Annotated in this window: 39 protein-coding genes; 9 read left to right on the forward strand and 30 right to left on the reverse strand. The window is 35.1% G+C overall.

Annotated features, from left to right (window positions below; translation table 11 throughout):
• A partial coding sequence (locus tag B494_RS21280; RefSeq protein WP_194291167.1) for a Cna B-type domain-containing protein occupies positions 1–856 on the forward strand: 856 nt, incomplete at its 5' end.
• A 45-nt stretch (positions 857–901) separates the two neighbouring features.
• On the opposite strand, the gene B494_RS0106035 is transcribed toward B494_RS21280, so the two are convergent.
• Complete coding sequence (locus B494_RS0106035; protein ID WP_017471480.1) at positions 902–2032, reverse strand: response regulator; 1131 nt, start codon at positions 2030–2032, stop codon at positions 902–904.
• A gap of 143 nt (positions 2033–2175) precedes the next feature.
• Between B494_RS0106035 and B494_RS0106040 the strand changes: the two genes are divergently transcribed.
• The 4 genes from B494_RS0106040 (at position 2176) to B494_RS0106055 (ending at position 8717) form a co-directional block, all read left to right on the forward strand.
• Positions 2176–2733, forward strand: a complete 558-nt coding sequence (locus tag B494_RS0106040) for a GGDEF domain-containing protein (RefSeq protein WP_017471481.1) — start codon at positions 2176–2178, stop codon at positions 2731–2733.
• 23 nt (positions 2734–2756) lie between these two features.
• A complete protein-coding gene (locus B494_RS0106045) occupies positions 2757–5810 on the forward strand; it encodes a hybrid sensor histidine kinase/response regulator (RefSeq protein WP_017471482.1) in 3054 nt (1017 codons plus the stop codon).
• A gap of 931 nt (positions 5811–6741) precedes the next feature.
• Complete coding sequence (locus tag B494_RS0106050; RefSeq protein WP_017471483.1) at positions 6742–7488, forward strand: spr1630 family ClpXP-sensitive toxin; 747 nt, start codon at positions 6742–6744, stop codon at positions 7486–7488.
• A gap of 26 nt (positions 7489–7514) precedes the next feature.
• Positions 7515–8717 (forward strand): spr1629 family repressor/antitoxin, encoded by a 1203-nt coding sequence (locus B494_RS0106055; RefSeq protein ID WP_017471484.1) that lies wholly within the window; start codon positions 7515–7517, stop codon positions 8715–8717.
• A gap of 598 nt (positions 8718–9315) precedes the next feature.
• On the opposite strand, the gene B494_RS0106060 is transcribed toward B494_RS0106055, so the two are convergent.
• The 18 genes from B494_RS0106060 to B494_RS0106145 all read right to left on the reverse strand — a co-directional run bounded on the left by B494_RS0106060 (position 9316) and on the right by B494_RS0106145 (position 33299).
• Positions 9316–9498 carry a hypothetical protein gene (locus B494_RS0106060; RefSeq protein ID WP_017471485.1) on the reverse strand — a complete coding sequence of 61 codons (183 nt, stop codon included), beginning with the start codon at positions 9496–9498 and terminating at the stop codon, positions 9316–9318.
• Between the two features lie 166 nt (positions 9499–9664).
• Positions 9665–12172 (reverse strand): beta-mannosidase, encoded by a 2508-nt coding sequence (locus B494_RS0106065; protein WP_033193559.1) that lies wholly within the window; start codon positions 12170–12172, stop codon positions 9665–9667.
• Positions 12172–13221, reverse strand: coding sequence for a Gfo/Idh/MocA family protein (locus B494_RS0106070; protein WP_017471487.1), 1050 nt, complete (start codon positions 13219–13221; stop codon positions 12172–12174). Before B494_RS0106070 ends, B494_RS0106065 begins: the two co-directional genes overlap by 1 nt.
• Positions 13222–13233: 12 nt before the next feature.
• Complete coding sequence (locus B494_RS0106075; RefSeq protein ID WP_017471488.1) at positions 13234–15432, reverse strand: AraC family transcriptional regulator; 2199 nt, start codon at positions 15430–15432, stop codon at positions 13234–13236.
• A gap of 44 nt (positions 15433–15476) precedes the next feature.
• Positions 15477–16094: a YesL family protein gene (locus B494_RS0106080; RefSeq protein ID WP_017471489.1), complete on the reverse strand. Its 618-nt coding sequence runs from the start codon at positions 16092–16094 to the stop codon at positions 15477–15479.
• Between the two features lie 100 nt (positions 16095–16194).
• Positions 16195–17508, reverse strand: coding sequence for an alpha-L-fucosidase (locus B494_RS0106085; protein ID WP_017471490.1), 1314 nt, complete (start codon positions 17506–17508; stop codon positions 16195–16197).
• Between the two features lie 16 nt (positions 17509–17524).
• Positions 17525–18586, reverse strand: coding sequence for a Gfo/Idh/MocA family protein (locus tag B494_RS0106090; RefSeq protein ID WP_017471491.1), 1062 nt, complete (start codon positions 18584–18586; stop codon positions 17525–17527).
• A gap of 11 nt (positions 18587–18597) precedes the next feature.
• Positions 18598–19458, reverse strand: coding sequence for a sugar phosphate isomerase/epimerase family protein (locus B494_RS0106095; protein WP_017471492.1), 861 nt, complete (start codon positions 19456–19458; stop codon positions 18598–18600).
• Position 19459: 1 nt separating this feature from the next.
• Entirely contained in the window at positions 19460–20449 is a 990-nt protein-coding gene (locus B494_RS0106100; RefSeq protein ID WP_017471493.1) for a Gfo/Idh/MocA family protein, read from the reverse strand.
• Positions 20446–21306: a hypothetical protein gene (locus B494_RS0106105; RefSeq protein ID WP_017471494.1), complete on the reverse strand. Its 861-nt coding sequence runs from the start codon at positions 21304–21306 to the stop codon at positions 20446–20448. Before B494_RS0106105 ends, B494_RS0106100 begins: the two co-directional genes overlap by 4 nt.
• Before the next feature lie 10 nt (positions 21307–21316).
• Positions 21317–22192 (reverse strand): sugar phosphate isomerase/epimerase family protein, encoded by an 876-nt coding sequence (locus B494_RS0106110; RefSeq protein WP_017471495.1) that lies wholly within the window; start codon positions 22190–22192, stop codon positions 21317–21319.
• A 50-nt stretch (positions 22193–22242) separates the two neighbouring features.
• Positions 22243–22428 carry a hypothetical protein gene (locus tag B494_RS0106115; RefSeq protein WP_017471496.1) on the reverse strand — a complete coding sequence of 62 codons (186 nt, stop codon included), beginning with the start codon at positions 22426–22428 and terminating at the stop codon, positions 22243–22245.
• Entirely contained in the window at positions 22425–23738 is a 1314-nt protein-coding gene (locus tag B494_RS0106120) for a glycoside hydrolase family 125 protein (RefSeq protein ID WP_017471497.1), read from the reverse strand. Before B494_RS0106120 ends, B494_RS0106115 begins: the two co-directional genes overlap by 4 nt.
• Positions 23739–23763: 25 nt before the next feature.
• Entirely contained in the window at positions 23764–26451 is a 2688-nt protein-coding gene (locus B494_RS0106125) for an alpha-mannosidase (RefSeq protein ID WP_017471498.1), read from the reverse strand.
• 63 nt (positions 26452–26514) lie between these two features.
• The gene (locus B494_RS0106130; RefSeq protein ID WP_017471499.1) at positions 26515–29634 is read right to left on the reverse strand and encodes an alpha-mannosidase; all 3120 of its coding nucleotides are present in this window, start codon (positions 29632–29634) and stop codon (positions 26515–26517) included.
• Positions 29635–29709: 75 nt separating this feature from the next.
• On the reverse strand, positions 29710–31320 hold the full coding sequence (locus B494_RS0106135) for an extracellular solute-binding protein (protein WP_017471500.1): 1611 nt from the start codon (positions 31318–31320) through the stop codon (positions 29710–29712).
• A gap of 104 nt (positions 31321–31424) precedes the next feature.
• Positions 31425–32333, reverse strand: coding sequence for a carbohydrate ABC transporter permease (locus B494_RS0106140; protein ID WP_017471501.1), 909 nt, complete (start codon positions 32331–32333; stop codon positions 31425–31427).
• Positions 32334–32345: 12 nt separating this feature from the next.
• On the reverse strand, positions 32346–33299 hold the full coding sequence (locus B494_RS0106145; RefSeq protein ID WP_017471502.1) for an ABC transporter permease: 954 nt from the start codon (positions 33297–33299) through the stop codon (positions 32346–32348).
• A gap of 529 nt (positions 33300–33828) precedes the next feature.
• On the opposite strand from B494_RS0106145, the gene B494_RS0106150 reads away from it, so the two are divergent.
• The 3 genes from B494_RS0106150 to B494_RS0106160 all read left to right on the forward strand — a co-directional run bounded on the left by B494_RS0106150 (position 33829) and on the right by B494_RS0106160 (position 40461).
• On the forward strand, positions 33829–34743 hold the full coding sequence (locus tag B494_RS0106150; protein ID WP_017471503.1) for an ROK family protein: 915 nt from the start codon (positions 33829–33831) through the stop codon (positions 34741–34743).
• Positions 34744–35032: 289 nt separating this feature from the next.
• Positions 35033–38167: an alpha-mannosidase gene (locus B494_RS0106155; RefSeq protein WP_017471504.1), complete on the forward strand. Its 3135-nt coding sequence runs from the start codon at positions 35033–35035 to the stop codon at positions 38165–38167.
• Entirely contained in the window at positions 38164–40461 is a 2298-nt protein-coding gene (locus tag B494_RS0106160; RefSeq protein ID WP_017471505.1) for a glycoside hydrolase family 3 N-terminal domain-containing protein, read from the forward strand. Before B494_RS0106155 ends, B494_RS0106160 begins: the two co-directional genes overlap by 4 nt.
• A gap of 303 nt (positions 40462–40764) precedes the next feature.
• Here B494_RS0106160 and B494_RS0106165 read toward each other — a convergent pair whose 3' ends face one another.
• Both B494_RS0106165 and B494_RS20480 read right to left on the reverse strand, forming a co-directional pair.
• On the reverse strand, positions 40765–41103 hold the full coding sequence (locus tag B494_RS0106165) for a hypothetical protein (protein WP_017471506.1): 339 nt from the start codon (positions 41101–41103) through the stop codon (positions 40765–40767).
• A gap of 23 nt (positions 41104–41126) precedes the next feature.
• Complete coding sequence (locus tag B494_RS20480; protein WP_241211393.1) at positions 41127–41321, reverse strand: polymorphic toxin type 50 domain-containing protein; 195 nt, start codon at positions 41319–41321, stop codon at positions 41127–41129.
• 155 nt (positions 41322–41476) lie between these two features.
• Here B494_RS20480 and B494_RS0106170 point away from each other — a divergent pair, with 155 nt between their 5' ends.
• Positions 41477–42346, forward strand: coding sequence for a hypothetical protein (locus B494_RS0106170; protein ID WP_017471507.1), 870 nt, complete (start codon positions 41477–41479; stop codon positions 42344–42346).
• A 270-nt stretch (positions 42347–42616) separates the two neighbouring features.
• Here the strand turns inward: B494_RS0106170 and B494_RS0106175 are convergent, their stop codons facing one another.
• The 9 genes from B494_RS0106175 to B494_RS0106215 form a co-directional block, all read right to left on the reverse strand.
• Positions 42617–44224 (reverse strand): 3'-5' exonuclease, encoded by a 1608-nt coding sequence (locus B494_RS0106175; RefSeq protein ID WP_017471508.1) that lies wholly within the window; start codon positions 44222–44224, stop codon positions 42617–42619.
• Positions 44211–45977 (reverse strand): ATP-dependent nuclease, encoded by a 1767-nt coding sequence (locus tag B494_RS0106180; RefSeq protein ID WP_017471509.1) that lies wholly within the window; start codon positions 45975–45977, stop codon positions 44211–44213. Before B494_RS0106180 ends, B494_RS0106175 begins: the two co-directional genes overlap by 14 nt.
• 107 nt (positions 45978–46084) lie before the next feature.
• Positions 46085–48064 (reverse strand): DUF3732 domain-containing protein, encoded by a 1980-nt coding sequence (locus tag B494_RS0106185; protein ID WP_017471510.1) that lies wholly within the window; start codon positions 48062–48064, stop codon positions 46085–46087.
• Position 48065: 1 nt separating this feature from the next.
• Positions 48066–48566: a three component ABC system middle component gene (locus tag B494_RS0106190; RefSeq protein ID WP_017471511.1), complete on the reverse strand. Its 501-nt coding sequence runs from the start codon at positions 48564–48566 to the stop codon at positions 48066–48068.
• A gap of 1 nt (position 48567) precedes the next feature.
• Positions 48568–49779 carry an ABC-three component system protein gene (locus B494_RS0106195; protein ID WP_017471512.1) on the reverse strand — a complete coding sequence of 404 codons (1212 nt, stop codon included), beginning with the start codon at positions 49777–49779 and terminating at the stop codon, positions 48568–48570.
• A gap of 283 nt (positions 49780–50062) precedes the next feature.
• Positions 50063–52045: a DUF262 domain-containing protein gene (locus tag B494_RS0106200; protein ID WP_017471513.1), complete on the reverse strand. Its 1983-nt coding sequence runs from the start codon at positions 52043–52045 to the stop codon at positions 50063–50065.
• A 335-nt stretch (positions 52046–52380) separates the two neighbouring features.
• Positions 52381–56355, reverse strand: a complete 3975-nt coding sequence (locus tag B494_RS0106205; protein WP_017471514.1) for an Eco57I restriction-modification methylase domain-containing protein — start codon at positions 56353–56355, stop codon at positions 52381–52383.
• On the reverse strand, positions 56348–57133 hold the full coding sequence (locus tag B494_RS0106210) for a hypothetical protein (protein WP_017471515.1): 786 nt from the start codon (positions 57131–57133) through the stop codon (positions 56348–56350). The genes B494_RS0106205 and B494_RS0106210 overlap by 8 nt, the downstream gene beginning before the upstream one ends.
• Before the next feature lie 49 nt (positions 57134–57182).
• A complete protein-coding gene (locus B494_RS0106215) occupies positions 57183–57449 on the reverse strand; it encodes a TIGR04540 family protein (RefSeq protein ID WP_017471516.1) in 267 nt (88 codons plus the stop codon).
• Positions 57450–57671 lie beyond the last annotated feature (222 nt).

The raw sequence follows: 57671 nt of genomic DNA on the forward strand, positions 1-57671 counted from the left end.
CGATAGTCAACAAGTCACAACAGATGATGATTGGATCTTTAGCTTCACAGGGTTGAATCAGTACGATGATGAAGGTATAGCCTATGACTATTCTATTGAAGAAGAACCCGTCGAAGGTTACGAAACAACCATTGAAGGGTTTGACATTACAAACCTTCGTGTTGGTGAAACCGAAGTGAGTGGTGAGAAAACGTGGCTCGATGATAATAATCCAGATCGGCCGGATGACATTACCGTCAACCTTCTACAAAATGGCGTCCAAATCGATAGTCAACAAGTCACTCCAGATGATGATTGGACCTTTAGCTTCACAGGGTTGGATCAATTCGATGACGACGGTATAGCCTATGAGTATACAATCGATGAAGACCCTATTGGTGGCTATGAATCGATCATTGACGGCTATGACATTACCAATCGGCGTATCGGTGAAACCGAAGTAACTGGTGAAAAGGTATGGGTTGATGACAATAGCCCAGATCGTCCAGAATCAATTACTGTCAACCTCCTACAAAACGGCGAGTTGATAGACAGTAAAGAAGTTAGCGCAAATGATGATTGGATCTTTAGTTTTGATCATTTAGCTAAATATGATGAACAGGGTGCACCATTTAACTATACAATTGAAGAAGAGCCAGTAGACGGTTATCAACCATCAATTGATGGTTATCAGATTACAAACACGAAAAAAGAAAGTGCTGCACCGGAAGAATCAGACGATGCTTCATCATCAGACCAAACCCTTCCAGATACAGCGACTAGCCTTTATCATTATTTATTAATGGGGGCTGCATTCATTTTGATGGGATCAGTTGGTTTGATGCATAATCATTACAAAAAAAGAAAAAATCAATAATTAAATAAATAAGCTATCATCGATTTAAGATGATAGCTTATAATTCTATCTTTTATGATTCTTTTTCCATTGTAAAAACCATGATTGGATATTAGGGTCTATCTCAATATTTAACTCATCGAGATGGGCTTTCAATTCCTTGTATTGGTATTCGAGTAGCATGCGATAATTAAATCTCGCATAGAGTTTCATCAGTTGAAACGCTATTTGTTCATCATCTGGTCTGCGCTTAATTATTGATGTATACCAACGAGAAGCTTGTTCTGCATCTTCATTTTGATAATAAAAGTCAGCAAGAGCTTTAGCGTGCTGTAACCACATTTCCTCCAACTCAAATCGTGCACTGTCTGCCCAAAGGTAGTCATATCCCTCTAGGTAACCACCTTTATACACGTTTAAATGTTCAGTATAACGAGAGACGGTTTCTGCATTTAACGTTTCAGCATTCTTAAAATAATCATACCATGTTTGTTTGTCTACACTCGTTTTCATTAATTTAAGGAGATAACCATCCTCTGTACTAGTTATGGATATAAATGCATCAAGATGCTTCAATGATTTTCTTATATTATAGATATTGACATATAAGTTAGCAAACCCTTTTTCCGGGACCGTATCAGGCCAAATTGTATCAACGATCTTATCCTTCGATAAAACATTTCCAGAATGGTGGAGTAAGAATAGAAATACTTCTTTTGACTTGTTCGTTCGCCATTGAATCGTATCTGTAATATCTTGCTCATCTAGCCAAAACTCTAGCTGACCAAGCATATGTACACTGAGGCGCTTTTTAGGGCTAACGAATTCCTTTGGAGGATAGCGTTGCTGTTTAATCCGTTGAATTGTTTTTTCTAAGCGATCGCGTTTTACTGGTTTCAAGAGATAATCCAAAGCACTAAGCTCAAATGCTTCAACAGCGTACCCTTTATGCACAGAAACAAAGACAATATGTAAATGCGGGTGCTTTTCATTCAACTGTTCAGCCAAGGCTAGACCGTTAATCTCAGGCATCTCGATATCTAAAAAGACCACATCTATTTCTTGAAGTGCTGTCATGTAATCATCTAAGTAGGGCCTCGTTGATGTAAAACGTATCTTAATATCTTCAAGCTTATTGAGTTGGTGACTAAGAAAGTCTATCGCCATGGATTCATCGTCAAATATACAAACGTTCATGAGCGTTGCCCCCCTTTTTAAAATTGAGACGTAATACCTATACTTTACAAAAACTTGTTTAGAAATCGTATAGGACCAAAGTATATAGTTATATTATAATACCTTCGACATAAATGACTATGATAAACTAGGAGTGACCTATTATGAACGTAATACACAGTCTATTAATAATAATTGTTATATTAATCGCCATCATATCACAAATATATCTGAACAGAAATAAATATAAAAAAATGGCCTTAACAGATGCTCTAACAGGGGTTCCGAATCGCTATGCATTGAAAGAGTATTTAAGAACAAGCGCAGATAAGACAGAGACTGTCTACTTTATTGACCTTGATCATTTCAAATCAATCAATGATCAATATGGCCATCATTATGGTGATTATGTTTTGAAAATTATTGCTGCTCGGTTAGCACTGATTCAAAGTATACAGATCTATCGCGTTGGTGGTGATGAATTTATTATCATATCTAATCTTCCAGACAAACAGGTGCGTCAAACGTTGACATTCAAACTACTAGAAAGTATTAAACAACCCATTTATTTAAACAACAATTCACTAAAAGTAACAGCTACAATTGGCATTTCCGAAGGCCATGCTTTAAAAGAAGATATCATAAAAGAGGCAGATCAAGCTTTATTATTAGCAAAAAAACACGCAAAAGGAACAACCTTTTGTTATTCAAACAATAGGTGATCGATAAGAATGGAGGTGAACGCATGATACAATCGAACACTTTGACAAAAAGACGTTACATCGCACTAATCGCTTTTTTATTTATTCTACTTATTACAAGTATCCGTTTTATTTGGCTTAACGTGCATGAACCAGTTGATCAACCGATTGTAGACAATGGTCAATTGAATCTATCTGATTGGACCTTTACTGATGATCCATTATCATTAAATGGCGAATGGGCTTTTCATCGCCATAGTTTTACTGAAACAGAAAATACCGCTTCACACCAAGAAGAACAACGTATAGAAGTACCTGGTGATTGGGCCCCTGTTTTACAAGGCGAGCATTCTGAGTCAGCATCTTATGGCTATGGTAGTTACGAACTAACGATTCGTTTACCAGAAGAGCGACCGAACGTCTATGGTGTCCGTATTAAAAGCTTACATAGTAGCGCAAGAATTATTGCAAATGGAGAAGTTGTCAAAACTGTTAACCAACCGACTACTTCACCAAAGATGGCACCAACATTTCGCGGGCCCTTTCACGCCCTATTTTCAATTCCAGAAGAAGCAGAAGAACTTAACTTAGTCATCGAAACGTCCAACTATCATACACCTTACATGGGCGGGATTAATAAATCCGTATCCTTTGGGACCGATCAAGCCATTACACAAGAAGTAAATATGCAGGAAACATTGCAATTAACTGTCATTATCGTATTGCTTCTACACGCACTTTACGCGTTTTTGTTATTTATAACACGAAAAAAACTTAACCAAAAGGAATTATTACTCTTTGGGGTAATGCTCATTTTTATGGCACTAGGTAGCGTTCTAGACGATGAGACCTTCATTCAATTACCCATCCCTAGAGAGTATAGCTTTAGAATCATGACCTTTTTTTATGTCTGTTTACTCACCTTAATGATCCAATTCATCCACAAATTATATCCGACAAACAAACGGTTCGTTCAAATGGTGACGTTCATTGTCAGTGTAATGGCTATCTTAACATTAGGCATTGTTCCTTTTGAACATCTATCGATTTTATTAGGACTGTATTATGCCTTGTATTTCATCGCCATTAGTTACATGATGTATACAACTATTCAACATATTAAGCACGGTAGCATAGACGGCTATTTCATTTTATTCTTTATCATCAGTTATACATCGAATATTATTTGGGGCTTTTTAATATTAAGTGATGTGATCGACTTTCCTTTTTATCCATTTGATTTCTTTTTTGCCATTCTATCGATTGCACTTCTTTTGTTTAAACGTCACCACCAATTATTCGTGGTCTCTGAACAACAGCGCGAGAAATTAATTGAAGAAGACCAAAAGAAAGATCAATTCTTAGCCAACACATCACACGAGATCAGAAACCCGCTACATGCAATGATTAATATCTCGCAATTGTTATTAAACAACCATGAAGGGTTAGATCAAAAAGCAAAAGATAATTTAGCATTAATTATTAGAACGGGACACCAATTAACCTTTACACTTAATGATATTTTAGATATTACGAAAATTAAAGAGCATGGAATCAGCTTGGATAAAACGGGTGTCGACTTAAACGTACTGACAAATGAAGTGATCGAAATTGTTACATTTATGTCTAGTAAATCGACTGTTCATATTGCCAATCACATATCTGAAAAGCTGCCATTAGTATACGCCGATCGTCATCGCATGATCAGAGTGCTGTTTAATTTATTGCATAATGCACTCAAAAATACTGACGAAGGTACCATTGTTGTTGATGCGCATCAAACGGGCAATACCGTAAAAGTATCCGTAACGGATCCGGGCATTGGGATGTCAGAGCGTGACATGGATAAAATTTTCTTACCATACGAAAAATTAATCCCTCATCACCGTGATAGTGGTGGCATAGGATTAGGCTTGAGTATTACTAGACAGCTGATCGAAAAACACGGTGGTACACTTAAGGTAAGATCTAAAAAAGGTGAGGGATCTGAATTTAGTTTCACTTTACCTTTAGCCACCACTGAACATGGAGCAAAGATCACTCAAGACACAAACGTTTCACCTGTGATCAAAGATGAACCATTGTCCCACACCGCTCAACAAAGCAAAAGTCATGTGAAGATTTTGGTCGTGGACGATGACTTGATTAATCTAAACGTCTTAAAACGAATATTAGAACCGACTTATCAAGTGACAACAACATCAAAGCCTGAAAATGTGGTGGAACTACTTGATAAACAAGTATTTGATTTGATCATATCAGATGTTATGATGCCTAAAATATCAGGCTACCAATTAACTGAAAGCATAAGGCAACGTTTTTCAATCTCAGAGCTGCCAATCTTATTACTCACTGCAAGAAGCCAACCTGAAGATATCTATACAGGATTTTTAGCAGGTGCAAACGATTATATTGTTAAACCTGTTGATTCACTAGAATTACAAGCACGTGTCCAAGCCTTAACACAGTTAAAACAAGCCATTCATAAACAATTACAACTAGAAGCAGCTTGGCTACAAGCCCAAATCAAGCCACATTTCATCTTTAATACATTAAATAGTATTGCATCACTCAGCACAAAAGATATTGATCAGATGATTGATCTATTACATGCATTTGGTCAGTATTTGACCAATAGTTTTAGTATGAGTAATACGAAGACAATAGTGCCACTATCTGAAGAGTTAGAACTAGTGGAAGCCTATCTATATATTAATCAAGTACGTTTTGATCAACGCGTTCATTATGAAGTTGATGTAGAAGACCCTGACGACATCAAAATACCACCCCTAATCGTTCAAACATTAGTAGAAAATGCATTGAAACATGGTGTTTTAAAACAAGCGAATGGTGGACACATTTTGATTCGCGGGAGACGTTTAACTTCTTATTATGAGCTGCAAGTTATCGATAATGGCGTTGGTATGAACAACTCGAAACTGCAAGACATTTTACACAACAACATTGATGACCATCACATCGGTTTAGCTAATACGAATAAACGCTTAAAAAAATTATTCAATCAACAACTTATGATTACATCCACAGAAGGTGAAGGTACAACGATTACTATTCAATTGCCTTTACATGATGATTGAACGACTCACCACTTAATTTCTAATGACGTTTGAAGTGGGAGATTCCTAAGAACATCAACCTAGTGTTTAATTATTGATTAGGCGATCCTTGGTGCACCGACAATTGGAAGTTTTATCACTTCACCTGCGATGCGTTTACTTGGGTTAAGATCACGGTCATGGTTTGTATGGCGTAATGGAGAGAGCGAACTCGGTATCCTATCGCAATAATCATTCGAGATTATAATGTATTGTTTTATAATTCTTACCATCATTCGCAGTTGTTAAGTATGACTTGACAACTGCTTTTTCCTCTAACTCTTTTTCTCCCAATATATTTTTATTTGTAAGTTAATGTTCTGTATAGCCGATTGGTAAAGCTCTGCTACTTGATGCATTAAAGACAATCTGTGATCTACAGGTGACGGCCACCGGCCACTATTACTTAGCGTGTTTCGAGCATCATAAACTTGTCAGCTTTATGCGTGATATTTTTAAAAATAACGATAAGATTATTATTGGATTACAAAATGCTACTTCACAGTCAACCTCTCTCTCCTTCAGATTGAACTATTCGGTTTTTCCGAATAGTTGCCGACTCCCGAAGTTCTCCTTCTGCATATATATTCTGAATATGCTCATTAATTGTATTTACTTCATTTTGATACAATTCCGCAATTGCTCTTTTGTGTCATCCAAACTGTCTCATTTTCCAATCTAACATCTATTTTTGTATTTCCATCCTCTGTTTGATAGATTAGTATACTCGTTTCATTTTGAATTGCATCATTCCCTTTTAATAGAATTTCACTTAACCACCGAAAACCTCATTTAACTATAAAAAAAATAACATTAAATCATGTTAACTTTAAAAAAAACAAAAAAAATCATTCCCTTTTCTCTCTGTTTGAATTAAAATGAAATTATGATAACTTTTTAAGGAGTGATAGATTTGGAGCAATATAAGTTTGATGTAGATGATAGTAAACTGATTGTTGATGCTATTGTAGAGGGTTACCGTGATTACATTGAACATCGTAAAGATCGGCATCGTAATATGAAAATTAGTTCTGCATTTGCATGGACTAAGGGGAATTTTATTGAAAGTAGACTTGCTGATATTAGTGGAGAACTTAATTTATCTTACAAGAAGGCTAAGGCAGGTTTAACATGGGATTATTTACAATTCACTCATGGTGACACTAAAAAACTTTTTCTTATTAAGAATGCAGCCTATTTTAATGAAAAAGGCTTTTCACAGGCAGTATTACCTAATAAAAATAGAAGTAGAGGAAGTCGCCGTACTTATCTTCATGAACTCTCTAAAATTAATCAAGACATTGAATTTGAAAAAATTCCTCAAAACCATGAAAATTTAATTGAACAAAATGAGCAACTCTCATTGTTTGTAACAGAACAGCAAGTAAAAGCTGATCTTGAACATTTCCAAACAGAATATAACGAATTCCATATTCTTACTTATAAAATTGATGATGCTTTTCAAATTTCCAAGATAATGCATTATTTACCTAATCCAGAGGATAATATAGCGTATAGGATACAGGATCTTTCAGAATATATATCTGGTTCAGAGTTAACTGATGAAGAGCGAGAAATCATTGCTCCTGAACAAGACAGTGATATAATTGATCCTGCGGCATTTGATATAGGAATCTTTGAGGGTGAAGAAAGCAAGTAAGCTTTTATAAAATAAGGGGGAGCACTATGTTTATTGGTGAGAATTTAACCAATCTTCGTTTAATGCATGGATATTCACGAAAACAGCTCTCTGACATGTTAAATGTAACAGAACAGGCAGTTTGGCAATACGAGAATAATTACACATCACCAAAAATGATGATTGTTAATGATTTAAAAGCTATTTTTAATGTGAAAAGTAAATATTTTTATAAAAAAGATGTACTTAATCGTTACTTTGAACCAAAAAATATTTCAGTTATGAATATTGCGTACCGTTCTAAAGTAATGAATGTCATATCAAAAACACAAGCGGAAGCAAAGCATATCGAATTTTTGGATAGCTTTATTAACTATGTAACAGATAAATTAACTTATCCCACACAAAAGATTATTCAATTGAGAAATAAAGTAATTGAATACTTAAACACTGCTGATACCGGGGATAGGAACACTCTAATAAAAAATGCAGCCATGTTAGCACGACAAGAACTAGGACTTCGTGATGACACAAATGACAACCTTATGTTTTTAATTGAAAAAAGTGGCGTGTTTATTTTTGAAAAGGCTATTGACAATGAAATTGACGCTTATAGTCTATGGACTAATCAAGATCGGCCTTTTATTATATTAGGTGATCTGAAGCGTTCATCAGTTCGTAGAAATTTTGATATTGCGCATGAGCTTGGACATTTATTACTTCATTATCGAGTTGAATTTACTAGTTTAGACCGTAAAGAACATAAGGAAATCGAAAAGGAAGCCAACCAGTTCGCAGGTGCCTTTCTTCTACCCGAAGAATCGTTTTTAGATGATATGCAAACTGTCATTCATGTAACAAATCCTGATGCATATATAGATTTAAAAAAGAAATGGAAAACATCTCTACAGGTCTTAGGATATCGTGCAGCAAATTTAGGTGTATTAGATACCAAAATGCATCGCAATTTTTATGCAGCACTTCATCGAAAAGGATACTTAAAAAAAGAGCCTCTAGACGAAACATTACCTTTACAAAAGCCACAAAAAATGAAATCAATAATTGACTTGGTTGCTCAAAAAGGCTTGATTGATATGCGGCAAATGATTGAAAATGATTGGATGGTGGAACTAAACTTCTTCTACAGAATAACAGGTATTGATTTGAAGTTTTTTAATCAATATATAGCTAATAAGCAGGATTTCGACATAGTTAATGTTACTGACTTATCAACTGATATTAGTGATTAAACACCGAGATAAAATCATTCCATTGGAACGGTTTTATCTCGCTTTCTATTTATATCTTTTTATCAAAAATAATTTAGCCAGAGCGATCACTTGGTTTTGAGTCAATACGGTAACTTGATCGACAAAAATTATCACCTGAACAGCTTGAGCTACATAGCTGCAATTGGTACATGTTTACAATCTTTAATTCTTTCCTCTGGCAGTGGATGAAAATTCATCTTAATATGATAAAAATAACCTTATGATTATATAAATATCTAGGGTAAGTTCGACTAAAATATCTAACTTTCTAACCTCCCTATTACCTGTCAAAAATATTTTGGTACTTTGATTTATTTAATTTTATTATTTCCAATAGTCCAGAACGAATCTCAGAAGTGTAAAGTCCTCCTTTAATATAGATATTCCTTGCATCGATAATATCACGGGCTAAAGCGTTACATGTTCAAGATTAAGATATTGTTCTAATTTTACCCATTCATTCCGTACGTTTCTATTTGAGGGTGTCTTACCCCTTTTTCCCAAGCTCCTAAAGGATAGACGATTCACTCCTATCGCCAATAGCATTTGTACCAACTAATATTAATGAGTCAACTTACTATACCGATTGAATCTTTTCCCTCTCAAAGATTTGATTTATAACTTTGGTAATGTTGTAGTTCAAATTTTTCTGGATAGCCGCCCCTATACCTGCTAGTACTATATTGGCTGCACCAACAAGTGTCATAACTGGACCCGCCGTAACAACAAGAAATCCACCTAACAACTCTGGGTTAAGCATAGTATCTCTTCTTAATTCAGATACATTTATATCCTTGCATTGCCTTGATAAGGTTTAAATCTGTTGCACCTTCAATGTCCAGAAATCTCATATACAAATATATGATAGAGTCACATATAAAGCAGTGGTCTATCACTTGAGGATAAGCCACTGCTTTATTTAATATCTATATTTTTATCATATCTACCATTGAAACAGCTTGAACATCAATTAAATGTTCATTATTTTTGTCCCGTTTCGTGAAGGTAACGACCTTCTCTTCACCAGGTAATAAATCAAAATAGTTAGCTGAGAAGTAACCTAAACAATCTGTTGTCAAGTAAATATCTTTCGCAAACTGATCTGTCGTAATAATAAATGTCTCTTTATCCCTAGCAACACTTACTTTTGCTAGAGGTAAAGATAATGCTTGGGTTGGTATAAAGTAATGACGCTTTTGATCAATGGATTGATTTTCTTTAATTAACTCTGTTACTAGTACCACTTGACTTTTATCATATTCACCAATCAAGCGATCGATTATATAATTTTTTACAACTTGGCTTGCATTTGCTTTAATAATGAAAGCTGACACCTCTTCATAAAGAAGCTCGCCATCTAGTGAATAAACACTCACTCTTATGTCCACATCTACATCATTTAGAACATCCGAAATGGCATAAACATTAACTTGCCCATCTTTTTCTTCAATTGATAGCATAATATCTCTGAAGGATTCTTTAGCTTGATAATGTAATGCTTTCCATCGACCGAAATAATCCATACTTGACCATGAAGCGACAGGCCAACAATCATTCATCTGCCAGTATAAAGTACCCATACAATATGGTTTATGACGACGATGAGACTCAATGGCGTTCTTAATTCCTTGCGCTTGAAGTACTTGGCTCATATATAAAAATGAAGTGAAGTCTTTAGACTCTGGTAAATACTTTTCCATGTACGTTTTAATCAATTGATTACCTGCACCATTTTTTTGATGATGCAACATCACATCAGAACCAATCGCATAATCATCTGGCGTGGTAAATGTTTCAACGGTCTCAATCGCAGGGAATGATTGAAAACCGTACTCACTCATAAACCGGCCAACATTTTCATTATAAGCTTCAAATGGTTGTTTACCATGCCAGACATCCCAATAATGTACATCACCTGCTCCTTTCACTCCTAATGCGTGTTGATTGGCATCTCTAGTTAAATCAGCAAGTGGCGATGATGGCCAATACGGCTCATTGGGTACATATTGTTTTGTTACTCTATCAAGGATGTCATGAAAGAGAGCTTGATAATCCGCCCATAATTTTTCACGAGTTAAGGCATCATATTTTTGTTTCCAGCCCCATCCGCCTGTTTCAACAAATTCTGCCCAAGCAGCATCAATTTCGTTATTCCCACACCAAAGTACAACTGATGCATACTGGCGTAAACGCTTGACTTGATCTACAGCTTCTTGTTCTACATTATTTAGAAATGGCTCGTCTCCTGGATACATGGTACAAGCAAACATAAAGTCTTGCCACACTAAAATGCCGTGTTCATCACAGAGATCATAAAAAATATCATCTTCATAAATACCGCCGCCCCAAACACGAAGCATATTCATATTTGCTGATACAGCACTCTTAATTTCATGTTCATAACGCGACTTAGTCACTCGTGTAACAAAACTATCGTTTGGTATATGGTTTGCACCTTTACAAAAGACAGGTTCACCATTTAATTTTAGATAGAAAGATTTACCATACTGATCATCATCTCTAACCAGTTCAACCGTTCGAATCCCGTGTTTTAATGCATCAGAAAGCAGTGTCTCATTATCTTTTCTAAACGCAACCTTTACATCATAACGATGAGGGGTACCTAACCCGCGAGACCACCAAAGTTTAGGGTTCACAACGGTAAATGGCAATGTCACCTTGTTATGTCCTTCTTTCAACTCAACTTGCTTTATTTCTGTCTGTTCACCGTACTGGAGAACACATTCACCCGTCATCTCTTTAATGGCAACAAGTTCTATCTCTAAGACAAGATCCGCTTTTTCATTTGATAGTTGTTCTTGTTTAATATAAATATCATCAAAATGGATATCTGAGTAACCAACGAGTTCAACTGGTTTCCAAATTCCGCTCGTGACCAAGCGTGGCCCCCAATCCCACCCATAATGATAAGGGGCTTTTCTCGCAAATATACTTAGTTTCTTGTCACCTAACCCACCTGTTTCTGAATCATCATTATCGGCAGGATAATTAATTCCTCCGCTTATGACACGCATAACATCGTGGTTAATTGGAGACTCAAAGTGAATGATCAATTGATTTTCTCCGATATTAATCCAATCTTTTACATTTACCTTGTATGTGCGAAACATATTATCAGACGACAAAATTAACTGATTATTTAAGTAGACCGTTGCATACGTATCCAGACCATTAAATATTAGGTCAATACAAGTTTGGCTAGCCAGCTCCGAATCTACATTAAATGTCGATTTATAAACCCAATCTACTTTATCAACCCACTGAACATTTTTTTCTTCTTCTCCAAAAAACGGATCGTTTATTAAATTGTGCTCAAGTAAATCCGTGTGAACCGTACCTGGTACTTGTGCTTTTCGCCAAATAGAGTCGCGTTGCTGTTTAAACTGCCAATCATTTATTCCTTGTTTTATCATCAATCATTTGACCTCCTAGCCTCGAATGTAATGCGTCGATTTTCTTTGCCTGATTGATAAATGGCATTGATCATTTCTTGTGTTTTTAAGGCTTCTTCTGGTTTAATGTCTAATTCGCCACCATGAAGGAGCACATGATAAAAGTTGTTAATCTGTTTAATGTGATTGACGCCCCAATAGCTCTTTACTCCTACTCCATAAGAAAATGTTTCGTTAGGATTATGATCTGCGATAAATTCTCTACCATCATATAAACTTACCATACCTTTATCGCCAATCATTTTTATCAAACCCTTTTCACAGTGGATTTCAATTTGTACCGGAGCATCATAGGTGTAATAATTAATCGTATGAAAAGCCGCCACCACACCCGACTTAAATTTGAGAATGCCTTCAGCAGCATCTTCAACTTCAATGTACTCATGTCCTCGATTGCTAATTGTTGCATCGACATATTCAAGCTCTGCATCAATAAACCAGCGCATCAAGTCGAGCGTATGGATGGCTTGATCAATTAAAACGCCACCACCTTCTTTATCCCATGTACCCTTCCAATCACTTTTTGAATAGTACTCATCCGATCGATCCCAAGTAACACTTGCTTTAGCCGATTGAATCGACCCCAAGGTGCCCTCGGTTAACATCGTCTTAATTAACTGAGCGCCAGCATTATAGCGGTTTTGAAAAATAACACCAAAGTGTGTGTTATATGCTCTTGCTGTTGATAACATCGCTTCTGCATCCTGATACTTAATCGCCATAGGCTTCTCCGTTAAAACATGTAAGCCCCTTTTCGTTACTTCAATTGATACAGGCGCATGTAGATAATGCGGTAAACAAATGTGAATGGCGTCCAAGGTTTCTTTGTCAAGCATGTCTACATAATCCGTGTAACTTTTACAATCCATTTCTATAGCTCGTTCATTGGCACGCTCTGGTTTGTTGTCACAAACAGCAACTAGTTCTGTATTCGGATTCTCTTTAACCGATTGAGCGTGCATTGGGAATATATTTCCGCAGCCAATGATAGCTACTTTAACCGTATCCATGACTTCACTTCCTTATTTATTTAGATTACGATACTGTCCAGGTGTTACACCTACTTCTTTTTTAAACTTACGTGTGAAGTTAGCCACATCCATATAACCTACTTCATGGACAATCGCTTTGATAGGCTTAGATGTCATTCTTAAATTTTCTTTAACATATGTCATTCTTAGCTCTTGTACATAATGCTTAAAGCTAACACCATAATGCTCTTTGATTAATTTTGAAGCATACGATGCAGATAAATGATGTTTCTCAGCAATTTGTTCCAGCGATAAATCATAATCGGTAAAGTGCTTATTTACATAATTAATGATTTCCTGTACAATACGATTATTTTCATTCTGCATCTTTTCTTGAATGGAAGCACATGTCGTCTCAATTATTAAATCTAACTGTTGCTCGAGTTGATCTAAAGTCACAAAATCAACCATCTTACTGAAGGTCTCTTCACTTAAGCACACGCCCATTTCAGATAACGACCTCACTACGGAATTAATCACATCAAAACAAATTGCTTTTAAAGCATTTAATGAACGATCGCGCACACGTAAATTTTGAAAAATTTCAGCTAAGGTTTCTTTAGCAATTATTGTTTGCCCTTGTTTTAATGCTTGTAATAATTTAAGTTGCTCTTCTTTTAAATAACCCAAGCTCTGTTCTGTTGGTGTTGTAATCGAGTCAAAAAAAATCGTACTACCTTCTGAATGATAGTGAATATAATCATAAGCAACCATCGCTTCAATATAAGAATCATGTATGTTTCTTACGCCTTCAACCATTGATCCTACAACGATTATCGATTCAGTTTTTAATGTTTCGTTTACATAATCTATAAATGTCGATTGATCTGATTTATGCTTTTGATCCATTCCTACGATCATCGCCTTATCATTTATGTTTAAGAGATCAATACCATAGCCTATCATCTCATTAAAAGTGATTTCACCCATCAATTGATTAGTAGAGGGTTGCACTTGTTTACCTTTAAAATGAATGATAAATACAAAGTAAAAGGCTTTGTCGATTTGTAATTGGAGGGAGCGAGCCATATCATTCATCAGGCTTTCATCAGGATAATCCCCTTTTAACATATTCATCCAAAATTGTTGTTTTGCAAATGGACGTTGTTTAAAGACCGTTTCAGACAATGAGACTCTATCTTGATTTAATTGATCAAATGCGACTAAAACTTGATTCAGCTCATTTACTTGATCAGTTTTAACAGATGCTTGTGTCTGTTTAACTTTGCGTAATAATAAATCAATGGGTTTATATTGGTATTTGCTCAAAATATAAGTCATAATAATACCAATAAAGAAGACAGCCAATAACACGAGAAGATACGTCGTTAACGTTCCTTTAAAGTAATCCAAGAATTGCTTTGCTTGAACAATGCTTAAATAAGACCATTCATCATCACTTTGGACTAATGATACTGAATATTTCTTGCCTTCAATATCTATATCTTCTCCAGCAGTAGCCCTTTCAAGAATCATTTCAAAATCTAAATGTTCTTTTGATAAATTGGGATCGTTCTCATGTGAGACTAATATATCCAGTTGATCATTCAAAACATATATATGACCACTTAATTCTGACAAAGCATTTCGAATGATTGAGTCAAACTGCTGATTATTAACCATATACATAATAGCACCATAGGGGTAAAGACTATTAGGTACGATAGGTTGTATAAAAGCTAAGTACTGTAAATCATCTCCTGTTTCAATCACTTTCGTTTGTGGATGTTCTTGGCTAATAAAATCGATCAATTCATCTCTTGATAGGTTTTCAATATTATATCGACCAATAAAGGTTGTTGGCATATGATAGCCACCACTGGTAAAAATTTTATCTGGGTTTTGATGATGAATGATAGCGATTTCATCAACTAATACACTATTGGCACGGTATTTAGCTAGTTCTTGAACGGCTTCATAACCATAATAGGGATGATTCAGATGATAAGCATTTAACCGCGAATCATTGGAAATACGTGTTGCTATATTCGTAAACTCTTTTTTACGCTCATCCATTAGCTCACTAAATTGGTTTAGATTATTCAAGCTTGATTGTTCTAATTCTTTTTGAAGATCGGCAATAAAGTTTACATAAATCAGCACACCTAGAATAATAAAAGGAATAATGAATGCAACAAAGTATGATAATAAATAACGATAAAATAGTTTTTGCTTAAATATATTAATCATGTTACTTCCCCCCAAATTCATTATTCCAATATTAAATTAATTCGTTAATTTGCAGCTAAATTTTTTTCTTCAACACTGACACAAGCACGATGACCAAACCAGATGATAGGGTATAAAATAACTGAAATACCCATCATTGCGCTTAATGCGGGCAAATAGAGAAATAAATAGATTAAGAGAATACTACTTATCACTAAGGCAATGGCTTCAAGCGGTTGGGCGATCGCTATAAATAATGCTTGTTTAAAGTATTGAAATACGGTCAATTCATAACGAACAAAGATAGTTATAAACATGAGAAAGCTACTCACTGCGACAAAGCCAACCATAACAAGGAAAAAGTGAATAACTGTTGATTGGATAAAGATCTCCGAAACTCGGAAATCAAAATATAAAAATACCGAAATAAACAACCAGATGAAACCAGAACTGTTTGCCTTTATAAAATGTGTCCGGTAGTCTCTCCAGATCCCCTTATATAGGTTTTGGTCATCTTCTTGCTTGATTATTTGATAGATTGCTTTTGCTGCTGCAAGTGTTGCAGGGAATACACCAAACACACCAAAACCTAATAAAGTTAAAAGCAACCAGATAAAATGAATTAACATCATTTTACTTAACCATAACCCCCACGTATAAAACACGCTCATAAATCCTTTCATCGCTTGTGCATCCCCTTTCATTTCATCCGTCTAGTATAGCTCAATCTATAAAACGAAACTTCAATTAGTGGGTGGAGGGCTACAGGACGTGGCGGGCGCTTTACGGACGGTTATCTGTGATAAATAATTCAATGACCGGTATAGCGACGTCCGGTTTGATGACCGGTAAATTAAGTACGATATCACCTGCCTCAATATGTGTTTCTGTACTTGTAATGACTTGGTTTCGATCAAATTCTTCAATGAAGACTTCTGATCTATCATGTAAGAATTGAGCATAACACACTTTTCCTTGAAGATCTTTTAAGTGAATATGACGGTATGGCCAAGAAAAGATGTGTACATATAGCCGGTCATCCTTTTGTGTCAAGCGACAATCAAGGGGGGAAATAAAATCACTTGGCTCACAACCAACAATCGACCGTTCATGTTTTTTCATCCAGACTTTAATCCCATCTAACCGCTCTTTGGTTAAATCATCAATCGCACCTCTTGCCGTTGGCCCAATATTAAGCAAGAAATTCCCGTTCTTACTAACGGTATCCACTAACATTTTTAAGATTTGGTCAACACTTTTCCAATTTGCATTGTATTTATCATAGCCCCAACTTTCATTCATTGTCTGACAAGCCTCCCATAAAACAGGCTTACCATCCTCGACGATTGGATGATGCGGTTGATATTGTTCAGGTGTTTTTACGCCTCTATTTAAATCTAAACGATCGTTAATTAAAATATGTGGTTGCAAAGAACGCGTAAGATTTTCAATGCCTTCTCCGTCCCAGTCAAGATTTCCTTTACCTTTTGACCAACCCCAATCACGGTGTGGATATGAGAAGTCATACCACATATAATCAATGGGTCCGTAATTCGTAAGTAGTTCGGTGATTTGACCCTTTAAATATTCGCGATAATTCCTCATCTGACGTTGATCCTTTGTGTCACGTGCGAATTGATTTTCACGTAGTGGGTGTAAGCCATCTAACGTAAAATCTTTATGATGCCAGTCAATTAGCGAATAATAAAAACCAATTTTCAGCTGGCGTTTACGGGCTTCATCAACGAAAAACTGGACAATGTCTTTTTCAAATGGTGTTTCCGTTACTTTATAAGACGTTAATTGACTATTCCACAAAGCAAAGCCTTCATGATGCTTTGTTGTAAGCACCACATATTTCATTCCTGCCTCAACAGCTTGATCAAGCCAACCCGCAATGTCTAATTGATCGGGATCAAAGTGGTCAAAGTACCGCTTATAATCAGCGGGTGTTATTTGTTCCGTTGTCATTATCCACTCGTGACGAGCAGCTAATGAAAATAAGCCGAAGTGAATAAACATACCAAAACGATCATGTGTGAACCAACTCGGATCTTGATAGTCCTTAGGCCAATTCGCATAGTGTTTTTTTGTCATCTTATCCCTCCATTAACTAGTTGAAACGCACTTCTCTTCCGCTTCTGCTTGATTCATAAATCGCCTCCAATATCTTCATTATCTCTATACCATCTTCAACTGGCGAAATCGTTGTCTCTTTTTCTAAACAACAAGCAACAAAATGATCAATTTCATTCTGGAATCCTTTTTCAAAGTCAAAGGTACGGGCATCAATTTTAGGTGTAAGGTCTAATAAAATGTTATGTTTTTCTGTAAAGATATTTAATTCCGGCTCAATCATAGCACCACCTTTATCGCCAAACAGGTGCACTTCTGTTTTATCTTCTTTAGCATGTAATGCGAAGCTTGCATCTAACATAAGCGTCGCACCATTTTCAAATTTAATAAGCGCATTTGCTAAATCTTCTACACTGTTTTGCTTTGGATCATAGTCAGCGGCTTGATAGAATGACTTATGCTCAATATTCGAACGATTACCGAGCTTATGATATACTGTACCACTCACAGATTTTACTTTGGGTTTCCCCATTAAGTACCAACAGATATCAATCACATGAACGCCAATATCTATGAGTGGACCGCCACCAGAACGTTCGACATCACTAAACCATCCGCCTGGATTTCCTAACACGCGAAGAGATGATGCTTTTGCATAGTAAATCTCACCTAAATCACCCGCATCAATAAACTTTTTCAACACTTCAGTGTTTGTAGCGAATCGGCGAACAAAACCTACTTGCAATGTTTTATCTGATTTTTGACTTACTTCTCGAATCTTTTCTGCTTCTTCTGCTGTCTTGCTTAATGGCTTTTCCACTAAAACATGTTTATTATGTTCCAGTGCAGCGATTGCTATCTCAGCATGCGAGTTGTTCCAAGTACAAATACTCACCGCATCAACATCTTCATTCTTCAATAATTCATGGTAATCTGTATAAATCTTTTCAATTTTATGTTGCTCCGCTTTCGCCATTGCACGAGCTTCATTTAAATCACACACCGCTACCAGTTCTACAGCTTCGTGACGGACATAAGATTGAAAATGCATATCTGAAATAGAACCTGCTCCAATAATACCTACTCTCACCTTTTCCATATTTCCACTCCCTAAATGACTTTGTATAGTGATTTCATTAAATCTAATCCTTGCTTAGTTCCCATTTGACAGTCTTCAATACCTTCAAACTCAATCGACACAAATCCGTCATACTCTACCTGTTTCACTAGTTTTAGTATCTTACACAAATCAACATCACCTTGCCCGGTAATCGCACCCCGAAGTTGATGACCGAACTTTGTCGGGAAAAAGCCTAATCCTAGTGATTGATCTGTTTTGCGATAATAAAAATCTTTCAAGTGTAACATAGACATATAAGGTAGACTTTTTTTAACAGCAACAACAGGGTCCTCATCAACACAGAGGAAATTACCTACATCTAAAGTCAACTTAAAGTTTGGACGGTTTACAGACTCAATGATTGTCCGTACACGATCGCTATGCTGAATATAGTATCCATGATTTTCAAGACTCGTTGTAATTTGATATTCTTGAGCATAATCTGCAACCTCTCGACACCCTAATACAATGCGCTCTAAGTCAGCCTGAAAGCGCTCAGTAGTTGCCTCTTCAGGTTCAAGAAAGCCTACATCATGACGCATATGTTTAATCCCCAACTGATGCATAATATCAACATGCGTTTTGACCCGTTCAATCTCGTCTTTTAACGCTTGACCTGACTTCAGAAAATCTGCACCGATAGCATAATTTGATAAACAAATAGCTTCAATTTCTGCTTTTTCTTTAATTTGATTAATTAAGTCCGGTTGATTAATTAAGTCAAATCCTAGTGGTACAATTTCAACGTGCTCTGCCCCTTGTTTCTTAGCCCAAGCAATCATATCTAAAATGGTCATCTTACCCTCATTCATGGCTTGGTGTAAACTATATGAGCTAATGCCGAACTTCATATTAAACCTCCTCTTTTAAAACTTTAACGAAAGCGTTTTCATAATTTGATTGGTAAGCGGATTTAACGACTTCTAATGTGCGTAATCCATCTTCACCACTAATTGTCGGTTCGCGTTTAGTTTTTAAACAATCAATAAAGTCTCTTATTAATGCTTCATCCATATCAATTCCCCATGGTAAGTGACTCACTTGACAGTCAGTATCATTGTAGTAAATCGTTGCATCTTTAAAACCATCGACAGATATGGTACCTTTTGTACCAACAATCTCCATTAAAACATCACCCCACGTTGGGAATGTTCTAGGACGAGACCAGCTGGGATCAATATTTAAAATAGTCCCTTTCCCCATTTCAATCATTACTTGACCAGCATCTTCAACATCAATCGGATAGAATAGTGTATCTAAATAAGCATAAACAGCTTCAGCTTCAGCTTGTAACATCACTCTTACAACATCCATAATATGAACGATGTGATCGGTTGCTGCCCCGCCGCCTGACTTTTCTTTCTCAACAAACCAGCTACCTGGCATTTGTCCGTGATTTGAAGCATTAATCGCAATAATATCGCCAATCTCACCTGCTTGAACTTTTTCAATAGCCGCTTCGACTGCTGGTATAAATCGTACAGGATATGCCATTTGTAATATTACATTATTGATTTTACATGCTTCAATCATTACCTTGGCATCATCAATTTCTGTAGAGATAGGCTTTTCACAAAGAATATGCTTTTTATGTTCAGCTGCTTGAACAACTAATGGTTTATGATTCACATTTTCACTACAAATAATTACGGCATCAATATTCGTCTTTAATAGTGAATCCAGGTTCTCATAAAATACAGTTCTGTAAGTGTTTGCAGCCTCCTTTCCCCTTGAATGATCATCATCCCAAATCCCAAGAAGTTCGGCGCCTTGTTGTCGGGTAATTGCCTGAGCATAACTATGTGCATGCATATGAGCAAAGCTCAAAATCGCTAACTTCATACGGAACTGCCACCTTTCAATTGAAGAGGTTTCTTTTGTATACTTGATTTTTCAGCTGCTTCTGTTACTAGCAAAGCTCGCTCAATTATGTCCGCTTCTGTGCCCTCTTCTAACATATACAGAATAAAATCCAACTCATTTCGTGTTTGTGTTCTTATTTCTAGAGGATCGATAGACGCTTTTCCATTCTTATAAAGAATAGCACCATTTGCCGTACTACTTTTTTGGACTAACATAGCGTGTTGTCCGCAAACTTCAATCTCTATATTCGACCCTTGACTTGTACTTACAAATTGAAGGTTTGATAGTGTGCCTTGTGCATGTAAAACAGACATGAGAAGCGCTTCTACTCCCGCTGACTTTTTCGTTAACGTTGTAACCCTTGAAATTGGTGTAAATACTTCCTCAAGCCAGATGAAAAGGCCTAACACGTCTTGATAAAATAAATTGTGCCCTTGATGAGGTGCTTTAACTAAAATTCGATTCGTAGCAACCTTACCGAAATCCACTTTACTTAACTGCTGCTTAATTGCTTGAAAATGCGGGTTAATAGCATATGGATTAATCCAAAAAAGCTTTGCATTTAATTGATTAGCTCTGTCTTTTATTTCTTGATAATGCGCGCGAGACTGTAAAGCGGTAAGTGGTAAAACTAGCTGTATATCTTCATCTAATGTTTGCTTGATGAAATCCATACTTGGCATATAATCAGCAAGATAATATACAGGTATTGTCTCTACTTGTTCTAAACTGTTCCACATTGCTAACGACGGATAATGATTTACTTCTTTTATTAAGCGTGCTGTAGCATCTTTGATTGTATTGTTGTTTTCTCCAATTACATGAATATGATACATTGACTCCCTCCTATTCTATTATCTCGCATAGATGGTTTAGGTACTCCAGTCCTAGTCGACTCGCCATTCGACATTCTTCCATCCCTTCAAACTCTAACGTAATATAACCATCATATTCTGATTGTTTAATTAGCTTTGTCGTCTCAACTAAATTTAAGTCACCTTGTCCAACAATGGCTCCCCTAATATAATTTCCACTTGCTGTGTCATACCACTTCCCATTTACCGGTGGTTCATAGTACGGTTTGCGATAAAAATCTTTATAGTGAATTAACGAAGCATGAGGTAATAATTTTTTAATACCGACAAGTGGATCTTCATCAACACAAAGAAAGTTACCGACATCTAATGTCGCTTTAAAGTTCTCTCTATTGACTTTCTCAAGGACACGGAGAACACGATCACTATGTTGAACAGTCATACCATGATTTTCGATTGTCGTCGTGATGCCAAATTGTTTAGCATAATCAGCTAACAACTGACTACCTTCAATAATTTGATCTAAATTAGCTTCGAAATAGCTTATTGTTCGCTTCTCTTTCGGTAAGGTGAATAAGGTGACATCATGACGCATATGTTTAATGCCCATGCGATGAAGTAGATCAACATGTTGCTTTAACCTGTCTACTTCTGCCAAGAACGCTTCATGCGTGTCGTGAACAAAGTTAGCTGGTAATGCATAATTAGATAAGTCAAGGCCAAGCTCTTTAGCTTTGTCACGCACTCGGTCAGCAAGCTGTAAATTATCTACTAAGCTAAAGCCATAGGGTACGATTTCCATATGATCAAATCCAGTTTCTTTAATCCATGTAACCACATCAAGAATATCCATCTCACCTGCATTCATTGCGTCCAGCAAACTGTATGTGCTTAATCCAATTTTCACATTTTCACTCCTCTATTTAATATGTTGTAAATGAAAGCATGCACGTTTTTCTAAACTACTTCATCATTATCATTCAATAATGATACTTTGCTATTACGATCCAACCATTGAAGTGTCACTTCGTTTTCATAATAGATATCTCTTAAAAATTGATCTGCAATAGCACAAATGTGACCAAGATGCTTATTTTCCAACCCATTATTTCGATAATCTTCAACTAAGATTTGATCCCTCACATCGACCCTTTCTGTTTTGCCAATGGGCTGTCTTTTACGATTACGCCCATTTCCATTAACAGAAATTCACTAAACATCATGTTTGCCCAAGAAAACCAAGGGCGCGTAAATTGGGATGGGTTATCTACATGAAATCCTTCATGCATTAACTCTGTACCTGCATCTGTTTCTTTAAATACCTCAAGTAATCGTTCGCGTTCTATTTCATCAATTGCTGTCATACCTTGAATTGCTAATGCAATATGCCAAATGTAAGAAGATGGTGTATGCGGGCTACCAATACCTTTAGCAATTGTACCTTCGTAGTAATAAGGATTGTCCTTACTTAATAAGAAGCGCCTCGTATTTTGATAAATGGAATCAGTTATATCTGTATAGCCTAAGTAAGGTATTGATAGTAAACTGGGCACATTTGCATCATCCATCAACACATGCCGACCATAACCATCGGTTTCATAAGCGTAAATGACACCATGCTTAGGGTGATGAACAACGCCAAATTTTTTTATACCCTCATCTATTTCGTGGGCTAGGTTTAAGGCTTCCTCTTTTAACTCAGAATCGCTTAAGACCGCTTCTGCAATTTCGGCTAAGTAACCCAACACAACAACTGCAAACATATTTGACGGAATTAAATAGCCATATTGACAAGCATCATCACTTGGTCGGAAACCGCTCCAAGTCATACCTGTATATTGCACAGATGCCCCTTTACCTTCATGAGATAGCGTATCTTGTGCTGAACAATTATCTCGCTTAAAGTAATAAGCTGACTGTTCTTCATGATGTTGTTCAACTTTCCATGTCTTAATAATTTTTCTCACTGCTTCTACAAACACATCATTAAATACATCTGTCTTTGTTGTTGATTTCCAGTAGAGATAAGCTAATTGAATAGGGTAGCAAAGTGAATCAATTTCATATTTTCGCTCCCACATCCAATCTGTCATTTCCGTTTCATCATCATGATATCGCTCTCCATTTGGCTCTTGGTTAAATGCATTTGCATATACATCATGCTTAATGAATTCAAATTGTTGTCGAACTACACCCGCAACAAGCCTTGCAAACGTAAGATCTTTTTCAGCCAAAACTAAATAAGGACGTACTTGCGCAGCAGAATCCCTTAGCCACATCGCAGGGATATCTCCTGTAATAACAAACGTTTTATCTCCATCTTCTCGAATTGTTGTCTCATACGTATTCTTAAAAGCTTTCTCAAACATCCGCCCAATTTTCGGGTTATCTTGATAATGCGCTTTCACTTTTTCGATCAACGATTGCATCGATTCCGGTATGCCCTCATTCATGCTTTTCCCCTCTTTTCTTGTCTTGTTATTTAGGTCTTATTCCCACAGTAAGAATCTCAAAACCAACTAACTCAACTTGTTTTGTAACTAGCAGATCATGTTGACGTTCAATGACATCACTTCGATAACAATCAAGTGCCGTATTAAGTGTTAGTTTATTAGATTTTTCATCCAAATTTGCAAATCGCAACATCACATCACCCGTTTCTTCTGAAACTTTTAATGATGAGTAGCTGAGTGTTTCATTCTGTCTCAATTGAATAAATGAATGTGACGTTGGCAATGTACCCGTCTGTATTTTCGTTTCTTTTGCTACGGATGGCACTTGGAATTGGTATGCTGTTTGATAGGCTTTAAAGCGCTCCTTTCCCCCGCCATGTGGGATAATCCGATATTCAACCATTTGCTCATCTAAACACTGCGCTTTCGGTGTTGGGAAATAGCCCCAATCACCCATTTCACCAACAGCACGAAGTAACGTAATCGCAATTTTTTGTTGTTCTTCCTGCAAGATTTCATACTCATTTAATCCTTTGTTGGCAATACAAAGTCCTTGGTTTTCATCACTTAAGTCGACAAATACTTGCTGGTGTTGTGAATAATCTGGATTTTCCCATTGCTCACTCGGTTTATTTGAGCGTTTAGCTATTTCAAATACACTATCTGAGTAATGATAATTAGCTTTGACCTTTGTCGGAAAAAGAACACGAAGACGATGATCTTTTACCGTGTTATTATAGTTTGTTTTAACATCGACATACTTGCTTGTTGATGTTAACGTAATCATGGTTTCTATCGTAAAAGCAACTTCTTTTAAGGCACGGTCTGAATCGCGTTTTGTAAACCAAACCCATTCTCGTTGTTCGTGATCTAACGTATCTGCTGCACCTTCTGGTAATGACCAATGATGTGTCACTTTATAAGTTGCTGAAACAGGTGTATCATCAATTAGTTCAATTGATGCTGTTTCGTTTTCTGTAGTACATGCAATACAGTCACTTGTTGCTTTATACATATACTCATTTCCAATATCACCTGTATCTTCATAAACATTTAAGCCTTCATGGCAATGACCACTTTGCTTGTCCGTTAAATTAAAGGAACCATTATCTAAAATGTCTACAATAAGGTGTTTATTTTCCATCCTTTGTTTCCCTATAACTAACGTGTTGTTAGACGTTTCACCTTTAATTAAAGCAAAAGTCTTATAGCCTAACTCAGGTAAGTCTCTCGTCTCAAAACGAACCGTTACTCGTCGTGCCATATAAGGCTGTCTAAACTGATTGAGGGGCAAGTCATAATCAAAAACTAAGCCATGATCCTTAATGGCAACTGGATATTTATTATTTGCTTCATCAATAACGATATAGCCCTCACAATCGATTGCTTGTAACGCCTTCTTATTGACACCATCGCGATAGTACTGTCTAGCGAGATCAATTATGACCTCTGTGACTTCTGTTTTGTTTGTTGCTGTCGTATTAAAGACAACAAAAGGATATACAGGCTCTTCATGTTTAAATACACTTGTGTCAATTGCTGAAACTAAATGTTCTACGCTCTGATTAATCATCATCTCAGTGAAATGCTCACTCTTTTTAAAGCGTGTGACCATTTCATCATGTACTTCATCCACACTACATCCGCAAATACTGTCATGCGGATGATTTTGCATCAATGTTTTCCATGCATAGCTAAATAAATCGTGGTCATAATGCTCATCATGTAAGTAACAAAAAGTTGCTAGTGGTTCTGCTATTTTTTCTAGTAGCGTCTGTACCTTTTGATTCATCTGTTTTAGATAAACACGCGATGAAGCCGTGTTAACTAAGGTTCCCCAACCATCCGTTTTTTGTGAACGTAATTCGCCTTTGACTACTTTCAGTTCACTACTTGATTCTTTTTCAAGCGATTCAACATATTCGTTAAATGACGAATGGATAAATTGATAATCTGGATAAAGCTGATTGGCGACTTCAATAGCCTCAGATAAGTTTGTCTGAATCGGTTGATGATCACAACCGTTGAGCATCAACATCTGACTAGTCGAAGCAAACTTCTCTAAATTTTCAATGTGTTGCTTCCAGTATTTACGAGCCTTCTCCTCATCTACCGGAATTTCATTACCATTGCAGTACCAATTTGCAAACAATATACCTGTCACTTCTGTTCCATCTGGCGATTGCCACTTCATTTCTGAATAAGGCGATTCATATTCATCTGCATCAATGACCGCATTATTAAATCCGGTCGGCTTCACACCACGTCCAAATGCTGCTGCTCTAATACCTGCTTGCTTCAAAATTTGTGGTGCTTGACCGATATTTCCAAAAGAGTCAGGAAAATATCCTATTTTGCTTAACCCACCCCATTTCCGAGCGTCTCTCATGCCGTATTGTAGGTTGCGAACATTCGCTTCACTACTTGTTAAAAATTCATCTTGAAGAATGTACCATGGTCCAACTTGAATCCGCCCTGCCTCAATAAACATTTTAATTTGTTCTCTTTTCTCTGGACGAACTTGTAAATAGTCTTCCAGAATAATTGTTTGACCATCTAAATGAAAGCTTTTAAAGTTAGGATCAGTTGCTAAAGTGTCTAACAATTGATCGATCGTTTGAACTAATAAATAATGATGTTTTTCATAAGGTAAATACCACTCGCGATCCCAGTGAGTATGTGAAATGATATGGATCGTTTTCTTTTTTGACATACCGATTCCCTCGCTTTTCAGTTATGTAAGAGATAGAGTACACACGTACTCTATCGTTATTTTCTAGAAAAAGACTTGATATGTTTTTATTTCATATGGGTCTATCACATCTTTAATACTTTCTTCTTCATGCCATTCGCCAATCGGTTCTTCCATTAAATTCACTTCTTGATAAGATTTGAATACATAGGGTGACTTTATTGCTATAGATCCACATTTCCCTTCAAATTCATGGATACGAATAATAATGGCAGCTCTATCTTCTGCTTTTTTAACTGCATCAACCATAATATGGTCATTGTGGACTTCAAATAATTGATTGCATTTTGCGGATGCTAATCCTTTAGTAGCCACCAATGGATTATTTAGTTCCCACGCTGTAAATACAGTCTGTCCTTGGCGCCAATCTCCTTCATGTGGATAAAGTGAGTAAGTAAAGGTATGCTCGCCAAGATCACTATCTGGATCTGGGTATGTGGCGCCTTTAAGTAGTGATAAACGCATCACATGATCTTTAATGTCGTAACCGTATTTCGAATCATTGATTAAGCTTACACCATAGCCAGCATCTGATAAATCAGCCCATTGATGTCCTACTGTTTCAAAGCGGGCCCAGTCCCAACTTGTATTCCAATGTGTTGGTCGCGTAACATTTCCAAATTGGATGTCGTATGTTGCCTCCCTGTGACGAACATTAACTGGAAAAGCTACTTTTAGGAAGCGTTGGCGCTCTTGCCAATCTACGTCTGTTTCAAAATCAAGGCGTCGATCATGCTTGTAAGCAACCATACGTTGTGTAATCACAGACTTGTTATAATGCCAAGTGAAAGAAATAATGATGCGTAAGTCGGTAGACTCAACGACCTCAACTGAACGAAGATCAGTAACGACTTCACCTTTTTCTTGATAAAAAATATCAATATCCCAAGCATCAAACATCAACGGCTTATCTTCAAATATTTGTAATGTATTACCTTTTTCATTTTCCTTTAATACGGAACGATTAGCCATCTTATCAAAAATCTTTATTAACTGACCTGTTTCATCCCAAGCAATATCATAAAACGGCGTTGATAAGCTCTGTTTATCAACACCAAAGGCAGCAGCTTCATCTATTGGTGATTTGCCTTTATGAAAAGCAATCGTTTTTGTACCGAAAATCGGGATATCTTCCGCATGTACCACCCATTTACCTTCTGAATACTGTGCATCAAGTAAGGCATTATTCTGATCTGTCCAGTAACCAGAAGGTTCATGTTCATCATAAATGTCAACAAGTGCATCTCTTACAAATGATGAACTATTATAGATAGTATAGGCTTGTGCATTTTTTTCAAGAAGATCGTTTTGTGCATCTTTTAATGAAGTAAGTGCAATTATTTCTGCTTCTTCATATTCGGCCTTTGCGTCTTGATATACTTCTTTAATTGAAGAGCCTGGAATAATATCATGGAATTGATTGCGTAAAATGGTTTTCCATCCTTTCGTTAACTGCGCGTTCGGATACCGATCGTACTGATTACGCTCAATCACTCGCCAAACATTTAACCACTCTGTATCACGGTAAAGTAGTTCGAGCTTACGGTTCATTTTTTTCATGTAAGCTTGAGAGGTATATGTTCCTCGGTGAAATTCTAAATAAAGCTCACCATCCCAGGTGTGCACATATTCATCGCTTTCATCTACAGTCTTGTGCAATTGGTCAAAGAAGTCCTTAGCACGCGAAGGCTTAATATGTGGTAACCCTGGCATTTTACCCATACTACGCTGAATCTCCAACATCGCACGGTTTACACCACCGCCACCATCGCCATAACCATATGATAGTAACAACTCGTTATTCAGTGGCTTATCTTTATATTCTTTCCACGTTTCTTGTAATACCTTTGGCTCCAAGTAGCCATTGTACGTGTAGTATCGAGATTCAGGCCAAGGCTCAATTGTCGTAATAAAGTGTGTCAAAATTTCACTTCCATCAATACCTCGCCACTTAAAGGTATCGTGAGGCATTCTGTTATACTGACTCCAACTAATTTTCGTTGTCATAAAGGAATCAATGCCTGATTTTTTCAGAATCTGTGGCAGGGCCCAGCTATAACCAAACACGTCTGGTAACCATAGGAACGTACTGTCCTTACCAAACTCATTTTTTAAGAAGCGTTTCCCAAGCATTATTTGACGAACGAGTGATTCTCCAGAAGGAATATTACAGTCAGACTCAAGCCACATTCCTCCATCAGTTTCCCAGCGTCCTTCTTCAATCCGTTCTCTGATTTCTTGGTAAAGTTCGGGGTAATCCTCTTTGATGTACTCATATAATTGCGGTTGACTTTGTAAGAATAAATATTCAGGATACGCTTCCATCAACCTCAATACAGTTGAAAAAGAACGGGCTGATTTCTCGCGCGTATGTTTAAGTTGCCATAACCACGCCACATCTATGTGTGTATGACCTACACTACGGTAAACAACATCACTCTGTTTACCGATGTCTTGAAGCCTTTTTTCTAATAATCCTTGAGCATCGTATAGCGAATCGTAAAATGCATCTGACCCTTTATTTAGCCAATTAACTTGTTTCAATGCATCATTTAATGCTCGGGTTAATTGTTGTTTAACGGGGGCATGGTCATCTAAGGTTTTTATCGTTTCAATAGCCGTCCAGGCATCAAAATAAAGTTGATCAACCTGATGGTCTAGATACGCTATTGCTGCCTGTTTGAATTGAAATTCTTGCTCGCGTGGTGTACCACCACCCTCCAAACCACTCCATAAACGAAAATCAAGCTTTAACACTTCACCAGCCATGTCTTTAAAGAAAACTTCTTTGTGATTTGAATCAACACCTTGATAAAGCTGATCATTGACAAATAACAAAGATTCAAATCCAGAATTGTTTCCTCCACCGGTTTGTCCAAAATCAAATAAACCAACAATGCGCTGGTTTTCCCACGCCTTTGGAACACTTACGGTCTGGGATAACCAAGCATATAAGTCACGTCCTTTCCAGTGATCGCCAAGCTTTACCGTAACAGTCTCAGCTGTTTCGCCGATCGGATATTGTCCAACATTTGCTTCTTTATCTTCAGTAAATCGCCAGCTTTCAATAGGTTTTATGTCCCGATAACGGTATGTATTTATCTCTTGAATCCGATTATTTAATTTATTAATTGTAAAAAACAACAGACATCCTCCTTTACTTAAGGATCAAGGCTCGAATATACACTTCCGAGCCTTGATTAACTTGACTATTATTAATTAATTTTGTGCCCAGCGATCATAAGCCTCTTGATGAATTTGAACGTATTCTTCAAGATTCATACTTTCAATTGTTTGTACATAATCATCCCAATTTGATAAGGGCTCAACACCGGTAATGAAGCGTGCTTCCATTTGTTCAACATATGAGTTTAAATCTTGTTGAATTGTATTGACAGTACTTTGCTCGTCATCAGTTAAATAAACCAGTGGGAATGGTGTTTCAGCATATGGCGTGATTTTTGCTTCAGTTTCTGAAAATATAAACAGTTCAAAGTCAGAGCGCGGTTCATTTTCAACTAAATCTCCTAACATTGGTGCTGTAATACCATAAGCTGGTGTCAATGTCGCCCGGTAGTCTTCAGAAGAGTCATAGCCTTCCGGCGGATCTAACGGAACGCGCATGCCATCTTCTTCCAATTCCCAAATATAACCTTCTGGCCCTTTATCAAAGAAGTCGCGCCCTTCTGTTGAATACCAGTAATCAATCCAACGCATCGTTGCTTCTGGATGTTCATTTAAACTTGTAATTGAGAAAGTACCACGTGAAATCCCTGGGTTACCTGGTACAATAAGTTCGGGTGATACATCGCTTGTTAATGGTTGGAACATTGGATTTTCAATTGCTTCTTCTTCACTTTGACCTGTTGTAAAGAATGAGAACCAGTCGGGGAATAGACCAATACGGTTTTCTTGCCCTTTTGCTTTCTTTTGTTCATCCGCTTGAGAGAATGTCTCTGGATCAAGTAATTCTTCTTCATATAATCGATTCATAAATTCTAAATATGCTTTATAGTTTTCGGATGATGGTGCATACCTTACTTCACCATCATGTTCCTCAATCCCCCACTCTTTCATACCAAAAGCAGCCATCAACCAAGCACGACTACTATTCATTTGAACATCCGTTAGAGGAATGGTGTCATCTTGTCCTGTATTATTTGGATCTTCATCCCTGAAACGAACAAGTAGATCATAGAACTCATCAACCGTTTTCGGCAATTCTTCAACACCTAGATTTTGTAGCCAATCTCCTTTATACCATAATGGACCACGTGGCCAGACGGCAGTTGGGTGATTATTGATAAATGGTAGTGAGTAGATGTTACCATCTGGTGTGGTTATTGAACGCTCAATCTCTGGGTTTTCATCCATTAATGCACGTAAGTTTGGTGCATATTCATCAATGAGATCGTTTAATGGTATTAATACACCTTGGCGTCCGTAGTCCACTTCCATACCAGGCGTTAAATTACCTGTACCTGCCGCAAAGATAATATCAGAAAGGTCCTGACTAGCAAACGCTAAGTTTAAACGCGTCTGAAAATCACTCATTGGTGGTGTAATATAGTCAAAATTAATATTTGTCATTTCTGAGTATTGCTGTAAAGTAACCATATTATCCCACTCTTCAATACCTGTACCTGGGGCCATTAAAGATAGCGTAATTTCTTCATCAACAATCGGAAAGCCTTCTTTATTTACACCTTCACTACCTGTTTCTTCATTGCTTGACGCATCATTTCCATTTACTGGTTCGTCATCAGAACCACATGCAACAATGGTCAATCCTATAAAAATGAGTACGAAAAACATCATTAATTTCTTCATCTTTTTACCCCTCTCAATCTGCTTTAAAGTGCATTTCACTATTTGTAAAAAGGTCTTACTTGAATATGTAATAATCACCTCCTTAACCACATACATTTTTTGTTTTATTCTTTAATCGAACCAATCATTACCCCTTTAACAAAGTACTTTTGCAAGAATGGATAAACGGCGATAATGGGTAATGTTGATACAATCATGACACCATATTTAATAATGGCAGCTAGTTGCTGCTGACTGTGAAGGAACTCAGCCACTTGACCTGACATGTTCAGATTGTTGGATGACATCTCTTGTAATACTAAAATTTCTCTTAAAACTAATTGAAGCGGATATAAGCTTCGATCGGATAAATAAATCAAAGCATTAAAGTAGCTGTTCCAATGGCCTACACCATAGAACAAAGCCATAACAGCAATTATTGGGGCTGATAGTGGAAGAATAATTTTGATGAATAATTTAAAGTTTGAGGCTCCATCAATTGTCGCTGCCTCTTCGAGCCCTCTAGGAATGGTTGACTGGAAATAAACACGTGTAATAATAATGTTCCATAATGCTACAGCATTTGGTAACACCATTGCCCACACTGTATCAATTAACCCTAAATTCCTAACAACTAAATATGTCGGAATAAGACCACCGTCAATAAACATAGTTAAAACAAACATGATCGTAAAGATACGACGACCATAAAAGTCTTTCCTTGATAATGCATATGCTGTAGGAATCGTAAAGACTAAGTTAATCATTGTACCGAACGCCGTGTAAAATATAGTCATGATGTAGCCCCGCCAAATAGCATCATTTTGCAATATAATTCGGTAACCTTCTAAAGTAACATTTTTCGGCCACAACCACATCTCTCCTGAGTTAACAGCTGCAGGGTCACTAATTGATGCGCTTATGATGTATATTAACGGGTAAAGTACAACGATTAATGCAAAGGTTAAAGCAAAGTAAACAAAACCCATAAACATTTTATCTGCTTTCGTTTCGTTAATTTTATTAATATCCACTATAACGCCCCCCTACCATAAGCTTGTCTCGCTTGTTTTCTTAGCAATATAGTTAACTGTAATTAGAAGTGCCGCATTAATTACAGCATTAAATAGACCAACTGCTGCCGCAAAGCTGTATTGAGTGTCTAATAAACCCGTTTCATAAACGAATGTTGCAATCACATTAGATGCAGATTTATTTAAAGGATTCTGTAGAAGTAAAATCTTTTCAAAACCCATTGCCATAATATTACCTAGGTTCATAATTAAAAGGATCGTCATGGTTGGAATAATAGTCGGTATATTAATGTAGAAAATACGTTGTAAACGTGTGGCCCCATCAATAATAGCTGCTTCATGTTGTTGTGGATCTACACCTGAGAGGGCTGATAAGTAAATGATCGTTCCCCATCCTGTACTTTGCCATACGCCTGAAAATACATAAACGGTTTTAAACCATTTGGGATCGCTCATAAATGAAATAGGTTCAAATCCAAGCAATTGAATAAAACTGTTTATAATACCTGTTGTTGGAGATAAAAATGCAATAATCATACCCGCAATGACAACTACCGAAATAAAATGCGGGGCATACGTTACGGTTTGAACCGTTCGCTTATAAACACTATCTTTAACCTCATTAAGCAGTAAAGCTAGTATAATCGGTAACGGAAAGCCTACAGCTAACTCGTAAATGCTAATACCTAATGTATTTTTAATTAGATCCCAAAAATAATAGGAATTAAAAAAACGAGTAAAATGTTCGAAACCTACCCATTCACTTCCAGTAAACCCTAATGTAGGAACGTAATCTTTAAATGCAATTTGAATCCCATACATTGGTATGTACTTAAATATTATGAAGTATAGAACGGTTGGCAAAATAAATAAGTATAGCTGCCAATTTTGTATTATCTTTCTGTTTTTCTTTTTTTTATTCCCAATAACCGTTGCTGGGGATATGGGTGGCACAACTTCTTTCATAATTAAAGCCTCCTAAACCTTTTTCGTTTTTCTTTTCCTTGCCTTTGCTTTTCTAATTTAAATGTAAGCGTATACAATAATTGTTGCAATATGTTGATTTTCTTTATTGTTCTTTTCCATCTAATACGCTTTTAAGAATTCACTAATAACAAGGGTTTCAAAAGGAATATCTGTGTTTTTTTTGACCAGTATGTAATAATAGAAAGCCCTTACAAATAACTTGATACATACTTTCTTATGATTTACAGGTGCAGGATTTTATAAAGACAAGAATTTGCCGATTCAACATATTGTACTCTATCCAATAGACTTATAGAGTTAAATAAAGGTTCTCTTTAAGCGTTTTCATTTATCACACACCCACCTCAAAATAGAGAACAGAGCTAAATCTATTTAGGCGGGTAAGATCATAGACTAAGACCGCCACATCTTTAAGAAGGATTACAGACTAAGACCGCCACGTCCTGTAGCCTTCCGCCCACAGATTGAAGGTTCGTTTTATCAAAGCATACAGAGGAGGTCATTTAAATTGACTAAAATAATTGGGATTGATATTGGAGGTACAAAAATTGCAATTGGATTAATATCCATTGAAGGAGAACTACTAGCTACAAAAACGATTCCAACTGATCAATCAATAAAACCAACAAGGATGATTGGACAAATTTATCAACACACCTTACAACTATTAGACAGAGCACATACTGCATTAAGTGAAATTTTAGGTATCGGAATTGGCGCTCCTGGACCTATTAATACAAAAAAAGGGTTGATTACTTACCCACCAAACTTACCACAATGGCGAAATGTACCTATCGTGGCTGAGATGAAAAAACATTTCAATCTCCCTATCTTTTTTGAAAATGATGCAAGTGCCGCTGCATTAGCTGAAAAGTGGCTTGGTGCAGGTCAGTCAGAATCTGATTTTATTTATTTAACCATTAGTACTGGCATTGGGGCAGGCATATATACAAACAATGCATTATTAACTGGTGCTAAAGGAAATGCTGGCGACTTTGGTCATACCGTCATAAACCCTGCATTTGGTCAATGTGTTTGTGGTCAACGAGGCTGTTTGGAGCACATTGCCTCTGGTACAGCTATTGCTAGGGAAGGATCGAAAATTGTTGGGAAACCATTAGCAACTAAAGAAGTCTTTTCATTATATCAGTCAAGCCATAACGAGATCATTTCTTATCTTGATTCAGTCTTTCAAACATTAGGTGCTGCTTGTGTCACCTTAATCAACACCTTTGAACCTAATAAAATCATTATTGGTGGGGGGGTTTCAAAAGTTGGCGACAGTTTATTTGATCCCATTCGTGACTATGTTCAACAATACACTTTAAATCCTGATAATCGTGAAACTGCCATCGTTCCTGCAGCACTTGAGCAGAATGCAGGTGTAATTGGTGCAGCTGCTCTAGTTCTACATACCAAGTAGAAGGAATACAGTGTTTAGTTCGCCTCTTTTGCTTTTACCTATATTTAAAGAGCGCATTTGAGGCGGGAATCAATTAATCAAAACTCGGATGTTACTTACCGACTGTATGACTATGATCAAACAGATGCTGATGAAAGTGTGCGGGGACTTCAGATCGAAGCATCACTAATGGTGAGGGTAACTTAATGATAGACCAGGAGTTGCACTATTAAAACGTTAAAATCGCACGAAAAATTTGAGAGCTTTGTATCACTTACAAGCTCATTGACATGAAAGTAGGGATCTACTAATGCAACGATTAAATAGATTTATTAAAAAATTATCACAATTAATTATTAGTGATTTTATTGAACTCGCATCATGGAAAAGTAAACGGTCAATATATATTCAACCAAGTCACTACTCTACCCTAAAAGATCACCTCTCCATTCAAACAGGTGATTATTTAATTAAATCTGGTGAAACATTATTTATGGAACAGGAAGTAAGGATACCTGAACATTGGGATCAAACCGATTTTGGTTTGCAATTAACGTTTGGAAATCCAGCTCAACGAACACTTCATGAAGCACTTGTATCTATAAACGGAAAGCCCTATCACGGTATTGATCGTAATCGTGATTATGTTCCTTTACCAAAAAGTGAGTCATCAACGATTCATTTATCTGTAGAGCTCTATCAACCCATTGCTCAAGCAAAAGACAACTTAAACGAACAGAACGAACCGGCAGAACATCATCCAGCCGATTTATATCTAATAAATAATAGACTCATCGCTAGAAATAAACCATTAGAAAAGCTTATTTTCTCACTTAAAACTTACTTAGAATCCATCGCTTTATTGCCTGAAAATCACATGACTAGAATAGAAATTTTTCAAGTGCTGGATCAATTTGCGAATCAAAATGAAAATATCGAAGCAAATAAATGGTCGGATTACGTTTTTATTAAAGAACAAACGGATCAACTCACAGCGCAATTGAAAGCATTAACTAAACCATCCAATGGAACCATTCATATGGTTGGACAATCTCATATTGACCTAGCATGGCTTTGGCCAGCAAAAGAAGCTGTTCGAAAATGCAGTCGTACGTTTTCAACGATGAGTACATTACTTGATAGAAACACTAATTTCACTTATGCCCAGAGTCAACCTAAAGCTTTTGCTGATATAAAAGAACATTTCCCTGATGTCTTTAATCGTGTTAAAGAGCATATTTCAAGTGGACGATTTGAATTGGTAGGTGGGATGTGGGTTGAACCAGATTTAAATATTCCTTCGGGAGAATCACTCGTACGTCAATTACTTTATGGACTCTCTTTCTATGAGACCGAATTTGGCATTAAACCACGCATTGAGTGGCTTCCTGACACTTTCGGTTATTGTGCATCACTACCACAAATCTTAAAAAAAGCCGATATGGAATATTTCATGACAACAAAGATGAATTGGAATGATACAAACAAATTTCCATATGACCTCTTTTACTGGGAAGGAATAGATGGATCACGTGTGCTTTCTTATTTAAATCATGGTATTAACGAATATACGCATCCAAAAGAAATCGCTGATCACTGGAAAAGTTATAAGCAAAAAGACGTTCATCCCGAACAAATGTTACTATACGGACATGGCGATGGAGGCGGTGGCGTAACGAAAGAAATGATTAGTTATCTAGACGTAACTGATACTTTACCTGAACTACCGAAAATAGTTAACAGTTCCGCACATCAATTTTTCGATAATATTAAAGAAGCTAAACCACAGCTTCCTTGTTGGACAGGTGATATGTATCTCGAATTACACCGCGGTACTTATACATCTCAAGCTTACAATAAAAAAGCAAACCGACAAGCAGAGCTTCTCTATAGAGAAGCAGAAATCTGGAGTACTTTCGCTATGCTTAATGGCTTACAGCCTGACTTTAAAACCTTATACGATCAATGGCGTCTATTGTTATTTAATCAATTCCACGATATTATCCCGGGAACGTCAATCCCACAGGTCTATGAGCAATCAACTATTGATTATAATCAGATTATCAGTGCTGGCAAGGCCATCAGACACCGAGCAATTGATTATCTTACCGCTCTCATTGATACTCGGAGTGATGGAAAACCATATGTTATCTTTAATAGTCTTTCATGGACGCGTGACGCAATGATAAAGATTAACGTTAATAAAGAACATCAGACCATTCAAGTTAAAGATAGTGAAGGACTGGTGTATACACACACTGTTCGTTCACTAGATCATGATCAAATAGAAATAACGATTAATGTAACAGATGTTCCCGCATTCGGCTATAAAGTTATTTATCTAGTTGAGAATCAGCATCGAAACGTTGCTAGTGAGGAAATGATTTCATTTAATGGAGATTGGGAAACCCCTTTCTATCGTGTTAAATGGAATCAAGACGGTGAAATCGTTTCATTAATTGATAAAGAGGCTAACCGTGAATTAGTTCAAGAAGGTAAAACGATGAATTCATTTCAACTTTACCATGATCGGCCTCTTTATTGGGATGCTTGGGATATTGATCCTGAGTACGATTCATATCCAATCGATTCAGTGAAATTAGAAAATGTTATCGTTAAACAAAGTTCAGAATTAGAAGATATTATTACATTTTCGTATGCGTTCGAACATTCAACGATGACTCAAGATATCATTTTTTCACATGTAAATAAACGCATAGATTTTAGAACCGATGTGGATTGGAACGAAGAGCATAAATTACTAAAAGTAGCTTTCCCAGTTAACATTTATACACAGAAAGCAACTTATGAAATTCCGTTTGGTACAATTGAACGGCCAACGCATAAGAATACCAGTTGGGAACAAGCGCAATTTGAAGTATGTGGTCATCGCTTTGCTGACTTATCAGACACAAATTATGGGATAAGCTTACTTAACGACTCTAAGTATGGTTACGATATAAAAGATCGAACCATTCGACTATCATTGCTGCGTGCACCAAAATGGCCAGATCCTAATTCAGATATTGGTAAACATGCTTTTACTTATTCACTTTATCCGCATGAAAATGACTGGAAATCAGGATTAACTGTCAGAGCAGGACATGAGCTTAATCAACCTGTAGTGATTAAATCGACGGAATCCCATGTTGGAAGTTTACCATCAAAAGGTTCGTTTATTGAGGTGGATACTGAGCATGTAGTTGTAGATACAGTTAAACCAGCTGAAAATTCACAAGGTGTTGTCGTTCGTTGCTATGAATCAACAGGGGGGCGCAACAAATTAACAATACAGCCGAACTTTAATGTTAACCAAGTTTATGAGACTAATTTACTTGAAGAACATCCTGAATATATCGGTATGAAGGCTAATCAATTAACTGTAGAGGTAAACCCTTATGAAATAAAAACCTATTACTTCACGTTGAAGGAGGAACAAAAATGACCCTCTTTCTTGATAAATCTTATCCGACAAAAATACGTGTTGAACATTTACTAAAACAAATGACCTTAAAAGAAAAGGTAGGGCAGCTTAATCAGCATTTATATGGCTGGCAATGTTACAAAAAGTATGACTCCACATTTGAATTGACAAATCTTTTTAAAAATGAAGTAGCGAAATGGGGAGGAATTGGGGCTCTATATGGTTTATTTAGAGCAGATCCATGGTCTAAAAAGACTTACAAGAATGGGATTAATGCTTTAGACAGTCCAAAAGTGGCCAATAAAATACAGGACTATATAGAAAAGCATACGCGATTAAAAATACCTGCCTTACTTTCAGAAGAGTGCCCACACGGACATCAGGCCCTAGATGGCACTGTCATTCCAACTAATATTGGTAGTGGCTCAACTTGGAATCCAGAACTCATGCAAGATATTTATTCGGATATTGCTAGAGAGATTAGAAAGCGCGGGGCACATCTGGGGCTGATTTCAACTCTTGATATTGCAAGAGACCCGAGATGGGGACGGACGGAAGAATCTTTTGGTGAAGACCCTTGTTTAGCTGCTAAAATGACAGAAGCTGCTGTTAAAGGTTTTCAAGGCACGCACTCAGAGAGTCTATCTTCAATGCATCAAATTGGGGCTGTCTTAAAACATTTTAGCGCTCAAGGATCGGGAGAAGGTGGCATTAATGCAGCACCAGCTTCAATCGGCTTACGCGAATTACATGACATTCATTTACCTGGTATGAAAGCTGGTAGTAAAGCTGGGGCAGTAGGATGTATGGCTGCTTATAATGAAATTGATGGTATCCCATGTCATGCAAGTGAATATCTTCTTAATGATGTTTTACGAAAACAGCTGGGTTTTAATGGTGTTGTAATGGCAGACGGTGTTGCGATTGATCGGCTAAATATATTAACTGGAAGCTTTGAAAAGTCAGCTACGACAGCTCTAAAAGCAGGCGTTGATCTAAGTTTATGGGATACAAGCTTTACAAGATTAGAAGATGCCGTGAAAGCTCATTTACTCGATGAAAGGGTTATAGACAAAGCTGTTAGTCGCATTTTAACATTAAAGTTTGAGTTTGGGTTATTTGAAAGCCGTTATATCGATGAACCTATCTCTATTGAAACAGTCATTCACCCAAAAACCAAAGATAAAAATTTAAAAGTGGCTGAAGAATCACTCGTCTTACTGAAAAACAATGATATTTTACCACTTGACTCATCAATAAAGAACATTGCTTTAATTGGACCAAATGCAGATTCAGTATATAACTTGCTTGGTGATTACACAGCCACTCAACAAGATGGAAAAGTTAAATCCATTTATGAAGCACTTCAAATAGCTAACCCTAAGGCAACCATTACTTATAGTAAAGGGTGTGGCATTTTAGATCAAAGTAAAGATGGTTTTACAGAAGCATTAGCTGCAGCAGAAGCCGCCGATTTAGTGATCTTAGCTGTTGGTGGAAGTAGTTCTAGAGATTTTAATCTTACTTTCGATAAAAATGGGGCAGCACTTCCTAACGATCAACCGGTTGATATGGACTGCGGTGAAGGAATGGATGTCGCTGATTTAAGGCTAGGGGGGGTTCAAGAGGAATTAATAGAAGCAATTAAAAAACTAAATAAACCTACTGTTGGCCTTCTTGTCCAAGGGAGACCCTACGCTGTAGAGGGATTGAGTACAGCATGTGATGCGCTTCTCTGCTGTTGGTATCCTGGTGCAGAAGGGGGAGAAGCCATCGCCCGTACGTTATTAGGTCATAATGTTCCGAGCGGGAAGTTGCCTATTTCCATTCCCCGCTCCACAAGTCAACTTCCTGTGTACTACAATAAAAAAGACTTGGGACAGCAGTTGCATTATCATGATATAACGACTTCTCCACTCTATCCATTTGGTTATGGATTAAGTTACACAACATTTAAGCTACGCATCGATGAAATCTCAAATGAAAGTATATCCATTAGAGAATTAGAGCAAGGCAACAAGGTCTTCATCAAAACGTCGATTGAAAACATTGGTAAAGTAAGTGGATCAGAGGTAATTCAACTATATAGACATGATCAACAATCAAGTATTACACCGCGAATAAAAGAATTAAAAGCATTTAAAAAAATATTTTTAAAACCTTCAGAGAAAATAACATATACCTTCACTTTAGATAAAGAAGATATGTGCACATGGAACAAGGACCTTGCCTATGTTTTAGAACCAAAAGTAATTCAATGGTATGTCGGCAATAGCTCTTTAGCAAGTCAAAGCGTATTATTAACGATATATTAAACTGTATAAACGCATAAATCGTACAATCGTTTATCTCAAGTAGCAATGTTCTTGCTGTATAGGATAACTGTGTACGTAAGAATAATGGTTACAATATTAGCGTTTTATTATGCAATAGATTGGATGGATTGAATTTGGTATTTAACTCGACTTAATCCATCCAACTTCTTGTTTATATGCCCACTATCCATCACGCGCATCGGCACGTCCAGGACATTGCCAGCGAAGGCGGGGTGAACTTGACGGTTGCCAAGCCTTGAAAGGAAATTTAGCCCATCAAGGTAAATGTTTAAAGTAACGTTTTTATTTTTTACTATCGCTTTTCCATATACTTTTTCCGTCAGTTAAAAATATTGCACTTGGGGGATCATCATAGAGAGAAATTTCAATCAATGAACCTTTTTCTTGTGTTAACCAATTATATAAACTGCTTTTGTTATTACTAGGATGAGATAAAATTTCACTTACTCTAAATACAACTGCATCATATTCTGTATAATTTATATCTCCCTCATCTAATCCATTGTCTGTTTCGAAAACTGTATCTAATTCGCCAATAATCCTTAGTCCATTTTTCCATTCTAGTATCATGTCACTATCTTCATAATTTATTAATGTTTCTATTAAAGCGTCATAACCCATATGCACTCTCTTTTCTTTTGTTTTTATGGTCTTGATGGTACTATATGCGATCCGCCTTTTCCATAATGAATCATTCCTCTAGTAGTTTCAAGGTATTCACCAGTATCACGATAATAGTATTTTCCAATTAACTTATCAAATTCTAATCTTTCTTTTTTACCGTTTGGCAGCGTTATCAAAGTGCATTGCAAAATCCTTTGTCTTCTTATAGTTAGCACAAAATAACTAAACCGCAATCTTGAGTAGAAATGAAATTTTTGTTAATATTATTAACTATATGGAATTGTTATTGAAAAAATGTACATTAGTTTTTTAAATTGTAATGTCAATTGGTTTGAATATCTGAAAAACCGCTAAACATAAGGAGTGTAGGATGGACAATACTTTAGTAATAATTGCTCTAGCAATAGTTTCAGCTTCTTCAAGAGGGATTATAAGCGTTATCGATAGGTACCAAATTGGAATTAAAAAAAATTCAGTAATAGATGTTAATCTATATAATAATTTGTATACTATTTCGTTAGTTTTTATCATTAGTCTTTATTTTCCTATAGGAGATATATTCACAGACTATAAAGTATATATTTATAGTTTGATAGTCCAATTCGTGGCAATGGGATACTCCTATCTATTTAAAAATATGACAATCTTCGAATCAGCTATTGCTGCAAAAACAGCCGACGTGTTTATTCCCATAGCCGTTTTTCTAGCAACAGGTGTATTTGAAATTTCTACATACCTGATTTCTATACTTACTACGTTAATGGTATATTTTTGGTTAAAAAATTCTTCTAAGGACATAAATAAATATTTACTTGGTATAGTTGTCATTGTTCCATTATTAGTCATTCAATCATTTTTATCGCCTATTTTAGTTTCAGAATACAGGGGAGATCCATATTTAGTCATTGGTTTTACTATAGTAACTTTATATATAAGATTTTTTATCTCTTTTGTCTTATTCTTATTTACAAATAAATTTACAAAATCTAATATTTCTTTCAATTTTAAAGCGGCCTCCCTATATATTGGTAGAGGTTTTCTAACCATTATTGCTCAACTCACGTTCGTAATAGTAACAGCAAGTAATGCTGCTTCTTTAGGATGGATATTTTTAAATATGACCTCATTCTACGGCGTTATCTATTCTTCTATCTTCTTGAAAGAAAAAGTCTTAAAAAAAGATTTTTTATTTATCTGTGCTATTACAGCTATAGTGGTAATTAAAGAATTGCTTAGTTAAGGTATACTTGAGCTTCGCAATTCTAAGCAACTCTATAAATGACACGCATCCAAACCCTTTATACTCATCCATTTGTTGTATGATGAAACGGATAATGAAGATGATTACTCATTTTCAATACCCGCTTCTGACAACAATATTCCACCTTATTTACATCATTTTTTGCCTCTACTTATGGTACGGTTCATCGTACCGGTTTGTAGGGTGAAATTGTAACAAATAAAATATAGGGTTGTAAAAATTTATACGCTTCTCATGTTTTTAGCTTTGTCAAAAAATAAAATTATTACGTAAAGTAATCAGTCTTGGAATCTGCAAAAATTCTGATTCTACTCCTGAAATTTCCCCATTCCTATTATGCCTTTTAGTACTAGTACATAAAACGCAGACTTTTTTTGCTCTTGTGATACCAACATAATGCAAATTCAAATCTTGAATAGGACTACTGTATTCACCATTGTATGAAGATGGCATAATGTACTTATATAAATCTAGATGGAATACAATATCAAATTCTAGCCCCTTAGATTTATGTAATGTCATAATTTGAACTTGATTAGTATTTGCAGGTTTAAATTTTTCTAACAAATCATTATCTGCTAATATTTTCTGAAGTATATTTACAGAATTCGTATTAACTGCATTAGGATATATTAGACTGGAAATTTCTATAAATTTATCTATTAGGTGCAATGGCTCTTTATAATCGTTCAAATCTTCAACATCGCGTAGTAACTTAATTAATCTTTTTGCTTTACCAAACTGTAGTTCAATATTTAAATATTGTTCAATAAACTCATACTTGGTAGATCTTTTATTGAAAATGAAATTTAATACGTTATCAAAAAGGTTCCCCCATAAACTTGAATCATTATCAAAAGGGGTTCCACTAAAAAATTTGTGGTTAAGAGTTAATTCTTCATTAATAAGACTTCCCGTCCGATTACCTCTTACTAATATACCTACTTTATTAAAATCATCTACATCAAACATTGATATAGTTTTTGGTATTGCATTATCTAGCCATCTAGCTATATCAATCTCATTACCTATTATTTTTTTTCTATACATTCTGCTTTCGTTTGTCTGAATGATATCATTAAATTCTCTAGAAATTAATTTCATTGAGTAATTAATAATTGATTGATGACATCTATGGTTTTTGGTAATATGGAAAGGTTTAAACCTTTTATTTTGCGCAAGTTCAATTAGGTATTCAGATGATTTATCAGCAAAGCCAAATATTGATTGATTTATATCCCCTACTGCAATTCCAATTAAACCTAAATTATTTAACTCTATAAATAATTTATGTTGGTCTCTCCCGGAATCTTGATATTCGTCTATGACAATGTGACTATATCTTGCACTTAAGTATCTTTTACAGGCCATTGAGTTTAACAACACTTCCATTGCTAATTCTGATACAGATTCTAATATTACATAACCTTCTGAGTATAACCACTTTAAAGTCTTCATGTTTTTATTAAACCAGGACTTCAGGTCATCCGCTCCACCGTACTCAATGTACTTTTTAAACAGTGGGTGATCTTTATCAATGATTTCTAATTCCTTTTTAGGCTTGCTAAATAAATGTCGTCCAAAAGGTAATATTATCTCTGAAATATAAAATTTGTCCATTGTACCAAAAAAGGTTCCTTTTTTATCTATACCGCCGTTCATACATCTTTTTTCAAGCTCACGACTTGCTTTACCCGTAAAGGATATTGCAATTACCCCCTTATAAATTGGTGATTCAGCTAAAATGTTTGTTATTTTATTTACTAATGTAAAAGTCTTACCACTTCCAGGTTGTGCTATGACTACTGTGTTGCTGTTATAATCAATAATTTTTTGTTGTTCTTCAGTTGGAACCATTATAAAGACCCTCCGCATATTCTTTACATCGCCATAAAGGATCTGCTATATATGAATCCCTAAGAACACTCAACTTTCCTTGGTTTGTTAATAAGAAATTAAACATAGAAGTTGCTTTACTTTTTTGCATTGCTTTAATAATACTTTCATCATCATCTTCTTTGTAATAATCATATAGAATGGGGCGAATTTGTGAGTCAATCAAGTCATATTCAAGATCTCTATTTGACAAATAAATGTCATGTTCCATTAGATGCCTTTTAAATCTAGCAATAGTATCTAGTTCATCTATAGTTAAATTTTCCCTGTCATTTGTTCCAATAAGAGTCTCCTTCTTTTCATCAATTAATTTATCCATTTCAGAGTTTCTTTCCCAATAGTTCTGATATATTTTTATCCCCCTTAGCACCCCTGAAAACAGATAATAATCCTTTTTTGGTACTTTGAATATGTCATTATCAGTTCTTATAACCCGGTTAATATCAAGGTTATTTAATACGTCTATATAAGGTTCAAAACCTACACCGTCGACCATTAATATACTAATATTATATTTGTCTAAATCAATGCCTAAATCTATTGCTAATGCCTTATAAAATAATACTTCTGACGGGCCCTCAACTAAAAAAACGACATTTGAATAGAAAACTTCTGATGATATAACATTTAATCTAAACCCAAAATTAACTAAAGATTGTTCTGTCAGCTCACTACATCCATCGTTTGCCGCGAGTGTCTCATTATCCTGATAGTTAAGACGTACTATTGAACTAGGGAAAAATTCGCTAGCAATTTGTGGGGAATGAGAAGTTATTATAGCTTGACCCCCTAAAGATTCCACCAAATATTTGGATAGTCTTCTTTGTTGGTGAGGATGTAAATGTGCCTCTGGCTCTTCAATACAGCTAATAGTTACTTCAAAAGGCACTTCATCTTCTATCCTATTTTTAAAAGTTCTTAAGGCAAGATAAATTTGATTATTCCTTCCATCTCCCCCTACTGCAAGACTCTTCTCATTTATTCTTGAAACCAACTCCAAATTATTAATAAAATCATTTACATCCGTTCCACCTACATCAAATTTAATACTATTATTTATATGATGGATTGATAGATTCATCAGCTCTTTATTTAGATTATCAGTCGCACTATTAATATAGGATAATTGGGAAAGACGCTCATTTAATATATCGATGGACTTTTCAATCTTCCTAGTAATTTTTTCATCTTTTTCTGTAACCTCTTCTAGTCTTTGCTTTTTTGCTTCAAGTAATAAATTCTTTTTCTCTTTCCTAATATAAGAAAATAATTCTCTGCTGCTCTCTATATAGTCCATATTCAATACTCTTAAATAGTATCTAGATTCAATTTCTTGTAAATCTGTTTCTGTGTGACCTATTAATAGCTGATAATCCTTCTCGCCTGTTTCTTTACGAACACCTTTATATGCTAAATATAATTCGCCCTTTTCACTTACATATTTACCTATTTTACCTAAGACACAATCTTCGGTAACATCTATAAATTTTAGTAATATGAAGATGTTATGTGTTTTACTATGTATGTAGAAATCTGAATCCTTTGGCTCCAAATCCGCTTCGGATATTTTCTTATCCAGTAAAAGTCTCATAGAATATATCAAGTTTGATTTCCCTACATCATTTGCACCGATTACTAACGATTTTTCGTTAAAATTGATATTCGCACATTTAAAATTTCTAAAGCCTTCAATATAAACTTTTGATATATGCACAATTAATCCGCCTTTCTTCAAAATCTTATATATTCTATCACCTTAATAAGTTACTATATAAAGAACTATTTTTAAAAAGTTACCGATTAAATTATTTTAGGCATTAATTAAACAATCCACTCTTCTGGAATGAGCTTATTATTTTCTCCTCTCCACTCGCACACTTCATATACTCCCTCAACATCTCCCCATATACTTTTATCTGCATGTTCTAACACTATTACTTGAATACCATTTTTGGAATCACTTAAGACCTTTGCCATAGTCTGGAATATTTTTTTTACAGCAATTTGATCCTCATCGTTATCAAGTTTAGGATCCAAATCCTTTTCACCTTCTTTTGCTGCTAACTTTTGAGGGAAATACACCTGACTTGGCTGATCATATACAATAAAATTGGGCACTGGTGAGTGTTTTTGATCATTAAAAAACAATTGAAAGCCAAGGGTTACAGCTATATGGTATGCTAACCAGTTTGAGCCACTACCAATCTCCCATAAATAATCATCACGTCCATTATCCCCACTCACAATAACTGTTAGATTCTCGTAATCTATTCTTATAGGGTCGTTTGGTCTTTCCGCATCGAGTAATGGCATCAATTTGAGTGTATATCCTTCGATTTTCCTTAGCGCGGAATTTATTTTCTGCTCTATTAAATATTCATTTACTTGAGACCGTAAGTTCTTCAGACGATTATTTAAATCAGTAATTTCCTCAACAAGTTGACTATCAGCCCCAATATTATTAAATGTTTCACCTGCGTATTGAACCTGACCTATAAACCTTGATATGTTTTCTATAGTATATTTTTCTTCAGCTGTAGAATTACGAATATTGCTTTGGATTTTAATTCTCTTCTGTATTGCATCAAGCTGCTCTGAGAGTTTTCTAATTTCAGCCCTTACACTTTCGTATTCTCGTTCAAATGCAGTTGGTATTTCATTTGTATATCCTGACTCCCCTTCAAGTTTTATTAAACTAGCATAAAATTTTTCAATTTGTTGTTTAGGGTGATCACTTGTTTTTCCGAAAATAGGACATTCAGTTTCATCTTTACTAAGACTCTTTAACCACTTTGAGATATTAAGCCTCTCAACTTGAATTGTTAGCGATTCTCTATATCCCTCTATACTTTCCATTAGTTGCGTCATTTCCATAAATCTATTTTTTAATGAAGACAGTTTTAATGAAGCCAGATTTTCTTCTTCACGAAGTGCTACTATCTCTTGAGATGATGCTTCTAGATTTTCACTAATAATATTCGAATCAAATGCTCGTTTATCTGAAATCGACGTAAGTAAATCTAACTGTTCATCGAAAGATAAATCCTCAAGATTATCAGTTATTTTTAACAATCCAAACTCCTTTGCCGTTGATATCCAACCACCAATTTCCATCTTCCATTTTTCTGAAACCTCTTTTAGTTTCCCAATTTCTTTTTCTTTACGCTTCAACTCTTTTAAGAGTTCATTTATTTCATGTCGTTTTGCTAAAACATCCGGTGTGACAGCACCAAGGATATAAGGAAAAATATTAATAAGTTTTGTTCTATGATTAGTAGTATCCGCTCTATAAAGCAGGGTATTTGCATTTGCAACAATATTTTGAGGCTGAAAACAAAATGCGACTAAATCTCTAAATGAGGGCCTTCCATAGAAATTATTAGATGTATCAGCTTCAACATCTAAGAAAGACAGCCCTGATAACTCATCTAAATATTTCTTAACACTCTCTCTTGTTGTATTTTTTATAGGTAACACTGGAATAGATATATTTGTGCCTTCTGCAATATACATATCATCTGTGGATTTTTGAACCCCAGGTTCACGTCTCGCTAATAAAATTTGGCTCTTTTCAGTTTGAATTACTACACCAAACCAACTACAAGCATTTCTTATTGTATTTACAGGTATATAACAAGTACCAGATCCTAGACAATAATCAATAATCGGTATAATTGCTGATTTACCAGTTCTAGATGCTCCAGTAATTATATTTATTAATCCAGGTTTAAAATCTATTTCTTTTGGTTTAAACTGACTCTTTTTTGACCATAAGATAAGTTTCCTCAATTGAAAATTCACCTTAAAACCTCACCTTCAGTATTTGGGATATTTCGTGAAGTGTTAATTGTGAGCACCAAAAACCTAATTTCTCAGCTGACTTACCTAATTTTATAATTGATTTTGGCTCATTTCTGTGCTCAGTAGTTGTTATAGGTAGCACAAGAGCATTTTCGTAGTCCATTGTTATTAATGAAGTATAAATTGCTATCTGTATTGAGTTTAGAGTCAAATCTTTCATGTTTGAACTGCTTAAGTGTATTTGAGAAATAACATCATTTTTTAGTACTTTGGTAGACATAAATTTATTTGCAAAGAATCTCAATCCAGATGGCTTGTTTGTACTATTTAAGACTTCTACCATATCCTCGCGGCAAATAATTGGCATAACAATGAATAACACAGGAAAGGGAGTTAATGACGAATTAAAACTATAATAACCACGAACAAAATTCCATATTGCAAAAGCACCGAAGGCTGGATTCTGTATATTTTGGATTTCTATATTTAAATTGCCCACCATCTCAACATTCCCTTTTGAATAATTTTATATAATCAGGGTGCCAACCTATGGCTAATTCATCGGATAAAGCATGATAACAACCTGGTGTAAAAAAACCAGGTACACTCAAAAAATCTACGTTAACATTTTCATCCTTACATTGTAAGTATAGTAGTTTTCCCTGATCCTCTGGAGAAAAACCCCTATGGGTAAGGTTGATTATTCTCTTTTTATTTTCCCATTTAGTAATTAGTTCTTCTTCATATGCGCTTAGGCTTTTCTCACTTATATCACCTCTTTTTGCCCAGATTGACCTATTAGTAGACGCCCTTAGATAATCACTAATTGCTTTAAGCTTATCCGTATAATCACTTTCTACAAATTCCAGTTGTTTTATATATTTTCTTGGTGCATCATATTCGTCTTTTATTTGATCATCTGTCGGTAATGTTGCTAGTTCTTTGAGACTTAGCTTTTGATTAAATTCTCGGGTAATAGCAACGAGTTGAGCCCTGAATTCTTTATATCTGATAGACATAGGTCTTCCTGCTTCAATTAATTCAGAAGTTTTTTTATCAACCCAACCGAGCATAAATATAAATACATTTTCCATTAAGTCTTCAGGAATAACAGCTATCTCACAAAACTTATCGTAAAGTAGTACAGTATGATTGTCTTCCGTGGTTTGCAATGAGAATTTTTGAATAATTTTACATGCAAGTGTACGATTTCCTGTATTAAAGAAGGATCTAATATATAAAGCATATTGACTACCTAAGCTTCTTTCATTATTATCTTCATCGAAAAACTCAAGTCTTGCTTTTTCCCATGCTTCTTCTGCCTTTTCAATATTGTCTGCACATGAAAACAAATCAGCAATATAACCACTTCTTTCAACATTTAAAAAAAGTTTAAACATAGTATTTTCTGTACCTAACTCCCCATGTTTAACAGATAATAGCCAATTATATAATGTTTTCCATAAATCTGGAGCCCGATTAGAAATAGGATTACTGTTTGAAAGGACACTTTTTAATTGTATTGCTTCAACTTTTCCATCATCTTTTTTTATAGAAATATCATCTAAAACCTCTATGCTTACTGTCTCATTATCCTTGCAACTTAATAATTCATAAAGTGCATGTCTTACTTGCAAAGAGTAAGCGTAAACTTTATCTGGCACATGAGTATTTGATAGTCTTTTTTCTTCACTAGTAATCTTAGTTTTTCCCATGAATCATTCCCCTTTACTTCTTAACAGTGCTGATCTTAGCGTTACCCGCTGATATGCGCTAAACTCTATGTTAATTAAACTTATTCAATTGTCACCATGAGGTTCATATATATCTTTCAATTTCGTCTAAAGCAACCAAGATTGCATGTGAACGCCAGTCATCTCTATATGAATAACATAAACATGTATCGGTTATCACCTTCGATATGACCATTTTGGTTAAAGTGTAACAATTACCCGAAGTCTTAATTTTGATTACAAACATCAAAATTCAGTACTAATTTCACATAATTTCAGAAAGTTTCATGCCTTCAAACTCCCAATATTGCGCACCTTGATAAGACCCTGATGCGTTAACAGTACCTTTTCTGGATTCTATTTCTCTAGTCAAAGGTGATAAATTCCATTTTCCCCCTTCAAATTCAACTTTTTTGTCTTCAACAACTTTAACAACAATTGTTTTATCCGAAATATAATTGATTTCTTGTCCTATAATCCCTAATTCTTGAAACGATAATCTACGACTAGTATTTTGTATAAAGTTATTTTTTCTCCTCATGTCATTAGGAATATTTAGAACCTCATTGAGCATAAACTCAATAAGCCATTTACTTCTATTTTGAATACTATTCTTATTCCATTTTGCGCGATTTACTATATTATTTTTAGCAATTTGTAAACCAGCATTATTATTATAAATACCCTTTTTATCTTTAAAGCATTTATTTCCTAACTCTTGATTATGGCGAATCAACGTTAAATTACCAATATTATTTAAATATTCTTGATGAACAATTTCATAATCCGCTCCAAGTTCCTCTTCCCAAGTATTGTTCAATTTTTGTGGCATAATGTGCTCAATTTGCAAAGTATTATCATTTTTATCAGGTCGGGATTTTGTGATTTTTTCCTCTACTAATGACAGAATGAATTTCACCTGGTTAAAATTATAAAAATTCATTACATTAAGCTCACTAGTCATCTCTATATCATTGGGCAAACGTAATGAATTCTCTTGACTTGACAAAATTTCAAACATTAACTGTTTTTTATCAACAGAACTTGAAATTCTATCTATCTCTTTAACAAGTGGTGGGAAATTTTTATTTTCCCCTTGAGTTAATTTTAAAATCCTTCTCCTCAAAAAATAAACTATTAGCGAATCCAAAATAGCAACAAGATCTTGTTCGCTCAGTCTTTCATTTTTCCAGTTATTTAATAATGCGAGAAGGAATGAATAAACTATCGTTACGCCTATTGTACGTAAGTCTCTCAATTTGTCGTCAATTTTAGAACTACCACTTGGTTTTCCCAAGACAATATATGAATAATAATTTGAATATTTATTCAGGTCATTTAACAAAATTTCAGTCTCTGAATCCTCAAACAAATATTTAAATTCAGCATATAATTCCTTATAATTATTTGCGGTTGCTTTTTTTAATGCTTTCCTAGCTCTTAATTGCATAAAATCTCGTATAAAATTTGATACTTCTTCTGGTAATTGCTTTTCTATATGTAACCAGTAATCTTTGTATAAGTTATCTTGAACATCAGGTTTTTTACCAAGTAATAAGTAGTTACGCACTAAGTCCGCTAATGATAATGGTTTTCCTAAAGAGTTCATAGACTCAAAAATTTCCTGAGGATTTTCCCATTTGTTTTGGGTAGGTTGTAACTCAATAGTAACAATACTGAACTTAGCAAGACCATATGATATCATGTCTATAAGACTAATTTCGTCTTCTTTTTTCAATTTATTTAACTCACTTACAAAATAAGAATAGTTTAAATACACCGCAGATTTTTTATTCTCATCTGTCAGATTTAAATTGAGTATAATATTTCGATAAGCCTCCCAATCAGTTTCTACTTGTTTTAATTTGATTTTGTATTCTGTATCATCAGTTACATTATTGTTTTTTAAATATTTGTTGTTAATAAACTTTTTAGAATTATCGTCATCAACTACCTCACGAATAGCTACTAAAAATAGCATTGCGGTTGTGATTCGCTGTTGTCCATCTGTAAGCACTAGTTTACTTGGTTGTCCAAATATAGCATCATTCTTTACGTACACAATTGTCCCAAAAAAATGCTCGTTTTCTTGCCCATTAATATTGTCTATTGCGGTTCTCTTAATATCGTTAAAAAATACTTTGCACTGATTTTTATCCCACTCATAATTTCTTTGATATGGTGGAATAAAGAATGTCACATCATTATTAGACAAAAGATTTAATAGATGATTTTCCCCAGCTTTCATTTTACTCCTCCTATGTAATTTATTTAGTGTTTAGTACAATATATAGACGTTATTCTGGACTGTGAGTGTATCCATTAGTACTAGCCTATTTTTCTCTTTTCTATATTACTAAAAAAATAAAACGCTAAAGAAACTGCAAATTTATGCTACTACAGTCCTTAGCGCTTTTTGTAAGTTGTAATCTTATGATGACTGAGCTAAACGCCTCAAATAAGAATCTGTCCCTTGTTAAGATGGAAAGTACTTTCCTTGATGTTCTATATATTTAATGTCTGTATATTCTACTCATTATACTTTAATAGTTCATCACTTACTAACATCCATACAGGTGTTATTTATTTCATAAGTTTAATTTTACTTTCAATGTATTCTATTTCTTCTTTTGTTAACTTGTATTTTTTATAAAGTTGCTTATCTATTTCATCATTTGAAACAGACCAATTAATAGAACTATTACTCTTGAATTCTTGTAATGGAATAAATCTATAAGTATTTCTAGTACCATGTTGACTGTTCTTTGCCAGGCTTTGTAGAAATCGAAAAAACTTTGATTTCATGTACTTTGCTAATGAATTGGCTTCATTCTTATCTAATTCCAAATTAGCACCTATGACTAAATAAGTTTCAGTACAAATAGAATTAGGACTTGCAATTATTGTGTTTAGATTATCGTCATTTAATTCCGTTCCAATATTATTTGAATATGGAGTAAAAACTTTCCAACTATTTACCCATGAAAGGTTTTTTTCTATTTCTTTACTTTCTATATACCCAACTATGCCTTTATTTGCATAACATTTAACTGGATTTTCTAACATACTTCCGTCTTGCTTAAATTTACTATTTTTTGTAAAATTTGTTGAGAATCCAAACGGATTACGAGCTGAAACGTAAGTAATTAAGTTGTTTTTTTCACTAACACCAATTTTTTCTATAATTGAAATTGCCTTTGAATCCCTGATAAAAATGTCGAAGTCCTTGAACTTCAAGGGTCTCAAAATATCACTAATTTTCTCATTGTTTTCATGGGTTACAACACGCGTTTGGCTAGTACGATTGTTATAGTAAGAATCCCATAAAAAGTAGCTTACTCCCCCCCTAATATTTGTATTAGGAAAGATATCTTCAGGTGTCAACCAATCATGCAATTCCCTTAGATGGGGGTCATTCAACATTTCCTCACGAAAATCATCTAAACCTTTCCCACCTACATACCATCTGCTTGGTGTAATCAAGGATATATATTTAGGATTCAAAGCTTTAGCGGCACGAACAAAGTTGTGATAAATCGGTTTCGCACTTACTTGTGCCCCACCATCTATTTCCTGATAAGGAGGATTCCCTATAATGACATCAAATTTCAATTTATTCTCCCCTTTGTTGTTAAACAGAGATTGGATAATCCTGTGAATCTCATTCCTATTAGTTTTAACATCTTCCATTATTGAATTATAATAAATTACATTTGTTTTCCATGTATTATACCCTCTTAAGGTTCTTTCAGTGATTGATTTTGCCATAGGAGTTTTTGCAATCACAAATATATTTTCTTTTAATACCTTTTGCCAAATTTCATTTTTAATTTCATGACTATCTTTCTTACCTAAATTAGTTGAACGCCAGAAGTGGACTTTTTCATTATAAATGTTATAACAGGCTAATAGTGGATATAGTCCAGACTTAGAGTTTATTTCGAGAATTTTCACATCGGTATTTGCTATGGACTTCTTTGTAATATCACCTTTAGAAATGAATTTTGTATCTTCTCCATCATGTAAAGGATAGTCGAAATTTTCATCAAAGAAAGTTTCACCACCTAGCGTATCAACTAAATGTCTATTTACAACTTTCCAAGGAGTTAATACAGTTTCTTTATCGGGATTTTTAAACGTTGAAAATATATCAGCAATCTTCATAACTCGTTCCCTAACGCTTGAAGCTACATCCGCCGCTTTTGCTTTACGTCTAATTTTTAATCCTGCTTCTACAAACACTTCCGCATCGTAATATTTCGTGAATTTTTTAAATATCTTCTTAGTAACTCCTTGTGGCATAAACTCTACCCATGAATCATCATCTACCAAATCTACGAAGTTGTGAATAGTAATTTCTTTCTCGTGATCAATATTTGCCCCATAGATCATCATTGGAATGCGAATACTGATACCTCTTAAGACACTAATCATCGTTTTACGTTGTTTACGTAATTCTTGCATCTTTTCGAACAAAGCCTGTTCCTCGGGTGTTCTTTGCTTTTTAGCTTTCTTTTCACCCTCTTCAGCTTTCTCCCATTCTTCTTCATCAAAACCTTGATTATTGACTGTAACATCTAGAGGTTTCTTTGCTTGTTTTGACGTACCGATAATATCCTTTAAATCATTAAAATCTTGAACATCTACTTCATTTAATTTTAACAGTTCATCATTATATAAATTTGTATCATCAAAACCTGTTGTTACTACTCGATCTACAGCTGCTTTCTTCAACTGACGCAACATATGTTCAACATCAATTTTGTCCATTTTACTATTGCTCATACTAATTACCGAGCAATAATTTAAAAATGTATTCATAGCATCTTTTTGTTTAGGGGAGTTTATACTACCTGCTTTTGTATTTAAACTTGCAGCCTGTGCGACCATTTTAAGTGTTCTATCTGGAGCAAAATCAAATACATAACAATCTGTTTTAACTTTTCCTCCAATATTTGCAGGTGTTTGAACACGAAATGCTGTTTGCAAGTAAGTAGCAGGAGATGTTGTGTTTGAAAGCATTAAAACACCAGTCCATGCTGGAACACTTACTCCTGTAGTTAATTTGCCACATGTAATGGTAATTGTATAAGAGTTTTCTGGGTCGTCCCCAATTGCATCTCTCACTCTTTCTAGGGCATCAATATTTTCCGCTTCACTATCCCCTGAACCAGCAACATTAACAATTTCAAAATTACCAAATATGTCATGTTTGTTCATAAGATTGCTAAGTGCTTTTGCTTCTGGAACTCCAGGTACCAACCACAAAGTGTTTTTTAGATTATCACGATAGTACTCTGTAGAAAAGGGGAAGTTCGTCTGATTACTTTCATCTTTATGGGATATTACATCTAGGAATTTCAATACATCTTTTTCGTGAACAAACCTGCCCCTATTTGAATCATTAGGATCGTCGTTATCATAGATTTTGAAAAATTCTCTAAAATTAAATGCCTTATCTTCTATATCAATATATCTCTCCCTAGTAAATTCCTTATCTAGCTGATAGGTAAAAATAGATAATTTAGGCAAGTTTGAGTAAGGATTAGAATCACCAAAATTATTCTCATCCCATTCATATTTGGCTTTTTGTTCCATAACATAATCCCATGTATATATATCTTCTTCATCCTCATAATCTTCAAATAAATTAAAGGGGGTTCCTGATAATGCAAGTGTAAAAGATTTTTTTATATGTGTGTGAACATTTCTAGCTAGTTCTGTTTTATTTCCTTCATGAGCCTCGTCAATAATAAGACAATCCCATGTAGTATCAAAAATCAAGTTATTCTTGTCGAAGTCCCCCCCTACGTAGGACGAACCACGCAAATCTTGCATGGAAGCAAAATATATAAAAGGATTATTTGATACAACCAAATTTTCAATTTGTTCTCCTTCTCTTTTCGATCCATATTCATAATCAGATCTAAAAATCTTATAAAAATCTTCAAACCATCCGTCTGCTACAACAGGTCTATGAGTTATGATTAATGTCTTAGTAAACTTTGCACGCTTAACTAATTCTAATGCACTTACAGTTTTACCGAAACGCATTTTTGCGTTCCACAATTTTCTACCCTTTCCTTCTTTAATTGAATGTAAAGTCTCTTTAATAGCTTGTTCTTGTTCTGGACGAAATTTGATGGGGGTAAATCCTTCAGACATTTTTATATTCCCCAATGAATTATTTCCTTCTTTAACTGCTTCAATAGCTGAAATTGCAGTGTCTAAATCGATACTAAACCATTCTCTTCCTCTACTACCTTCAGTAGGGGTTATTCCTGAACGTTTCAAAACATTATGAACGTCGTGATCACCGAAAGCAGTACCTTTATTAGTAATTCCTAAATCACAGTATAGCAATTGGTACTTAATATCTGCTGTTTTTGTGTATTGGTCTATTCTAGATTTAGCACATTTTTCTATCCTTCGTTTGTCATATGGATTTCCTTCAAAGTTTGTTTCACCAATCTTTAATTTCCCCTTATGTGTTTCACCAGGAATTGTAAAAATATATATAAGTTTGTGTTTAAAAGATAGGAAATTTTTATCACTCATTATTTTCACCCTCCACAACAGTTGCATTAATTAAATTTATATATGAAATTTGCTCAAACAAATTAAGTGGTGTAGCCACGCGAACATAAGTATCAATATCAAATAAACCACTGTCTATGTCGGAATCAAATAAACTTAGTTGTAAAGGCTCGGTTGTCTTTAGCATCTTTTCATAATAGAACTGATCTTCTTGTTCCTTAACAATATCTCGATAATAGTACTCAACTCTTGTGATCTCCATTGTGTTGTAGTCTATTTTCCACTCAGAAATTCTACTTGTTTCATTTGAATAGAGTATATTTCCACATTTATCAAGTAACAACTCATTGTTATTAGATAAGGGTATTTGATATGTCAGAGCATTCATATTAATAATGTTGATATCTAAAATATGGTCGATTACCTCATAAAATTGTGTATCAACATTTACCTTATATCGGTCAATAAAATATTCCTTTATTAATGTTCTTAAGCGTTCTTTAGTAGTTTCAACATTATCTTTTAATAGCTCCAAGCCATAAATATTAGTTATAGCAACTATCGTGTAAAATTCCCGATTTTTTGTTTCACTGTATTTTTTAAATATCATTTCTAGTTTTCTTTTTAATATTTCAATTAGAAATGCCCCTTCACCACAGCTACTTTCTAAATACCGACTGCTTATTTTCGTTGCATCATCTGGAATCATGTCTAACATATCATTAACTACCCAAGACGGGGTTAATACTTCTCCATGTTTTAACACTCTATTTTTACATTTTATTTGATTGGTATTCATAATTTGCACCTTGTTTCTAGTAATTAGTTAGCAGGGACTGTTATGATTACTAAACAGATAGAGATGACTTTTCACCTTTTTTGTTCAACTGCAAAATACAGCTTACAACTTCCAATCTCTTTTTCCCACACTGCTGGCGAATTATTGTTGTATATGCACCATCTTTCACCATTTTTGTTCTATTTAACTCATATAACTTTTTAGTCAGATTTATCATTTCTTGCTCATTTATTTCATCTTTCCAGTATTCATCAATCACAAAATTTATAGTTATTGCTAAGTCTCTTTGTGTTCTCTGAAATAGCTTTACATCCATTGAATCACCTCTATGTTCTTACTTTTTTTATACTTAATTTTTATTCTATAGATAACATATTGGAAACTCAATAGCATTCAAAAAAATTACTTATATTTTCTATGAATACCTGCATCTATATATGAAAAGGGGGTACCCATCCGTTTCATACCCCACCCCTTTTCACTAACATCATTTATCCCTTGGGATAGATGGCGTTTTTTGTGCTTTACAGAGACAACT

The sequence above is a fragment of the Amphibacillus jilinensis Y1 genome (assembly GCF_000306965.1).
Taxonomy (GTDB): Bacteria; Bacillota; Bacilli; order Bacillales; family Amphibacillaceae; genus Amphibacillus_C; species Amphibacillus_C jilinensis.

Bases quoted from the DNA above. Each gene is read 5' to 3' on its own strand.
- B494_RS0106055 (WP_017471484.1), top strand. From the start codon at position 7,515: ATGTTTATTGGTGAGAATTTAACCAATCTTCGTTTAATGCATGGATAT.
- B494_RS0106075 (WP_017471488.1), bottom strand. From the start codon at position 15,432: ATGATTAATATATTTAAGCAAAAACTATTTTATCGTTATTTATTATCA.
- B494_RS0106160 (WP_017471505.1), top strand. From the start codon at position 38,164: ATGACCCTCTTTCTTGATAAATCTTATCCGACAAAAATACGTGTTGAA.
- B494_RS0106070 (WP_017471487.1), bottom strand. From the start codon at position 13,221: ATGGATACGGTTAAAGTAGCTATCATTGGCTGCGGAAATATATTCCCA.
- B494_RS0106040 (WP_017471481.1), top strand. From the start codon at position 2,176: ATGAACGTAATACACAGTCTATTAATAATAATTGTTATATTAATCGCC.
- B494_RS0106060 (WP_017471485.1), bottom strand. From the start codon at position 9,498: ATGCTTAACCCAGAGTTGTTAGGTGGATTTCTTGTTGTTACGGCGGGT.
- B494_RS0106105 (WP_017471494.1), bottom strand. From the start codon at position 21,306: ATGTATCATATTCATGTAATTGGAGAAAACAACAATACAATCAAAGAT.
- B494_RS0106165 (WP_017471506.1), bottom strand. From the start codon at position 41,103: ATGGGTTATGACGCTTTAATAGAAACATTAATAAATTATGAAGATAGT.
- B494_RS0106155 (WP_017471504.1), top strand. From the start codon at position 35,033: ATGCAACGATTAAATAGATTTATTAAAAAATTATCACAATTAATTATT.
- B494_RS0106135 (WP_017471500.1), bottom strand. From the start codon at position 31,320: ATGAAGAAATTAATGATGTTTTTCGTACTCATTTTTATAGGATTGACC.
- B494_RS0106065 (WP_033193559.1), bottom strand. From the start codon at position 12,172: ATGATAAAACAAGGAATAAATGATTGGCAGTTTAAACAGCAACGCGAC.
- B494_RS0106170 (WP_017471507.1), top strand. From the start codon at position 41,477: ATGGACAATACTTTAGTAATAATTGCTCTAGCAATAGTTTCAGCTTCT.
- B494_RS0106080 (WP_017471489.1), bottom strand. From the start codon at position 16,094: ATGAAAGGATTTATGAGCGTGTTTTATACGTGGGGGTTATGGTTAAGT.
- B494_RS0106035 (WP_017471480.1), bottom strand. From the start codon at position 2,032: ATGAACGTTTGTATATTTGACGATGAATCCATGGCGATAGACTTTCTT.
- B494_RS0106095 (WP_017471492.1), bottom strand. From the start codon at position 19,458: ATGAAGTTCGGCATTAGCTCATATAGTTTACACCAAGCCATGAATGAG.
- B494_RS0106190 (WP_017471511.1), bottom strand. From the start codon at position 48,566: ATGGTGGGCAATTTAAATATAGAAATCCAAAATATACAGAATCCAGCC.
- B494_RS0106125 (WP_017471498.1), bottom strand. From the start codon at position 26,451: ATGTCAAAAAAGAAAACGATCCATATCATTTCACATACTCACTGGGAT.
- B494_RS0106175 (WP_017471508.1), bottom strand. From the start codon at position 44,224: ATGGTTCCAACTGAAGAACAACAAAAAATTATTGATTATAACAGCAAC.
- B494_RS0106045 (WP_017471482.1), top strand. From the start codon at position 2,757: ATGATACAATCGAACACTTTGACAAAAAGACGTTACATCGCACTAATC.
- B494_RS0106215 (WP_017471516.1), bottom strand. From the start codon at position 57,449: ATGGATGTAAAGCTATTTCAGAGAACACAAAGAGACTTAGCAATAACT.
- B494_RS0106085 (WP_017471490.1), bottom strand. From the start codon at position 17,508: ATGACAAAAAAACACTATGCGAATTGGCCTAAGGACTATCAAGATCCG.
- B494_RS0106205 (WP_017471514.1), bottom strand. From the start codon at position 56,355: ATGAGTGATAAAAATTTCCTATCTTTTAAACACAAACTTATATATATT.
- B494_RS0106100 (WP_017471493.1), bottom strand. From the start codon at position 20,449: ATGAAGTTAGCGATTTTGAGCTTTGCTCATATGCATGCACATAGTTAT.
- B494_RS0106200 (WP_017471513.1), bottom strand. From the start codon at position 52,045: ATGAAAGCTGGGGAAAATCATCTATTAAATCTTTTGTCTAATAATGAT.
- B494_RS0106145 (WP_017471502.1), bottom strand. From the start codon at position 33,299: ATGAAAGAAGTTGTGCCACCCATATCCCCAGCAACGGTTATTGGGAAT.
- B494_RS0106195 (WP_017471512.1), bottom strand. From the start codon at position 49,779: ATGGGAAAAACTAAGATTACTAGTGAAGAAAAAAGACTATCAAATACT.
- B494_RS0106090 (WP_017471491.1), bottom strand. From the start codon at position 18,586: ATGGAAAAGGTGAGAGTAGGTATTATTGGAGCAGGTTCTATTTCAGAT.
- B494_RS0106120 (WP_017471497.1), bottom strand. From the start codon at position 23,738: ATGAATGAGGGCATACCGGAATCGATGCAATCGTTGATCGAAAAAGTG.
- B494_RS0106210 (WP_017471515.1), bottom strand. From the start codon at position 57,133: ATGAATACCAATCAAATAAAATGTAAAAATAGAGTGTTAAAACATGGA.